Below are 57,671 nucleotides of genomic sequence, written 5' to 3'. Positions count from 1 at the left end.
GCTCAGTAGAAGAAGAGACACGCCGTAAGGTCGAGGAAGACGCGAAGCGCGTTGCTGAGGAAGCCCGTAAAATGGCAGCCGAAAACGAAGGTAAATGGCCAGAACCTGTGACCGAACAAACCGAATCTGCTGACTACCATGTCACAACCTCACAACATGCGCGTGCCGCGGAAGATGAAAACGACGCCAAAGTTGAAGGTGATCGCCGTAGCCGCACTCGTGGTGGAAAAGCAACCAAGCAGAAGAAAGGTAATAAGCTTTCTGAGTCTAAAGCTGATCGCGAAGAAGCGCGTGCTGTTGGCCGTAAAGGCAAACGTAAGCCAAGCACATTGCAACAGAGCTTCAACAAGCCTGTTGTTGCGGTTAACCGTGATGTAGTGATTGGCGAGACTGTCACTGTCGCTGAATTGGCAAATAAAATGGCTGTTAAAGGCTCTCAGGTCATCAAAGCGATGATGAAACTGGGCGCAATGGCAACCATTAACCAAGTTATCGACCAAGAAACAGCACAGTTAGTGGCTGAAGAAATGGGCCACAAAGTTATCCTGCGTCGTGAAAACGAGCTGGAAGAAGCGCTGATGAGTGACCGTGATACTGGCACTGAAGCTACTGCTGAACACCGTGCACCCGTTGTGACCATCATGGGTCACGTTGACCACGGTAAAACCTCCCTGCTGGACTACATCCGCTCCACAAAAGTGGCGTCAGGTGAAGCAGGTGGTATTACACAGCACATCGGTGCTTATCACGTTGAAACTGAAAATGGCATGATCACCTTCCTGGATACCCCAGGACACGCCGCATTTACATCAATGCGTGCTCGTGGTGCTCAGGCGACAGACATCGTGGTACTGGTTGTTGCTGCTGATGATGGCGTGATGCCTCAGACAATCGAAGCTATTCAGCATGCTAAAGCGGCAAATGTGCCGGTTGTCGTTGCAGTAAACAAAATCGATAAGCCAGAAGCTGATCCAGACCGTGTTAAAACCGAACTGTCTCAGTACGGTATTCAACCAGAAGAGTGGGGCGGTGAATCTCAGTTCATCAACGTATCTGCGAAAGCCGGTATCGGTATTGATGAATTGTTGAATGCAATCTTGCTGCAAGCTGAAGTATTGGAACTGAAAGCGGTTCGTACTGGCATGGCAAGTGGCGTTGTTATCGAATCCTTCTTGGATAAAGGCCGTGGCCCTGTAGCAACAGTGCTGGTTCAACAAGGTACGTTGAACAAAGGCGATATCGTACTGTGTGGCTTTGAGTATGGCCGTGTGCGTGCGATGCGTGATGAGTTAGGCCGTGATATCACGTCTGCTGGCCCGTCAATCCCTGTTGAGATTTTGGGGCTGTCCAGTGTTCCGGCTGCCGGTGATGAAGTCACTGTTGTTCGTGACGAGAAAAAAGCCCGTGAAGTTGCACTGTATCGTCAGGGCAAATTCCGTGAAGTTAAGCTGGCTCGTCAGCAGAAATCTAAGCTGGAAAACATGTTTGCTAACATGACCGAAGGCGAAGTTTCTGAACTGAACATTGTTATCAAGTCTGACGTTCAGGGTTCTTGTGAAGCCATCTGTGATTCACTGGAAAAACTGTCTACCGATGAAGTGAAAGTGCGCATTGTTGGTTCAGGCGTTGGTGGTATCACCGAAACTGACGCAACATTGGCGGCAGCTTCTGGCGCAATCATCCTTGGCTTTAACGTCCGTGCTGATGCTTCTGCACGCCGTGTCGTTGAAACTGAAGGTCTGGATCTGCGTTACTACTCAGTCATCTATAGCTTGATCGATGAAGTTAAGCAGGCGATGAGTGGTATGTTGGCACCTGAGTACAAACAGCAAATCATCGGTCTGGCTGAAGTTCGTGACGTGTTTAAATCACCGAAGTTCGGCGCTATCGCTGGTTGTATGGTGACTGAAGGTGTGATTAAGCGTAACAACCCAATCCGCGTTCTACGTGACAACGTGGTTATCTATGAAGGCGAGCTGGAGTCCTTGCGCCGCTTCAAAGATGACGTTAACGAAGTTCGTAACGGCATGGAATGTGGTATCGGCGTTAAGAACTACAATGACGTCCGTGCAGGTGATGTGATCGAAGTCTTTGAAATTATCGAGATCAAACGTACCATTGCTTAAGCACTTCTAGATTTGCTTATATCCATTTGGGGGGCCTTGGCCCCCCAAACTGTCTGGAGAATCCAAATGGCAAAAGAATTCAGCCGTTCTCAGCGTGTTTCGCAGGAAATGCAAAAAGAGATCGCACTCATCTTACAACGCGAAATCAAAGATCCCCGTGTAGGTATGGCAACAGTATCCGGTATCGAACTGTCCCGTGATTTGGCTTACGCGAAAGTTTTCGTCACCTTCTTGAACGTATTAACGGATGATGCCGATCCGGATACGGTAAAAAATGGCATTAAAGCTCTGCAAGATGCTTCTGGGTACATCCGTACGTTGCTGGGTAAAGCGATGCGTTTGCGTATCGTGCCAGAGTTGACCTTCGCTTATGATAATTCTCTGATTGAAGGGATGCGGATGTCTAACCTCGTGACGAACGTCATCAAAAATGATGTGGAGCGCCAGGTCAATCCAGGTAGTGACGAGGAGAAGTAATGGGTCGTCCACGTCGTCGCGGCCGTGACATTAACGGCGTTCTGCTATTGGATAAGCCGCTGGGCCTCTCCTCTAATGACGTTTTACAGAAAGTAAAACGTCTCTTTAGTGCTAACCGAGCTGGGCATACTGGTGCGCTTGATCCACTGGCGACTGGTATGTTACCCATCTGCTTAGGTGAAGCTACCAAGTTCTCCCAATTCCTGCTGGATTCAGATAAACGCTACCGTGTGGTGGCCCGTTTAGGGCAACGTACTGATACTTCTGACGCTGAAGGCGCATTAATCAGTGAGCGAGAAGTCAACGTGACTCAGGCTCAAATGGATGCTGCACTGGAGCGTTTTCGTGGCGATAGCCAGCAAATACCGTCAATGTATTCTGCATTGAAGCATCAGGGCAAACCGCTGTATGAATATGCCCGTCAGGGGATTGAAGTCGAGCGTGAGGCACGTAGCATTACCGTGTATGAGTTGCTTTTTATTCGCTGGGAAGGCAACGATCTTGAGTTAGAAATCCACTGTTCCAAAGGCACCTACATTCGCACCATTATCGATGATTTGGGTGAGTTGTTAGGTTGCGGTGCGCATGTGAGTTATTTGCGTCGGCTGCAAGTGGCGACTTATCCTAGTGAGCGCATGGTGACGTTGGAACAACTGTCAGCCATGGTTGAAGCGGCACAGGCAGAAGAACGTTCGCCAAATCCTGAACTGGATCTGTTGTTGCTTCCAATGGACAGTGCGGTAGTCAATTTCCCTGAAGTCAATCTGTTACCGGCAGTGGCGGCCTATGTTAAACAAGGTCAACCTGTACATGTTGCCGGTGCGCCGAATGAAGGGATGGTCCGAATCACCGAAGGTGAAGAGCGTAATTTCATCGGAATTGGTACCATCGCAGAAGATGGTCGAGTCGCACCGAAACGCTTGGTTGTAGAATACGCTGAGTAGGTCTAGCGGCCTACCTTGCGATCCCGCAGCTCAAAGAGTAGAATAGTGCGGCTTACATATTGGGTTGCTGAATTAGAGATCGGCGCCTGTCTTAATTTATCTATATATTTGGAGTTGTATCATGTCTCTAAGTGTTGAAGCGAAAGCTAAAATTGTTGCTGACTTCGGTCGCGGTGAAAATGACACCGGTTCAAGCGAAGTTCAAGTTGCCCTGTTGACTGCTCAAATTAACCATTTGCAAGGTCACTTCTCAGAGCACAAAAAAGATCACCACAGCCGTCGTGGTCTGCTGCGTATGGTATCCACGCGTCGTAAGCTGCTGGACTACCTGAAGCGTGAAGATGTAGCACGTTATGCTTCCCTGATCGAGCGTCTGGGTCTGCGTCGCTAAGTCTGCGAGTTTCGGGAAAAAGGGGCCAATTGGCCCCTTTTTTCTAAGAAGCAATGATAAAATACGCTAGTATATTGTTGTTGTTCATTACGTAAAGTTATTGAAGTTGCAGGACGGTAGCAAACGAAAGTTCCCGCGTAACTGACAGAGGCCAGTGACTCGGGTGAACACGGGCCGCTAACGTTGTCGCCGTTTCAAGTAAGGCGAGTAAATTTTAAAAACAGGATCTTCCGGTGCAGAGGTTCGCGCGGCTAATGAGAGACTTTAATTCAATAGGAGTTAAGGATTGTCATTAGTCGCGAGGATGCAGTGTGAAGGTAATAGTGACAGGTGGATGAGATCGTCAATACGATCTGGCACCGCATAGTATAAGGATACTATTTTGCTGACTCCGATTATTCGTAAATTCCAGTACGGTCAACATACCGTGACCATCGAAACAGGCATGATGGCTCGCCAAGCAACCGCTGCTGTAATGGTAAGCATGGACGACACTGCTGTATTCGTCACTGTTGTTGGCCAAAAGAAAGCCAAACCAGGTCAGAGCTTCTTCCCACTGACTGTTAACTATCAAGAGCGTACCTACGCTGCTGGCCGTATCCCAGGTAGTTTCTTCCGTCGTGAAGGCCGCCCAAGTGAAGGCGAAACACTGACTTCACGTCTGATTGACCGCCCAATTCGCCCACTGTTCCCAGACAGCTTCCTGAATGAAGTTCAGGTTATTGCGACCGTTGTTTCTGTTAATCCGCAAATTAACCCAGACATCGTGGCAATGATTGGTGCTTCAGCGGCATTGAGCCTGTCAGGTATTCCATTCAACGGCCCAATCGGTGCTGCGCGTGTTGGTTTCATCAACGACCAGTATGTGCTGAACCCGACCACTGACGAGCTGAAAGAAAGCCGTCTGGACTTGGTTGTTGCTGGTACTGCTGGTGCAGTATTGATGGTTGAATCTGAAGCCGACATCTTGTCTGAAGATCAAATGTTGGGCGCGGTTGTCTTTGGCCACGAACAACAGCAAGTTGTGATTGAAAATATTAATGCCTTGGTTACTGAAGCGGGTAAACCGAAGTGGGATTGGCATCCAGAGCCAGTGAACGAAGCACTGCATGCGCGTGTGGCTGAACTCGCTGAAGCTCGTTTGGGCGATGCATACCGTATCACTGAGAAACAAGAGCGTTACACTCAGGTTGATGCCATTAAAGCTGACGTGACTGAAGCGTTGCTGGCGCAAGACGAAACCTTGAATCCTGCTGAGATTCAGGACATCTTGGGTGACGTTGAGAAGAACGTTGTTCGTAGCCGTGTATTACGTGGCGAACCGCGTATTGATGGCCGTGAAAAAGACATGATCCGTGGCTTGGATGTGCGTACTGGCGTATTGCCACGTACTCATGGTTCTGCGTTGTTCACCCGTGGTGAAACTCAGGCACTGGTCACTGCAACTCTGGGTACTGCCCGTGATGCGCAAAATATTGATGAGCTGATGGGTGAGCGTACTGACTCATTCCTGCTACACTATAATTTCCCTCCATATTGTGTTGGTGAAACGGGTATGGTTGGTTCACCGAAGCGTCGTGAGATTGGCCATGGCCGTCTGGCGAAACGCGGTGTGTTGGCAGTGATGCCAAGCCCGAGTGAGTTCCCTTATACTGTACGTGTGGTTTCTGAAATCACCGAGTCTAACGGTTCTTCCTCAATGGCTTCTGTTTGTGGTGCTTCTTTGGCCCTGATGGATGCAGGCGTGCCAATTAAAGCCGCTGTTGCTGGTATCGCGATGGGTCTGGTTAAAGAAGACGAAAACTTTGTAGTTCTGTCTGACATTCTGGGTGACGAAGATCACTTGGGCGACATGGACTTTAAAGTAGCGGGTAGCCGTGACGGTATCAGCGCATTGCAAATGGACATTAAAATTGAAGGTATCACCCGCGAAATCATGCAGGTGGCTCTGAACCAAGCTAAGGGTGCGCGTCTGCACATTCTGGGTGTTATGGAACAGGCTATCAGCACACCTCGTGGTGATATCTCTGAGTTCGCTCCACGTATCTACACCATGAAAATCAATCCTGAGAAAATTAAGGATGTGATCGGTAAAGGTGGTTCTGTGATTCGTGCGCTGACTGATGAAACAGGCACGACAATCGAAATCGAAGATGATGGTACCATCAAGATTGCAGCAACCGACGGCGATAAAGCAAAACACGCTATTCGTCGCATCGAAGAGATTACAGCTGAAATCGAAGTGGGCCGTATCTATGCGGGTAAAGTGACTCGTATCGTTGATTTCGGTGCATTTGTGGCCATCGGTGGCGGTAAAGAAGGTCTGGTTCATATTTCTCAAATCGCTGACAAGCGTGTAGAGAAAGTGACAGACTACCTGCAAATGGGCCAAGAAGTGCCAGTTAAAGTAATGGAAGTTGATCGCCAGGGCCGTATTCGCCTGAGCATCAAAGAAGCCACTACTCCTGACGCAGAAGCTCCGGCACCAGAAGCAGCAGAGTAATACAGTATTCCATAGCCCCTGACTGATAGTAGTAAGGGGCTATGTTATCTCGAGGACAGGATGCCCTCGTGTTAAACAAATGGATGAAAGGATGTTTGTCCAATGTTTGTCTTCGGGAGTAGGAAATGAAGCCTTTCTTGCGCTGGTGTTACGTTGCGGCAGCACTCATGCTGGCTGGATGCAGCAACCATGATTGGCGTAAAGACGAGGTGTTGGCTATCCCGTTGCAACCAACATTGCAGCAGGAAGTGATTCTGGCGCGCATGGAACAAATCCTTGCAAGTCGGGCACTTACGGATGATGAGCGCGCACAGCTTTTATATGAGCGCGGAGTGCTGTATGATAGCCTCGGGCTGCGAGCACTAGCGCGAAATGATTTTTCGCAAGCGTTAGCTATTCGTCCTGATATGCCAGAAGTTTTTAACTATCTGGGTATTTATTTAACGCAGGCAGGCAATTTTGATGCTGCCTATGAAGCGTTTGATTCTGTACTAGAGCTTGATCCAACTTACAATTACGCGCGTTTAAACCGGGGTATCGCTCTGTATTATGGCGGTCGACTCCCGTTGGCGCAGGATGATCTGCAGGCGTTTTATCAAGACGATCCAAATGATCCCTTCCGTTCGTTGTGGCTGTATCTGGTGGAAAGAGAAATCGATCCCAAGGCAGCGGCAGTAGCGTTACAACAACGCTATGAGAAATCGGACAGAGGGCAATGGGGATGGAATATTGTCGAATTCTACCTGGGCACGATCAGCGAAAAAACGCTGATGGAAAGGCTCAAGGCAGATGCAACGGATAACACTTCGCTCGCTGAGCATCTCAGTGAAACTGACTTCTATTTAGGTAAACATTACCTAAGTCTGGGGGACAAGAACACCGCTTCGGCGCTGTTCAAGCTGACGGTAGCTAACAACGTTCATAACTTTGTTGAGCACCGCTATGCATTGTTGGAATTGGCACTTTTGGGCCAAGAACAAGACGACCTATCGGAATCGGACCAGCAATAGCTGACGGACACTTATCAGCCTGATTTAACTTGGTTTTTACCAATGTTATCACCTTAACCGGTGATGGCTTTTTTGTTCGTTTTATAATCTAATTTGAGCCGGTTCACACTTTTCAATGAAAATGACTGAAAATTTTCTCGACGAGTTATGTAGACTGGCTGCCATTATTAATGAGGCACGTGTACATGACTACTGAGTTTGAAACCTCTTTTGCTGATCTGGGGCTGTCCGCTCCTATTCTTTCCGCTCTGGCTGGCCTGGGTTATGAAAAACCATCTCCTATCCAGTTGGAATGTATCCCACACCTGTTAAACGGCCGTGATGTTTTGGGCATGGCACAGACAGGTAGTGGCAAAACAGCCGCGTTTGGTCTGCCGCTGTTACACAATATTAAAGCTGAGCTGAAAGCACCACAGGTTCTGGTATTAGCACCAACCCGTGAGTTGGCTATTCAGGTCGCTGAAGCGCTGTCTAGCTTCTCTAAAGATATGAATGGCGTCAACGTTGTGGCCCTGTACGGCGGCCAACGTTATGACGTTCAATTACGCGCTTTGCGCCAAGGTCCACAAATTGTTGTGGGTACCCCTGGTCGTCTGTTAGACCACCTGAAACGTGGCACCCTGAATCTGTCCAACCTGAGCGGTTTAGTGTTGGATGAAGCAGATGAAATGCTGCGTATGGGCTTTATCGAAGACGTTGAAACTATCATGGCGCAGATCCCGGCTGAACATCAGACCGCGCTGTTCTCTGCAACCATGCCAGAAGCGATTCGTCGTATTACTCGTCGTTTCATGAAAGATCCACAGGAAGTACGCATTCAGTCTAGCGTGACGACCCGCCCTGATATCAGCCAGAGTTTCTGGAGAGTGGGTGGCGGCTATAACAAGAAAGAAGCGTTGGTACGTTTCTTGGAATCTGAAGATTTCGACGCTGCCATCATCTTCGTGCGTACTAAAAACGCGACACTGGAAGTGGCTGAAGCCTTGGAACGTAGTGGCTATAGCAGCGCTGCATTGAACGGCGACATGAATCAGTCTTTACGTGAGCAGACACTTGACCGCCTGAAAGATGGCCGTTTGGATATTCTGATCGCGACCGACGTTGCTGCTCGTGGTTTGGACGTTGAACGTATCAGCTTGGTTGTAAACTATGATATCCCTATGGATTCAGAGTCTTACGTTCACCGTATCGGCCGTACGGGTCGTGCTGGCCGTGCAGGTCGTGCATTACTGTTCGTCGAGAACCGTGAACGTCGCCTGTTGCAGAACATTGAACGCACCATGAAACTGACCATTCCTGAAGTTCAGTTACCAAATGCAGAATTGCTGGGCGAGCGCCGCTTGGCGCAGTTCGCGGCTAAAGTTGGTCAACAGTTGGAAAGCAGTGATTTGGACTTGTACCGTGCATTGTTGGCTAAACTGCAACCAGAAGAAGAGTTTGATCTCGAAACATTGGCTGCCGCATTGCTGAAAATGGCACAAGGCGAACGTCCTCTGATTCTGCCACCAGAAGCACCACGTCGTCCGCAGCGTGAGTTCAGCCGTGATGATCGCGGTAATGATCGTGGCCGTGATCGTGGTGATAGCCGCCGTGATGGTGGTGATCGTCCAGCGCGTCGTGAACGTCGTGATGTTGGTGAGATGGAACTGTATCGCATCGAAGTGGGCCGTGATGATGGTGTCGAAGTTCGTCATATCGTTGGCGCTATCGCTAACGAAGGTGATATCAGCAGCCGTTATATCGGTAACATCAAGTTGTTTGCTTCTCACTCAACGATCGAATTGCCAAAAGGCATGCCGGGCGAAATGTTATCTCACTTCACCCGCACTCGTATCTTGAACAAGCCGCTGAACATGCAGTTGTTGGGTGATGCACAACCACACGAACGTCGTGAGCGTCCAGCTGGCGGTAATGGTGGTGAGCGTCGTGGTGGTGGTCGTTCAGAACGTCGTGATGGTGCAGGTGCTCCTCCTCGTCGTTCATTCGGTAGCGATCGTGCTCCAGCCGGTAATGGTGGCGAGCGCCGTGGTAACCGTGATGGCCAACGTTCATCTGCTCCACGTCGTGATGATGCCGCAGCACCCGCAGCAGCACCAACTCGTCGTCGCTTCGGTGATGCATAAGTCTTAATCATCAGTGATGATTAAACGTAAAAAACCAGCCTACGGGCTGGTTTTTTTATGTCTGCTATTTATCGCTAGATGCGATTAGTCACTCGATGCCCTTTACAGGCGCTCAACGGCTTGGAGATCTTGCTGCAAACTGGCCACGATCTCGAAGGAATTCAAACGGGCTTGATGATCAAAAATCTGCCCACTAATCATCAATTCATCTGCTTGAGTTTCTCGTAGCAGCGATTGAAGCCCATGACGAACTTTGCTTTTGTCGCCAATAATCGATAAACGTAGCGCTTGATCGACACCAAATAGCTCCGCTGGCGAGCAAATCTTCTCCATATCTTCCACTGGCGGTGGAAGCTGGCCTGGTGTGCCACGGCGCAGGCTAACAAACTGTTGCTGCATCGAGGTAAACAGGAATCGTGCATCGCGTTCACTCTCGGCGGCAACCACGTTCACGCAGACGATGGCATAAGGTTTTGGCCATTGTGCCGATGGCTTATAGTTTTTCCGATACAGAGAGAGTGCTTGGAACAGCATATCTGGCGCAAAATGCGAGGCGAAGCCAAATGGCAGGCCCATAGCCGCGGCGAGCTGCGCACTGTAGAGGCTTGAACCCAGTAGCCACAACGGAACATGTAAGCCTTGCCCCGGTACAGCTTGTACTGCTTGCCCTGGCTGTACTTGCCCAAAATAATTTTGCAGTTCACGCACATCAGCGGGGAAATTATCAATTTCGCCGGACAAATGACGGCGTAGTGCCATCATGGTGCGTTGATCACTGCCCGGTGCACGGCCAAGACCAAGGTCGATACGGTCAGGGTAAAGGGAGGCGAGGGTGCCAAATTGTTCGGCAATCACTAATGGCGAATGGTTTGGGAGCATCACTCCCCCCGACCCCACTCGAATGGTATTCGTGCCGCCCGCAATATAGCCAATCAGTACCGAGGTCGCTGCACTGGCAATCCCCGTCATATTGTGGTGTTCAGCGAGCCAGTAACGATGATATCCCCATTTTTCGGCATGTTGCGCTAAATCTAACGAGGCATGGAAGGCATCCCGCGGAGTCTTGCCCTGCACAATAGGTGATAAATCAAGCACCGACAGGGGGATCGTATTTTTATCAGTATTATCAGTCATAGAATCGTCCATCTTAACCTTGTATTAAGTCGCTTGAAGGGCGAGTGCATTTCGGTGGAAACGCGTTGGTTTTAAAAACAAAAAAAGTGAAGAGAGGCATTCATCACACCTGACAAGGTGCTGGAACGCCATTCATACACATTAAGAGCATAAACGAAATGGCGTCTTTAAGGAGGGGAATAAGTGCGGCCTCATCATTGCTAACATCTTAGAGCGTAGAGGGTATGTCGCGGGCGATAATTGAGATACAACTCTCCTTTTTCATTCGTTTTCCTAAATGGGCAATTTCAGTCAATCGATGCTAGTTAATTACTCTGAATATAATGATTATTAATCGATTATAAAATATTTTATGCTGTTACAAGCTGATATCGATACGGAATGTGTGATTGCCTTGGCAAATCCATCAGTAACCTTACTTATAATATGGTTTTTGGATGTTGACGTGTGTCACGCATTTTCTGTGGGAAATAGTTGGGATAGGTGCGCTTAAATAGGAGGATCTTTGATATATTTATTATCTATCAATATGTTAGGGTTTTATTGGTGATTGGTTGAAATAATATACTGCAAAATGATCATGATGGTAGATTAAAATTCAGGATAAGACTCTTTTTGTGGAATAAATTTCCAACCGAAGGCCGCTAAAGCAGCGAAGTGAAAAAAACATTCTCTATTACCAAGCGTAATATAGCCAAAAAATAATAACACCTGCCCTCTGTTATGCATTGGCAATGAAATAAATAACAGATAACTCGCTCTGTACATTTTTATAACAATAAAACCTACTTATCATAGATTAAAGCGAGACCTATTATGGAAACGGCAAGAACAAATGAGAGTGTCATTTTAATCGACTCTCCGGCGGCAAAAAATGCCAATATGACTGAAAGAGAATGGCGCGAAGCGATTAAATTCGACAGTACAGATTTTGGCTGGGTAATAATGAGTATTGGTATGGCGATCGGTGCCGGTATTGTTTTTTTACCTGTACAGGTCGGCCTAATGGGATTATGGGTGTTCTTACTCTCATCTATTATCGGTTATCCCGCCATGTACTTATTCCAACGTTTATTTATTAATACATTGGCAGAATCACCAGAGTGCAAAGATTATCCGAGTGTCATCAGTGGTTATTTAGGGAAAAACTGGGGTATTGTTTTAGGGGCGCTCTATTTTATTATGTTGGTTATCTGGATGTTTGTTTATTCCACCGCCATCACTAATGATAGCGCCTCTTACTTGCAGACTTTTGGGGTAACGGAAGGCTTATTATCGGATAACCCGTTCTACGGTTTAGTCTTGATTTGTGTGTTAGTGGCTATCTCTTCTCGCGGTGAAAAACTGTTATTCAAACTGTCGAGTTTTATGGTGATAACCAAGCTTTTGGTAGTCGCTGCATTGGGGGTGTCGATGGTCGGAATGTGGCACTTGTACAACGTCGGCATGCTGCCACCCATGGGTTTGCTGATAAAGAATGCCATCATTACACTACCATTTACCTTAACATCTATTCTTTTTATTCAAACGCTTAGCCCTATGGTGATTTCATACCGAGCGAAAGAAAAATCACTGGAAGTTGCTCGCCATAAAGCCTTACGGGCGATGAACATTGCTTTTGGTATTCTATTTTGTACGGTATTTTTCTATGCCGTTTCCTTTACGCTGGCAATGGGCCACGATGAAGCAGTTAAAGCTTATGAGCAGAATATTTCTGCGCTAGCCATTGCGGCTAAATTCTTCCCTGGCGGATGGGCGACCGTTGTCAGTGTTATTTTAAATATCTTTGCCGTCATGACCGCATTCTTTGGCGTGTATTTAGGTTTTCGTGAAGCGACACAGGGTATTGTGCTAAATATACTGCGCCGTATCATGCCAGCAGAGAACATAAATGAACGTTGGGTACAAAACGGTATTATGGTTTTTGCTGTATTACTGGCTTGGGGAGCGATTATTTTAAATGCACCGGTATTAAGTTTTACCTCTATTTGTAGCCCAATATTTGGCATGGTAGGTTGCTTAATTCCGGCATATTTGGTCTACAAAGTACCTGCATTGCATAAATATAAAGGTCTCTCACTGACAGTGATTATTATTACCGGTGTTTTATTGTGTATCTCTCCATTCTTGGCATTCTCTTGAAATAACGGCATCTGACATAACCTGCTGTATATGTTTGAAGGTATTATTATGAATAACACAAATAATTCTGCTTTATGGGATGCGCTTATCCGCGTCATTAAACGCGATGTGCAACCAGCCGTCGGTTGTACTGAACCCATCGCACTCGCATTGGCGTCGGCAATGGCAGCGACTTATTTACCCGGCAAAGTTGAGCGTATTGAAGCGCGGGTTTCACCAAACTTAATGAAAAATGGGATGGGGGTAACTGTCCCTGGCACCGGTATGGTGGGGTTGCCTATTGCTGCTGCGGTGGGTGCACTGGGTGGCGATCCTGAGGGGGGATTAGCGGTGTTGAAAAACCTGTCTCAACAGCAGGTTACAGATGCCAAGTCGATGTTGGAACGTGGGGATGTTCGGGTAGATATGCACGTTGGCGATGATGTTTTATTCGCTGAAGCTCGGGTCTATCAGGGGGCGCGATGGGCGAGTGTTACCATTGCTGGGGGTCATACCCAAGTGGTGAAGATTGTTATCAATGGCAATGTCTTGTTCGAGGTTGCGCAGCATAGCCCACAGGCGCAGGCAGTTTATGATCCTCACGATTGCCTGAAGCAAGTTAGCGCTCGGCAGGTTTACCAGTTTGCTACCGAAGTCCCTTTCGAGCAGATTAGCTTCATTTTACAGGCGGCTGAACTGAATGGGGCGCTGTCCCAAGAGGGGCTTACCGGTAACTATGGCTTACATATTGGTGCTTCACTGATGCGCCAACGTGGGCGAGGTTTGCTGGTTAAGGATTTACTGTCGGATATTATGATTCGCTCAGCGGCAGCCTCGGATGCGCGTATGGGGGGAGCACTAATGCCCGCGATGAGTAACTCTGGTTCAGGGAATCAAGGCATTGCCGCCACGATGCCTGTACTTGTGGTTGCCGAATATCTGGGGGCCGATGAAGAAGCGTTAGCGCGAGCGCTGATCTTGTCTCATTTGATGGCGATTTATATTCATAGCCAGTTACCGGCACTTTCTGCTTTATGTGCTGCGACCACAGCCGCAATGGGCGCGGCGGCTGGAATGGCTTGGCTATTTGAACCTCGTTATGAGCCAGTCGCACTGGCGATCGGTAGTATGATCGGCGATATCAGCGGGATTATTTGTGATGGTGCTGCCAACAGTTGCGCCATGAAAGTCTCTACCAGCGTCAGTGCGGCCTACAAAGCGGTACTCATGGCATTAGACAGCAGCGGTGTGACCGGTAATGAGGGGATCGTGGCTCATGATGTTGATCAGTCGATTGCCAATCTGTGCGCGCTGGCTTGCGGTGCGATGCGGCAAACTGACCGTCAGATCATTGAGATCATGGCCCAAAAATGCCGCTGTGATTGACCACCACTCATCGATTAAAAAAATAGTGTAGATAGCAGGGGGAGCAAATATGCTCCCCCTGATTTTTGATGCTATGACACCAGTTCCAGTCCGGCAAGACGCCGCCAATAGCCATTACAATCGGCTTTATCTGCCAGCATCAACGGTGCTAGACCTTGCTCATTAGCGCGGAATTGCTCGATAACCTCCAGTGTCTCGATGCCTTTTGGCGAAAGACGGACAATATCCACCAACCCTTGCATTGAGATCAGATCATTACCGAGGTTATAGCAGTAGCCGCTTTGTGTCTGGATGCCATTGAGGACAAAAACTTGCTGGTCTTCCTGCGATAATACCTTGCGCCCTTGCGGATACTTAATGCAGCACGTTTCACATTCATCTTTGGCGCGATCCTCAGAGCGGGCAGTAAAGCAGCGGGCAGAATAAGCCAGCGGCAGGTGGCCATAACTGAGGACTTCAACCTCAAATTGATCGCGAAAACCCAGTTCGTCGCACTGCTCTAGGACGTTGCTCAGCCAATCACGGGAAAGCTCGACTGGCATGCACCAACGCATCATGCCCTGACGGTGCAAGATCCGCAGGGTATATGCGTTGTAGCAGTTCAATGCGTGACCGGCGACGAAAGGCAAGCCACGTTCAGCCGCCATATTCACTGCACCTAAATCATTGGCTTCCAGTAAAAATTCGCCGTTCTCAACATAGCGCTTCAATTCATTCAATTCGGACGGGGCTTGCAGTAGCGCTAAGGTAGAAATCACCACCTGTTTACCACTCGCTGCGACTTCTTTTGCTAAGCCCAACCAATCGCTAACCTTCATCTCGCGGCGTTTGGTGCAAACATTCTCGCCCAAATAAATAACATCGGCGCTGCTATTGGTTGCCGCGTGATAGAAAGTCTCAATATCCGATTTTGGCCAGTAATAGAGTACTGCGCCTAAGGCATACTTCATATTTCCTCCGGCTACTGCCACTTGCGATGATAAGCGCCCAGTGTGGTCTGGGTCCCTTCGGACATTGCGCCCAGTTGTTCCATCCATTCTGCTTTCGCTGCAAATTGCGACGGATTGGCTTGATAGCGGTCAATTGCTTGCCGCCAAACTTTGGCCACCTGACTCACATAAGCGGGGCTACGTTGGCGGCCCTCAATTTTTACCGAGGCAATATTCGCGGCAAATAATTCAGGTAATAGCTCCAGCGTGTTCAAACTGGTCGGTTCTTCGAGCGCGTGATAGCGCTGACCATCGACTAGGTAGCGGCCTTTGCACAATGTCGGATAACCGGCGTTTTCGTTATCCTCATAACGGTCGATCAACACCTCATTGAGGCGAGATTCCATCCCTTGCGGGGTTTGCTGCCAACGTACAAAACGTGCGGGTGAGCAGGCTCCCACGGTATTCGGTGATTCGCCTGTCAAATAGGAGGATAGGTAACAGCGGCCTTCCGCCATGATGCATAAACTGCCAAAGGCAAAAACTTCCAACGGTACTGGGCTGGTGCGTGATAACTGTTTCACCTGATGCATCGACAACACGCGGGGTAACACCACTCGCGCCACATCAAAATGGCGCTGATAGAAGCGAATGGCTTCATCATTCGTCGCCGACGCTTGTACTGAGACATGGCGCTCCACATCTGGATAACGCTCGGCGGCATATTCCAGCATAGCGAGATCGGCTAAAATAAGGGCATCGGCCCCAAGCTGCGCGGCCATATCTACGGCTCGTTGCCAACGAGCATAACCATCGGGGTGAGCGAAGGTATTAATGGCAATATGTAATTTACGCTTACGGTTATGAACGTAATTAACGGCTTCTTGCAGCTTTTTATCGGTGAAATTAAGGCCGGCAAAATGGCGGGCGTTGGTATCATCTTTCAAACCGATATATACCGCGTCAGCCCCATTATCGATGGCGGCTTTTAATGCGGGTAAATTGCCGGCAGGACAAAGCAACTCCATAGAATTTTCCTGAATGAGTCAGCAGCCCCGTTGTTGGCAGCATGGCTGGCAATGATTATTCCCCATCCGAAGATGATATTCGTATTTTATCGAGAGGCGATTTTAGTTAACCTGCTTTGCACTGACCTTGATTTAAGGCAGTTTCTTTTGCATTGGTGGCATTCTTCTGAGGATTAGCCAAAAATTGATGTCAGTTTTATTGATTTAGGATGCTTTGCTATTTTTCTCCTGTGGCAAAATACCCTTTGTACTTGAAGCCGCAGGGGTGTTAGCTACGCGTACTTACCCGAATCACTTACTTGAGTAAGCTCATCGGGATGCGTCCACTTGCTGCCTACCTGCAACTCCAATTACGTTGGGTATAGGTTTATGGTTGATCAGAGTCAAAAGGAGATAGAGCCAGTGCTTGGAAAACTACGAACACAACTTGTACGTCAAGGGCCAGCGCTGCTGCGGGGGCCGCTAAAATTGACTCCTTTCGCTTTACAGCGCCAAGTATTAGAGCAAATGCTTGGCTGGCAATTTCGTCAGGCACTGCTGGACGGTGATTTGGCATTTCTAGAATCCCGTTGGTTAAAAATTGAAGTCCGTGATCTCGGGCTACAATGGTTTATGACGGTAGAAAACGATAGGCTAATAGTGAGCCAACAAGCTAAAGCCGATGTCAGCTTTAGCGGTAATGCCAACGATCTGATTCTGATCGCTGCCCGTAAAGAAGATCCGGATACGCTGTTTTTCCAACGCCGGTTACGCATTGAAGGAGATACCGAATTGGGCCTTTATGTGAAAAACCTGATGGATGCCATTGAATTGGAAGCCATGCCGACACTCCTGCGAGTCGGTCTACTGCAACTGGCCGAATTTATTGAAGCCGGTCAACAAGAGGGTGCGGTGAGTACTTCCCGTACATTAGCATCGTGTTAATTCGAGTAGAAATTCCGGTCGATGCACCGGGGATCGACGCTTTATTACGTCAGGCATTTAAGCGAGATGATGAAGCTGAACTGGTGCAGCAACTGCGCGAAGATGGTTTATTGACGCTGGGCATTGTGGCAACGGATGACGAGGGTGGTGTTGTCGGTTATGCCGCATTTAGTCCGGTTGAAATTGGTGGTGAGGATCGTCAATGGGTAGCATTGGCACCATTAGCCGTGGAAGAGAGCCTGCGTCGCCAAGGTTTGGCCGAAAAACTGGTCTACGAGGGGCTCGATTCGCTCAATGAGTTCGGTTATGCCGCGGTCGTGGTATTGGGTGAGCCTGCCTATTATCAACGTTTTGGTTTTGTACCGGCAGCTCAACATCAATTAACGTGCCGCTGGCCAGATACCGAAAATGCTTTTCAGGTTTATGCTTTGGCGGAAGAGGCACTGGCTGACGTGGAGGGTGAGGTGGTCTTTTCAGCCCCATTCAACCGATTTTAACGGCGGGTGCTTTAGCGACTATTTTTTGCTCGATAAGTATCGAGGTCAGTGAAGAAGGCTGGTTAATCACCAGCTTTTCTTTTTGCTGCTTAGTGAGTTGCTTCACCCGATATTCCAGTTTCAATGCCATTGAGCGATCCCCTGCGTCACAATGGAAGACCAAAGTTAACGTTCCTTTGCCACGCAGTGCTTTTGCGCCTTTTCCACTTTGATGCTGCACCATTCGCCGTGCAACATCGGTGGTAATACCGGTGTACAACATGCCAGAGGCGGTGCGCAGCAGATAGAGATACCAAGGGCTATCCGTCATAATCTTCTTCCAGTCCGGGGGTAGCGGTTTGGAGCTATTATTACCGGAATTACGGGCCGTATCCTGACTTTTTTATCTGCTGGCACCTGATCTTACTCAATCAACCTGATTGATTACTTTGTTTTTGCTGCAAATTCGAAACGTGGTGAAACCAAACCGTACAGTGTCCACCCGAGGAAGGTCACAATCGCCCCCCAAGTCATCGCTTCCTGACCTGAGCTGTAAAGCGCATAGAAGCTGTACATCGCACCGATAAAGGCAATGATGTTGGCTTTGCGGGCCTTAGCAGGATCGACATTCGCGGTTTTCTGGATAATCACCAACGCCGCCATCGACAGAATATAAGGGATGATATTGGTCACTACCGCCAAATTCACCAGCACGTTAAATTGCTTGTTCAGTGACGGGCTAATGGTCATCAGAGACAACACGCTCTGGATGATAACGATGGTCAACATTCCTTTGATAGGGGCATCGGCTTTACTGACTTTAGAGAAGATTTTCGGGAAGAAGCCTTCATCAGCAGAAGATTTAAACACCTGAGCGATGGTGAACTGCCAGCCCAGTAATGACCCTACGCAGGACATGATCATCAATGCCATGATGATTTTACCGACGGCTGGGGTGAACATATAAGCAAAGGCCAAACCAAATGGCGCGGTAGAGTTAGCCAAATCCATGTTTGGCACAATACCAGCAATCACGTTGGTTGAAATAATATAGATAACCGCTGCACCTAAAGTCCCACCCAACACGGCGATCGGAACGTTACGTTCAGGGTTTTCTACCGTGTCGGTATTGGCACAGGCAGATTCCAAACCCAGGAAAGCCCACAGTGTCATTGAGATAGAAGAACCTATCGCTTCAAAGACGGGCACGTTATGTGGATTCCACGCGGCGACATAGGCTGTGCCACTAAACCAGAACCAACCAATCAACGAGATACCGACGACGGGGATAATCACCCCCCAGATGGTGACGCTACTGATCTGCCCAGTAATGCGTGCGCCGCCAAAGTTAGCGACTGTCGCCAGCCACAGTACACCGATGGTGGCGATACAAATGCCTAATGGCGTGAGTGTGGCACCCAATAATTCGGTGCCATACCCTACGGCTGAAATCGCGATCGCGATATTAGCAATCAGCAATGATGCACCATAGGTATAGTTCGCCATAAAGTTGCCAGATTTACCAAACGCGTACTCGGCATAACCGCCCATCCCGCCAGACTTACGACTAAACATCCCACACTGGGCGAAAGCATAGGCCAACGCCATTGAACCGACTGCTGTGACTAACCATGAAACGATCGAAATCGTTCCAACTTCGGCGAGTTTGGTTGGCAGCATAATTATGCCTGAACCCATCATATTGACGGCGGTCAGAATAGTTAGCTGTACGACTCCCATCTTATTATTTGTTTTACTCATTTTTATTATCTCTTTTTTAATTTCAGAGACTGCGGGAATAAGTTATCCCCGCAGATTGAGCGAATAGTGATGTTGGTGTTGTAAAAATTAAAAAATAGCTATTATTGTTTCATCATATAGCCGTACGCACGGTTCCATCCGTCTTCATCAACTTGCAAATAAACACCTTGTAATTCAGGTGCGAAGCCAGGTAATAGATTGATACTTTCTTCTAATGCCAAGAAATAACGTTGAGCTGCGCCGCCCCAAACTTCACCAGGGACAACACACAATACTCCCGGTGGGTAAGGAAGTGCACCTTCAGCGGCAATTCGACCTTCAGCTTTACATAATGGGACTAATTCAGCATGCCCACGGACGAATTCAATATTGGCATCCTGTGGATTCATCACCACTTTAGGGAAATACTGTTTACGGAACATCTCTTTTTGTAGCTGCTTAACATCATAGCTAACATAAAGATCATGCATTTCTTGGCATAATTTACCGATGGTATAACCTTGGTAGCGCGCTTCATTATTACGATATACCGTTGGTAATACATCAACTAACAAAGCATCTTCTTCAATGAAACGTTCGAATCGAGCAATTTGCGCGACCAAATGTTGCATTTTCGCCAAGTCTTCTGCTGGCGTTAATAAGAACAAAATAGAATTCAAATCGCATTTTTCTGGCACGATACCATTTTCACGCAAGAAATTAGCCAGAATAGTCGCTGGAATACCAGAGGCAGTATATTCGCCAGTATTGGTATCAATCCCTGGGGTGGTTAATAGTAACTTACAAGGGTCGACAAAATATTGAGAGGCTTCATAGCCTTCAAAGGCATGCCATTTTTCGCCTGGAATGAAATTAAAGAAGCGTAAATCTTGTGCCATGGCATTCGTGTCATATTCCTGCCACGGTTTTCCGTCAACTTCTACCGGAACAAAAGGCTTAATCATATTACAGGTATTTAAAATCATTTTACGTGCTTCAATACCTGTCTTAACACAGTCAAGCCACATACGTTGGCCGCTTTTGCCTTCATGCATTTTTGCGTTAACGTCTAATGCGGCAAATAATGGATAGAATGGGCTGGTGGATGCGTGCAACATAAAGGCGTTATTAAAGCGCTTATGGTTGCAATAGCGATCTTGACCTTTAATATGTTTATCTTTTTTATGAATCTGCGACGTTTGTGAGAAGCCCGCTTGTTGTTTATGGACTGATTGCGTCACGATAATACCAGGATCGTTTTCATTCAATTCAAGTAATAATGGTGAACAATCCTTCATCATTGGAATAAATTGTTCGTAGCCTACCCAAGCGGAGTCAAACAAAATATAGTCGCAAAGATGACCAATCTTATCGACGACTTGGCGGGCGTTATAAATCGTACCGTCGTAGGTGCCTAATTGGATAATCGCCAAGCGGAATGGGCGCGCTTCGTTAGCACGGTCTGGTGCAACGCTGCGGATCTGTTCACGCAGGTACTTTTCTTCGAAACAGTGAGCATCAATCCCACCGATAAAGCCAAACGGGTTGCGGGCTGTCTCCAGATAAACAGGGGTTGCACCTGCCTGAATCAACGCACCATGATGGTTAGATTTGTGGTTATTACGGTCAAATAATACTAGATCACCACGGGCCAACAGGGCATTAGTAGCCACTTTATTTGAGGCTGATGTTCCGTTCAGAACGAAGTAAGTTTTATCGGCATTAAATACTTTTGCTGCATGTTTTTGTGCATCACAAGGTGCACCTTCGTGAATCAGTAAATCACCTAATTTGACGTCAGCATTACACATATCTGAACGGAAAATAGTTTCGCCGTAGAAGTCAAAGAATTGACGGCCCGCAGGATGTTTACGGAAGAATTGTCCACCTTGATGCCCAGGGCAAGCAAAAGTTGAATTCCCCATTTCGACATATTTTTTTAAAGTATTAAAGAATGGAGGCAGCAATTCTTTTTCATATTTTTCAGCAGCCGATTCCAATTGTTTACCATAAAAATCAGTATTATCACCACAGAGTTCAAAGACCCCATTGAGTGATGGTAATACGTCGGTATTGAGTTCTTCTTCACAGCAAACGGCAGCAAAGATTGGAATCTCTAAACCTAATTCATGAATACTATTAATGACACCATTATTAATATCTTGAACGGAAAGGACGACGGCAGCAATGTCCGTAAAATCCGTGTGTAAAACATCGACTACTTCACGCTGTGATTCAAAACAGGGTATAGCTGACTGGCTTGCCGCAATATTTAACTTTTTCATTATGGATTCTCTTTTATATTATTTATTGGACTATCAAAAAACACTGACACTAAATTCTGTGTATGGCCGTCCTTATCAATGAATTAAAATTCATTAATAAATAATTTGCTTGTCTGCACATCACCGCATCTGAATTTTAGGCGCAGTGATCCTCATGTCATTTAGCATTAATGACAAAGGTGACATTCGATTTTTACAGGATAGCTATGTTTCTGCTGGAAGATAATTAACACAAGGCTTATATCGGCTGAGCAATAATATGACACGCACCGATAGTGATAATAAAACCAAGTATGAGTATCTTCGGAGAACGCAGACAATAGTTAACATCACGCCAATGCTGAAAAGCAATTTTCGTTTTTGTTAAAAATTGTGCATAGACAATGACTACCCAATAAAAATGGATGTCATTGCAGAGGGGGTATTATCTAAAGTGGAAATAAGAAAAACTAAAATAGCTACGGTGTGCCGGCATCATGAGATGCGTTGTCCGCCTTATATGCGCCATTTTCTTGTTGTTATTTTCCATTTGCGTAAGGTCTCTGTTTTTTTAAACAAATTTTGGTTTTAAACAAGTTGCCGTTTTAAACAAACGCTCATTCTAAGTAAAGATGAATAAAATAAGCTGATGGCGGCTATTCTAGTCATAACACTCATTCATTCTGTGACTCATGTCATGTTTTTAGCCGATTTTAAAATGCACTTTGACTAGATACTGAATATTTAAGCGTTTTTATTCACTTAAAACGGTTTTTATTCAAATCTGTACTGGGTATTATGCAAAACAGTAGGGTTATATTTAACAAGGAAGATACATCAGGCGACTTATTATTATCCAATAGAGGCAATGAGAGCGAGTTCTTAATATGTTTTGTATTTTATTTGTTAACGCACAATCATTTGTTACATCTCCACTTATACGTAATAGATGCATATGTATTCATAAAAATCTTATGTGGTAAATGTTAGCTAAATCACGTTATCAGGGACTTTCTCGCCATAGACCCTATTAATGGGGAGGATATGCTAGCAATGTAGCCCGCATTAGCGATAAGTGCGGAAAAAACGGGGCAAAGGCTGCCCCGAGCTGCATAACGTCAAATGAATAACGGGATACCGCTATCAACCAAGGAGATAGTGACCTGCATAACCTGTTGTTGACGGGTCAGTATGATCGTCAATAACTCGCCATCATTGTCCACTTGCACGTTCGTTAGCGGTTGAGGGTTGTTCATATCAAACACATTGGTAATTACTGATTCGGATTGATGAGAACGTAAGATCAGATAACTGATATCTCGCACCGATGGGTTCGCGGGTGCTAACCCTTGGAATAGCGTGGCATCTGCGGCGAGCCAGAGTGACAGCGGATTTGCCGCTGTTTGATAATGGCATTGGAGCACACCATTAAGTGGTTTAGTGGTGACTTGATGCAAATACTGCATTGGCCCACTTTCGCTAAAAGAGATGCTTTCACCTGCTGCATCCATCGTCATCCCGTCGATATGTAGTGTCCAGTCGCACGCTTGTTGGTGTGGATTGACGATGCTACTGATATCGATGATCGCATCTTCTAGCCACAATATTCGGCGGCGGAATTTTATATCGCGATAAGCATCGCAATCCCATTGGACACGAGTATGGCTGTCTAACTCAGGGGCTTTTTTTCCCCAATCTACCTCCGTATCTAACCAACTGAATTTTGCTGATTGATACCAGTTATGGATAACCGGTACGGCGGGGGGCTGATTGGCTTGGTTAACACTGAGCGTATTATGAGTTGCGCTGTTTTTGTAGTAACCATAATGTAGCTGCGCGCCATAACCGGTCGTGCCTAAATCTGGCAAGATCTCTTGCCCTTGCTCAAACAGAATTAAATTCAGCCGATCATAATGATCATGCTCTCCCCCATAGGGGCTGTGTTTTATCAACAAAGCACGGCCTGATTGCGGTTGGCGTAAAATGGTCAAGCCGCAATCGGGTGCATGCAACGTATCCGTTGGGATGATATCAACCCGCGGGGAGGGCAATTCTTCAACACCATAGAGCAGGGCATCTAGGTTGAAGCGAGGTTGTTGGCGATAAATATGATGCAAGGCGTCAGCATACTCATCATTGCCATAGATTTTAAATGCAAACTCATACAAGTGGGCGTGAGTCAGTTGCTCTTGTCCGGCAGTACAATCGTTAATGCGTGGGAAAGTGCCATCGGGCATCAGTAGTTTTAGCGGGAAACTGAGCATATCGCGATAATAAGGCAGCGCTAACAAGCTATAACGGCTACCCGCAGCGAGCTTTTCAAATGACCAGAAGCCTTGCAGGGCATAAAAGTGATAATGCACTGACCCTTCAAACCATAATCCCTCGCTGAACAGCCCATGCTCTAGCTGATAACGCAGACCATACTCAGCATTAACCGCAAACTCGACATAGTGCTCTTCCTCAAGGATCAGCCCGATCACCGCGATAGCGCTGCTGATTTTAACTTCATGGTTATGCAGTTGGCGGGTACGGTGTTGCATCAGGAAATCAGCACCCTCGCGCAATAACCGGCCAGCGATACAATCACGTTGTTCTTGGCTCAGCGACTCCGCAATGAAGTCATAGCCCAAAGCAAAATCGAGCAGACAATTCGCCTCGCACAGCGTTTGCGCGTTGGCCTTACCTGGCCCGTTGTAGGGAATTCCGCCGTGGACTTCATAGTCAGGATAGTAGCGGGCATAGTTGATCAGAATATCCCGCACTTTATTGAAGTAACGTATTTCCCCCGTGAGCTGCCACAGCAAACCAAGTTGATTACAGGCTTTGGCATTTAAGCCGTTAAGCGCCCGCCACCAAGCACCATCATAGGGTTCTCCGCTAAACAGCTGATCGTCAATGGGGCAACGATGCTGAGTCGGCGAATGGCGATCCCAAACTAACTTCACCCCGTGGTCAGGGCAATAATAGTAATGGTTCCAAGTGGCGATGCCGGTGGTGGGGACCCGTGTTTCTGAGTCCAACACCACCTGATTCTCCGCAATCAGCGTGGCAATAATCCCTGACGGCTGTACTGTATTTCCGTATTGCTGTGTGATGTCGCCTTGCCGTTGAACGGTATTTTCCGCTCGCTGAACAACCCGCTGGCGGATTTCTGCCATCTGCTGATCCGTAAACTGCTTCATATCTGGTGTGTCCTCGACAGTGCTTATTTTTTGACGATCACGGGCTGTGTTATCGGATAGAGCAGGATTTCAACGGCATCCGGATACTTGGCTATCAGGTATTGCGCCTTTTGTTGGAAATTAGGGTCAGACGGGTAGGCTCGGGCGGCAGTGATCATATTGGTCAGTGCTTTTTTATCTTGCAGACCATCCAAGTCTTTATACGGCCATGCTTGGTCGGTATTGATAAAGCCCGCCACGTATTGATAGCCTTTTTTCAGGCTGTGCTCGTCGAGGCTAAAGTTCCAGATATCTTTGTCGGCGACTTCCCCTAGGCGGCCCAGCTTGTTGTAGGCTTCTAAATGGAAATTGCTGTAGTGCCATGGACGAGTGCGCTCCAGTTCCGCATTTTGCCGACCTTGCATATCAAAGTGGGAGGGAATACGGCGCAGCTGTGTGATTTCCAAACGTTTTTGAGCGGCGGCTTTCTGGTCACTGAACAAGGCAAAAGCGGCGGCCTGCATATCAAAATAGGTGCCGTGGTTATTGTGCCAATTATCTTCCTCAAAACCGTTCTGGCTGGTGGTCATCCACTGGTAGAAATCTTTGTACCAAAGTTTGATGGCTTGATAATCGGCTTCGTTAAGGACATTGGCCGGTCTTATCAGTTCGACGGCATCAATCACGTCTACCAGTGCTCTGCTGTCGATTAAACCGATACCTCGCCCTTCATTGATACCTGGAATGGCTTGAGCATATTGTAGATTCGGGTTCATGCGGGTATTCGGGTTAACGAACCAATTGACCAATTGATCCCGTGCTTTTTCCGCGTATTCAGGCTTACCCGTAAAGCGATAGGCGAGCGCCAGATAATAGACATCGTCACTGAAACTGTTCATGCGTTTTTTATCTGTCGCATCACTATTGGCATCAGGATTAGTTTCACCGTCTTTGCGCAAATAAGGCATACCATCTTTCTTGCTAGGGTCTGGCCACCAATAGGGCGGGAAGCTGTAATAATCATGTTTGTCGCCACTGGCAGCCAACAAACTTTTATCCATGACGGAATAGAGTGGTTTTTGCAGGGCTTTATCAGCCTTAGTGATCAGATTTTTATAGGATTTTTCGTATAGCGGGTTGTTTTGCTTAACTTGGTCAATGCTATAGTTTATATCATCAACTTTTAATATTAATGGATGGCTTTCCGCCGCGTAAATAAAGGGAGATGACCCCAGTAGAATAGCCAGTAATAGGTTTTTTTACCCAAATTCTTCATCATTAATTTCCTTAATTTTTATTGTTTACATGAATAAAAATAAAGCATTCTCGGTTTTATTTAACTTTCTTATCTCTGTGAAAATAATGAAATCATTATTTTAAAAATAAGATTACGTAATGAAATATTGTCATTTCAATAAAAAGAACAGCGTTTCATTTAGAATGGATTTGAATTCTAGGGCAAAGTTTATACACTTTTGTGATCTGGATCTTCTTTATAAATTCTCTTTGAATAAATGATTTATTCTGTGACTGGTATCAAATTAAATCTCTGTTTTAGACGTTTTTTAGGCGAATTAAATAATTGCATCTATTTTTTACTTCTTAAAATGAAGATTTTATCTTTTTGATTATTATAGATAATATTGCTTTTTGTCTTTTTTTGGTGATTTTTCAAGTGTGATCTCAAGCAGAAAATTCAAAATGGAATTAAGTTTTATTTTTTGTGGTGTAGTTTTTTGTTTTCCTCTGAGTTCTAATGTTATCGAGTGTTTGGTGATTTTATTCTGTTATTTAACCATCTGGGTAAATTCATAAAAAATTAGATTTCAACGAGGACGCTGAGATGAAGAAAAAAATGATAATGTCAAAAGTAAAAATAAAATCTTTGCTGTTGTTAACTTATTTAGCCATGGGGATCCCTTCCCTCCACGCAGCAGAAACTTTGCAGGTATGGATCCGCGCCAGTAATGATTCAAAAAATATTTATAAGACCGAAGCGGAAACTTTTGAGAAGAAAACAGGCATTAAAATTGAATATTTCAATGCCACAACCGACTTTGAACAACGTCTAGCGCGAGCCGCAGCAGGTAACGCGTTACCCGACCTGATTTTTAACGATGCCGTCGCCATTGGGCAGTTTGTCCAGCTTGGCATTGTTGAGCCGATTGAGCCAAAAAATATCATTGGTGGAGAAGATATCTTCGATACCGCTTGGAAAAGTGCTCAATACATGGATGGCAAATATTATGGCGTGCCCACATCAGCCCAAACCTTTGCTTTGTTTATCCGTAAAGATTGGCGTGAAAAGCTCGGTTTAGCACAACCGAAAAGCTGGGAAGACATCAGCACCTTGGCGAAAGCGATGACCTTTAATGACCCTGATGGCAATGGCAAAAATGACACTTATGGCTTTATTTTGCCCGCTTCGACCACCCGTGGTTATGCCAGCTGGTTTATCAGCTCCTATCTCTGGCAAGCCGGTGGTGACTTTATTCGCCCCGCGGGTGAAGGCAAATTCAAAGCATCATTGGAAGAACCCGCCGCCACTGAAACACTGAGCTTTATGCGTGGCATGGTGTGCGATAAAACAGTTCAACCGGGGGCGATTAATGCCACCACGGCAGATGCCATCCCATCATTCCGTTCCGGTCAAAGCGGTATGTTCTTCTCTGGCCCTTATCACATTGCCTTGTTTGATAAAGATCCCGGCAAAGAGGCATTTGAAGTGATCCCACCACCGGCGGGGCCAAAAGGGCAGGCAACACTGGCTGAAGGCACCACCGTGTTTATGATGAAAAGCAGCCAGAAAAAAGCCGCTGCACAGCAATTCATCGAATTCATGATTTCACCAGAAGGGCAACAGATCGGCATGGGCATGGGCAGTAACAATATGCCCGTCGTGCGTTTATCGATTAACAAACAGGTCGATACCAAAGCGGTCTATAACGACCCTCGCTGGGCAATGTTTGCTGATTTATACGCCGAGTATGGCCGCTATATTCCTCAAGTACCTAACTGGACGCCAATTCGTCAGGTCACTGCTGAAGGTTTTAACCGTATTTTAGCCAACTGTGACAGTGATATTCCTGCTGAATTAAAAGTGGTGAATCAGAAAGTAAATGATGAGTTGGCCAAACAGAATGTCTTAGGGCAGTGAGTAAATCATGATAACGCTAACCCCCCGACTAAAACGTAATCTGGTTCCGTGGCTGTTTCTGGCCCCGGCACTGGTCATCTTCACCTGGTTTAAATTCATCCCGATGCTGCAAGGCTTGGTGATGAGTTTTTACAAGGTTAACTTTAACCAGCCAAATGAGTGGGTCGGGTTTGATAACTTCTCCCGTGCCATGGGTGATGAAGCACTGCATTCTGCGGTTTTCAACACCCTGCTCTATGTGGTGGTCACCATGGTGGTGGCCGCTTTTATCGCCTTCTTTTTAGCCATGCTATTAGAAGGCCCAGCGCGTCATTTGCGTTTTATCCGAACGGCCATCTTCTTGCCCGCCGTCACCAGTGCCGCGATCGTCGCCGAAATGTGGCGGATTCTATTTAACCCAACCAGTAACGGCGTGGTGAACCACATTTTGTCGTGGTTCAGTATTGAAGCGCAGGGTTTTCTGGCGGATACCGACCAAGCGCTGTGGACGGTGATGCTGCTGCATATTTGGAAAGCCGTGCCTTACAACATGGTGATCTTTATTGCGGGGCTGGTTGGGATTAGTCGCGACTTATATGACGCCTCTAACGTGGATGGGGCTAACTGGTGGAATCGCCTGCGTTACGTCACCTTGCCGGGAATGATCCCCGCGCTGTCAGTGGTGCTGATGCTGTCGTTTATCCGTGGTTTCCGCGTCTTCGCGGAGGTCTATGCCACCACGGGCGGCGGCCCATCGAATGCGACAGAAATGATCATGACTCATATCTACAAACTGGGCTTTGAGCAGTTTGACTATGGCTATGCATCAGCAGTGTCCTTCCTGCTATTCACCTTCACGGTGGTGCTGACGATTTGTCATCTCACCTTGAAGAAACGCATCGCCCGATACTAACCCGATCCGGAGACTGGCAATGAAAAGTAAAAGTTGGAACAGTATCGGCCGCTGGATCATTTATGGCCTGTTACTCGTCGTTTTTGTCGGCCCGTACTGGGGCATTATTGCCACCGCATTCAGTGGCGCACCAGTCAAACCTGGGGAATTGTTGGCTTGGCCAAATCAATTCTCATGGGAGAACTTCATCTTTGCGTGGATGGATATCGGTGTTTGGCAATACCTGCTGAACTCCATCATCGTGGTGTTCTTTGGCACCGTTTTACAAGTCTCGGTCAGCGCATTAGCGGCTTATGCACTGGCGCGCAAAAAGTTTGTTGGCGTCTCGCTGACCAGCTTGGTCATTCTCTCGACCATGATGCTGCCGGAAGAAGTAATCGCCATCCCGCTGTATATGATCATCAACTGGCAACTGCCGGTGATCGACGCCTCGCTGTACAACAGCTATCTGGGCATGATCTTGCCGGTGGTGGGCTGGGCCTTCTCGATCTTTGTCCTGACCGAATTTATGGCCGCTATCCCTAAAGAGCTGGAGGAAGCGGCGCGGATTGATGGTGCCAGCGAATGGCAAATCTTCTTCCACGTCATTCTGCCGCTCGTCAAACCGGCACTGGGTACGGTGGTCACCTTCGGCTTCATCATGATTTGGGATCAATACCTATTGCCGCTGATCGTGGTGAATCAGGACAGTTTGAATACCATTCCGGTGATCCTCGGCACATTGCGTACCGATGAGAGCATCACACCAAACATCTTTATTGCCATCACTCTGCTGGCGATGTTGCCGAGCATCATCGTGTATCTGGGTCTGCAAAAACATTTCAATCGCGGGATCATGTCTGGCGCGGTTAAAGGCTAGGGAGAAATAAAATGGGATCGGTTGTACTTAAAAACGTCTGTAAATCTTACGGTGACACCCATGTGATCCGCGATGTCTCGCTGGAAATCCCTGACGGTGAGTTCTGCGTGTTGGTTGGCCCCAGTGGCTGCGGGAAATCTACCTTACTGCGTATGATTGCGGGGCTGGAGGAGATCTCTGGCGGCACCGTCGGCATCAATAATAAAGATGTGACGGATGTTGAACCCAAGATGCGTGACATTGCCATGGTGTTCCAAAGTTATGCCCTTTATCCGCAGATGACAGTACGTGAGAACATGGGCTTTGCGTTGAAAATGGCCAAAATGTCCAAAGCCGACATTAATAAAAAAGTCGAATCCACCGCCGAGTTATTAGGCTTACAGGCACTACTGGAACGCTTACCGAAAGATTTATCTGGTGGTCAGCGCCAGCGCGTGGCGATGGGGCGCGCAATTGTGCGCAGCCCACAGGTGTTCTTGTTCGATGAGCCATTATCAAATCTGGATGCCAAATTGCGCACGCAAGTACGAGGTGAGATCCGCGAATTACATCAGCGGCTAAAAACCACGTCAGTGTATGTCACCCATGATCAGATTGAAGCCATGACCATGGGGCAAATGATCGTCGTGCTACGCGAAGGGCGCATTGAGCAAGTCGGGTCGCCACTCGATCTCTACGATCGCCCAGCGAATCTGTTTGTGGCGGGCTTTATCGGCTCGCCGGAAATCAATCAATTGAAAGGCACAGTAAAGCAACAAGGCGAAGAGTTCCTGCTGCAACTGGAAGACGGTTCTTTGCTGACCCTGCCGGCGGGGTTGCAAGTCACTGATGGGCAAAATGTGGTGTATGCCATTCGTCCTGAACAGGTGAATGTCGTGGATGCCACCCACAGTGCCAGCGCATTGAAAGCGACTATTACGGCGATTGAAAATACCGGCTCGGATATGCAGCTATTTTGCAGTACGGGTGGTGGCCGTTTTACGTCGGTATTTAAACAGCGCTTGGCAGTGAATGAAGGCGAAACGGTCTATCTGCAACCTAAACTTGCCGGTATCCATATTTTTGATGCCGCCACTGGCGTGCGGGTGGCCAGCCAAGCCGCATAAGGAAGCCATGCCCATGACGCCAATAAAAACGTCCGCGACACCCATGAAACTGTACACGCTCGATGTTGATTGCTTGATCAAGGCGAAAGCGGTCTTACAGCAGCCATTCTCACCCCTACAACCGGCATTGCGCCGGTTATTAAGCGAGGCTGATGCCCTGCGCGATCAGCCACCAGAGAGTGTGACTCACAAAACATTGCTGCCTGTCAGTGGTGACATTCACGATTACTACAGTTTTGGTACCTATTGGTGGCCAAATCCGCGTAAGCCTAACGGATTACCCTATGTGCGCCGCGATGGGCATACCAATCCACAAAGCCAAAATGACGATACTGACACCCAGCGAATTGTGCGGATGTGCGATCGTTGCCTGACACTTGGGCTAGCCTACTATTTTACCGGTAATAGCCGCTATGCTCAGGTGGCAGCGGAACAGATTCGCTGCTGGTTTTTAGATGCCAAAACGCGCATGAATCCGCACCTAAATTATGGCCAGGCCATTCCCGGTATTGTGTCGGGGCGTGGGACGGGGTTAATCGATACACGGCTGATGTGGATGGTGATTGATACGATCGGGTTGATCCTACCGGCCAAGCTGCTCGATACCGAAGACACGGCGGTATTACAACAATGGTTCCGCGACTTCAACCACTGGATGTTCCACAGCGAAGTGGGCCATTCCGAATATGTTTGGCATAACAACCACGGCACTTGGTATGACGTTCAGCGTGCGGTTAACGCCATGTTTTACGGCGATCGCGGGTTGGTTTCGACCATTATTCAGCAAGGCATTACCCAGCGGTTAGCGGCGCAGATTGCACAAGACGGCAAGCAGTGGATGGAGCTAGAGCGCACAGTGCCATTCCACTATTCACTCTTCAATCTGGAGGCGCACTTGCTGCTGTGCCGTTACGGCGAACATGTCGAAATTGATCGCTGGGAACGGGTACAAGATGGGCGCAATGTGCAGCAAGGCATTGATTATTTGCTGCCATTCATTGCCGAACCCGAACTGTGGCCTTACCGTGATTTACGCGGTATCGACTATGACAGCGCACTGCGATTGTTATTACAAGCGGCTCGGGGTTACCCAGACGATGCCAAGCGCTATCAGGCAGTGCTCGCGACTTTCCCAACAGACACCTTGACATCACGAGATCGTCTGTTGTGGCAAAGCTAACAGTGGCAAAGTTAATCGTGGCAAAGTGAATGCAAGCAAAATTCATGTACACTCAAGGCAATTTTCAAGCTGAAGGTGTCGTGAACCATGAGTGCCGTGAACTCTCCTGATGACCTGTCGATGATTATTCGCTTCTTACGCCAGCAGCATGTGCTAACACTGTGTGCTGGCAGCGGTATCGATATGTGGTGCGCCAACTGCTTTTACGTGTTTGATGACAAGCAGATGGCGCTTTACCTGATGACCGAAAAGCACACGCGCCATGCTGAGTTGATGCAAATAAACCCGCAAATCGTCGGGACGATTGCCAATCAGCCGCGCATGGTAGCCCTTATCAAAGGCATCCAATATCGAGGTGACATTGTCCTGCTCAGCGGCGATGCCGAACAAGCAGCCCGTCAACGTTACTGCCGCCGCTTTCCAATTGCGAAAGTGAGTGCAGTCCCAATTTGGCAACTCAATCTCCTCGAAATCAAAATGACCAATAACACCCTCGGTTTTGGCAAAAAACACCATTGGTGTAGAGATAGCTGACAAAGTGCCCTTTACCGAGAGGACAAACAAATCGTAAAGACGCCGTAAAATCATCCCTGATGGCTCGAGCCGCGCCATCCTTGGCGCGGACGCTGTACTCTTCTGCCTGTCCTCACTGTTCTAGCTTGAGTCATCGGTGTTTATCAGCAGTCTGAACACCATTGGTGTGCTCTTTAATCTCGACCTTTCACTCGGATGAGTTAATGTATAGTGTTTCTGATATGTATTATTCATAACAATCGATTACATGATTGCTTCCAGCGTGGGGAGGCATTAAGCGCTTTTATTGGGAGGTCAGATGGCGAAGGTATTATTACTGGGTGCAAGTGGCCTGGTGGGCGGTGAATTACTGCGCCTGCTACGTTTGGATGCGAGGGTAACATCCATCATTGCACCGACCCGTCAGCCCTTGCCCAGCATGAATAAACTGATAAATCCGCAGGGTGAGAATATCGGCGAATTACTGAAAACGCTGAATGAACCGGTCGATTTAGTTTTCTGTTGTCTCGGCACGACCCGCAAGCAAGCTGGCAGTCAGGCGGCATTTCGTCAGGTGGATTATCGGCTGGTGCTGGCAACGGGTGAAACCGGTCTGCGTTTAGGCGCACGGCATTTTCTACTGGTCAGCGCGATGGGAGCAAACCCTCGCTCATGGCTGTTCTACAATCGTACTAAAGGCGAAGCCGAGCGAGATTTACAGGCGCAAGGCTGGCCGCAATTGACCTTTGCCCGTCCCTCAATGTTAGCCGGTCAACGCACTACACCAAGGTTGATGGAGAGTCTCAGCGCACCTTTGTTTGCCCTGTTGCCAGATAAGTGGCGGTTGATTAAAGGCAAAGATGTGGCGCAAGCCATGTTGGATCAGGCGTTTGCGCCGTTGGGGGAGGGGGTGGTTGTGTTGTCGTCCGCAGCTATGCAGATTCCCCGTCGTCCTTGACGCTGCAGGGGTGTTAGCTGCACTCACTCACCCGAATCACTGACTTGAGTCAGCTCATCGGGATTCGTTCGTTTGCTGCCTACCTGCGACGCCAATGTCTTAGGGGAATCTTTGGTGTGTTTGACGCCGCAGGGTTGTTAGCTGCACTTACTCACCCGAATCACTGACTTGAGTCAGCTCATCGGGATTCGTTCGTTTGCTGCCTACCTGCAACGCCAATGCCTTAGGGGAATCTAGGTATTCGAGGGGCTGACTACCTGCAACGTCAATCTCTTGGGGTGAGCTATTGGAGTGTAATGGTTTGGTTGTCATGGGCGGCGGTGATGCCAGTGGGGAGGTTGTTGTCCAGTAGCCAGCAATCGAGCTGGTGGCTGATATGCGTTAACAGCATCGCTTCTGGTTTTAATAAATCGCCGATAGCCAGCGCCATGGTCACGTCATTATGATTGCGTGGCGGAGGTGTCTGCGGTGGATGGCTACAATCTATCACCACTAAATCGATATTTTTGCTGGCGAGAAATAGGGCGCTGTCTGCAGGTAAACCGACAGTATCGGTGAGGTAAGCGATGGCCCGATTGTGGCTTTGCAGCAAATAACCGAAGGTGATTTTTGAGTGATTCAATGGCACGGGGGTCACGTGCAGATTGCCGAACTTAATCGGATGAAACGCCCGTAATGGCGGTTGAAAGGCCAGTATTCCTGGGTGCTTAAACAGATCGTCGCAACCGTCCGGATCCGGTGGCCCATAGACTGGGATCGAATTTCCACATCCCCAACGTAAAGGAAATAGCCCCTGAACATGATCCATGTGGTAGTGTGTAAGCAAAAAACGCTGAATTTCCCCCGCAGCAAATAGCTGATCCAACGTCGGCAAGCCCGCATCAATGAATGTCGTTTCCCCTTGATATCGCAATATGGCACTGCATGATTGACGCCTCAATGCGGGTTGCGCTCTGGCATGGCGACAAACAACGCAATCACAACCAAATACCGGTACCTGCTGGGCACTGCCAGTCCCTAACAAAGTTAATTCCATTTTTGCCCCTCAATATCGTGACCTTTCGCGGAATTCATAGCCAATATTCGCTGTAATTGCGCCAGTGTGTGATGCAGTGCGCCATCGTTGCACAGTTGTAAACAGTCAACCGGCAACTGCTGCTGATAGTGCTGTGCCCGATGTAAGCGCTCACTGATTTGTTCACTATTTTCTCGGCCACGCTGTTGTAATCGTTGGGCCAAAATAGCCGGTGAAACCGTCAGGCACACGGGCAGTAATTGGCCGTGATAGCGTAGTTCTGCCTTAGGCAAGTAAGCTCTGGAGCCATTGACTATCACATCCAAACCCTGTTGCAGCCAAAGGTCAACCTCAATGCCCACCCCGTAGTACTGCTGATGGGCTTGCCAGTGCAGAGCGAATAAGCCTTGTGCTGCTCGTTGCAGAAACTCTGGCTCACTCAGTGCGATATGATTTTCTGCACCGGCATGGGCCTCGCGGGTGATGTAGCGATGAGCGACGATAATATGCGCCGGTTTTTCCGCCCGCAGTGCTGACAGCAGGCAATCTTTCCCCGCACCGGATGCGCCCATCAGATAAATTAAGCATGCCATCAGAACACCTGTATTCCCTGACGCCAAACGTTTTGCACGTAGATGTGTTGATTCTTCGGCCCCTCATGGGTGCGAGCCAGAACCAAGTCGGCACGTTTGCCCTCAGCAATGACGCCTCGATCCGCCAGTCCCAAAGCGTTAGCGGGATTGCGGGTCACCAGATTAATGGCTTGCGACAAACTAAAGTCGTTGCTTTCATCCTGTGCGATGCGAAATGCAGCATCGAGTAGGCTGGCTGGATAATAATCAGAGGACAAAATATCCAAGACGCCCAGTGAGGCTAAGTGGTGTGCGGCGACATTACCGGAATGAGAACCGCCACGAACGATATTGGGTGCACCCATTAAAACCTGCAAACCCTGCTGGTGGGAGGCACTGGCAGCGACCTCAGTGGTGGGGAATTCGGCGATGACGCTACCCAGCGCTTGGGACTCAGCGACATGCTCGGCGGTAGCATCATCATGGCTGGCAAGTGGAATACCCAACTGGCGACATTGTGCCGCGATAGCGTTGCGGTTTGGTGTGGACCATTTTGCCGATAGCGTGATTTGCTCTTCCTCGAAAGCGGCCATTTGTTGATCGTTAAGGTGATATTTGCCCTGATAATATTCGCGGTACTTTTCTCGAGAGGCGAATTGGCGTTGGCCCGGTGAGTGATCCATCACTGACACTAACGACAACTCAGGCTGCAACATCAATTTTTCAAACAAAGGTAGCGTGCTGTCGTGAGGCAACTCACAACGTAAATGAAGCCGATGTTCAGCGCGGTTTAACCCTGCCCGTTGGCTATCCACCACGGCATTGATCATTTTTTGTAGGTTATCCAGCCGATGGCCGCCATCACGCACGTCACCCACGGCGACGGCATCCAGTACGGTGGTGATCCCGCAAGCAATCATCAGTGCATCATGGCTGCTCATCGCGGAATGCGCGGGCCAATCGACATTGGGTCGTGGCGTAAAAAATTTGTCCAGATTGTCGGTATGCAGCTCGATCAACCCCGGTAGCAACCAACCATTTTGCCCATCTATTGCCGCCGAAAGTTGAGTCGGGCGATCACTGTAGCTTTGGATCACACCATTTTTGATTTCCAGTGATCCTTTGACCACCTGATCTTCAAGAATAAGATTGATGTTGCTGAGGATCATGCTGAGGTCTCCGTGCTGGCAGTGGTGGGGGCCGGTGTCATCACCAGTATGCGATCGCTAACATGGTTGCGTACATTTTCATCGTGAAAGATCCCGACGATGGCCGCACCACGTTGCTTGGCTTCATCAATCAGGCTCACTACCGCCGCGCTGTTGGTGCTATCGAGTGAGGCTGTTGGCTCATCCAGCAGCAAAATAGGGTAATCGACGATAAAACCACGGGCGATATTGACCCGCTGCTGCTCACCGCCGGAAAAAGTTGAAGGTGCCAGATCCCACAACCGCGGTGGGACGTTGAGGCGCGTCAGCAGATCTTGCGCCCGTTGTTGGCATACCTCGCGTTCCACCCCTAACTCAAGCAGGGGTTGCATGACCACATTCAAGGCACTGATCCGTGGGATCACGCGCAAAAATTGACTGACCCAACCGACGGTGTGGCGACGCACCGCCATGATTTGTCGCGCGGGCGCAGTCACCATATCCAGCCATTCGCCTTGATGTTTGACCCAGATATGGCCACTGTCAGGCAAATAATTGGCATAGAGAGAGCGTAGCAGAGTGGATTTGCCGCTGCCGGAATGACCGTGTAATACCACGCATTCACCGTCACTGACCTGAAGAGAGGTTTGATGTAGCACCGGCAAGCGTATTCCGTGTTGGTGGTGTAACACGAAGGTTTTACTGAGATTTTCAACGTTGAGTTTTAGGGCGTTCATGGTGATTTCTCGTGTTGGGTCAGTTTTGCAGTACCGATGAAACGAGTAACTGGGTATAGGGGTGGTGAGGGTCGTCCAGTACTCGGTCAGTGAGGCCGCTTTCGATGACTTGGCCTTCTTTCATCACCAATAGACGGTGTGCCAATAAGCGAGCGACGCCGAGGTCGTGGGTGACAATCACCACGGCGAGCTGCATTTCCACCACCAGATTACGGAGCAAATCCAGTAACCGCGCTTGAACGGAAACGTCTAGTCCACCAGTGGGTTCGTCCATAAAGACGAGCTTCGGATGGGTCACGAGATTACGGGCGATTTGTAGCCTCTGCTGCATGCCGCCGGAGAAAGTCGTGGGGAGGTCATCCAAACGGGACAGCGGGATTTCGACATCCTCTAGCCAGCGACCGGCTTGTTGACGTATTTCGCCATAATGGCGCTGACCCACCGCCATTAATCGTTCGCCGATGTTGCCACCCGCCGACACTTGCGGTCGCAAACCGTCCATCGGGTGCTGATGCACGACGCCCCATTCGGTCCGCAATAAACGGCGGCGCTGACTCTCTGCCATCTGATATAAATCAACCGCTTGATGCGCATCGGGGCGATAAATGATCTGCCCTTGCTGTGGAGCCAACCGTGCTGAGATGGATTTCAACAACGTGGTTTTCCCCGAGCCGGATTCACCGACAATCCCTAACACTTCACCCGGATACAGCTGGAAAGAAACGTCGCTGAACCCTTTGTTGGGGGCGTATAAATGGGTGAGATTCTCCACGGATAACAGTGGATGGACAGCGGGTGATGAAAGTAAATGTGCAGAAATCATCGGATGTTTTCCTCGTGCTTCAGGCCATCTTGTGCGGCTATCTGCGCCAACTGTTGCTGGCAAAAATCGGTATCCGAGCAAACAAACATCCGGCTGCCCTGATCGTCTATCACGACTTCATCGAGATAACTGTGACGCGATCCGCACAGCTCGCAGGGGTGATCCCACTGCTGCACCGTAAACGGATGATCGTCGAAATCCAGACTTTCTACTTTGGTAAAGGGCGGCAAGGCATATAAGCGCTTCTCGCGGCCAGCGCCAAACAGTTGCAGGGCGGGCATCATATGCATTTTGGGATTATCAAATTTCGGGATGGGCGAGGGGTCCATCACGTAGCGATCATTCACCTTCACCGGATAAGCATAGGTGGTGGCGATATGGCCGTAACGGGCGATATCTTCGTACAATTTCACCTGCATCACGCCGTACTCTTCCAATGCATGCATTTTGCGCGTCTCGGTTTCCCGTGGCTCGATAAAGCGTAAAGGCTCAGGGATCGGCACTTGGTAGATAAGGATCTGATCTTCCGTCAATGGTGTTTCTGGGATGCGATGACGGGTCTGGATCAGCGTCGCGTCGATGGTTTTCTCTGTGGTCGCCACACCGCTCACCCGCTGAAAGAAGCGCCGGATCGAGACGGCATTGGTGGTGTCATCGGCCCCTTGATCAATCACTTTCAGCACGTCGAAGCGGCCAATCAAACAGGCGGTGAGCTGAATACCGCCAGTGCCCCAACCATAAGGCATCGGCATTTCTCGTCCGCCGAAGGGCACCTGATAACCGGGGATCGCCACGGCTTTGAGCAACGCACGGCGTAAAGTGCGCTTGGTTTGCTCATCCAGATAACCCAGATTGTAACCGGTGAGAACCTCAGTCATGGTGCGGCTCCTGTGTTGGTGATGGTGACGATGAGGCAGACAAATATTCCTGGCGCAGGCGCTTTAATAACGCCAATTCAGCTTGAAAATCGACGTAATGGGGCAGTTTGAGATGAGAGACAAAACCGGCGGCTTCAACGTTATCCGCATGTGCGAGCACGAACTCTTCATCTTGTGCAGGGCTGGTGACGTTCTCGTCGTATTCACGACTTTGTAGAGCGCGATCCATCAGCGCCATCGACATCGCTTTGCGCTCGCCACGGCCAAAGACCAACCCGTAGCCACGCGTAAAGTGCGGCGGTTCTTCCGCGGGATCGACAAAACCATTCACCATTTCGCACTCGGTCAGCAGGATTTCGCCGATGTCGATCGCAAATCCCAGCTCTTCTGGCACGATGGAGATAGTCAGGTCGCCGGTGCGAATTTCAGCGGCAAAAGGGTGGGTGCGGCCATAACCACGTTGAGTGGAATAGCCCAGCGCCAGTAGAAAACCTTCGTCACCACGCACCAGTTGTTGCAGCCGCGCCGAACGGTTGCAGGGGTAAACCGGTGGATGGCGGGTAATATCTTCTGGCGCAGTGTCATCATCTTGTTCAGTGCGTGCTAACTGTTCTTGAGCCAGTAAATCAAACACATGAGCGCAATGACTGTGGGTTACATCATCGGATAATGCCGCACGGCTATGAGGTGCTGCGGGGGCATCACCCGAGGCCAAGAGCGTAAAATCCAGTAGCCGATGGGTGTAATCATAGGTAGGGCCGAGGACTTGTCCACCCGGCAAATCTTTGTAAATGGCTGAGATTCGCCGTTCGAGTCGCATGTTCTCAGTCGCCAGTGGCTGGCTCACCGCCAGACGGGGCAAGGTGGTGCGATAGGCCCGTAGCAAGAAAATGGCTTCCACCAAATCACCGCTGGCCTGCTTAATCGCCAGTGCAGCCAATTCGCGATCGTAAATGCCCCCTTCGGTCATCACCCGATCAACGGCTAACCCTAGCTGCTGTTCGATTTGCTCACAATCGATCGCGGGGATCTGCGTGTCGCCGCGGCGCTGGTGTTCCAGCAATTGATGGGCGGCCGCAATGGCTTTTTCGCCCCCTTTGACTGCAACGTACATCAGCACACCTCCACATGGGTGGTTCGTGGGATTGCCATCAGGTTTTCACCACAGGTCAACAGGAAATCAAGGCCTGCCGGAAAGGCCACCGGGCGGTTAAGCAGATAATCGAGCACGGCGGCGGGCAGTTGCGGTGCGATGGTGCGGCTGTGTTCTATCCCAGGCCCGCGTAAACGTAGCGGCACGCCGTGGTGCAGGCTATCGGTTTGAATCATTACCGTCGCGGAGTGCTCTGGCGAAAGTTCATCCCCAGTTGGGCAGGTCGCCAACTGTTCCACTGTGACCGTCTCCCCAAACAGCGCAAAATTGGCGGTGGCGCTGCTGGTGACCAGTGGTGCGCCAGTATGAAAACGCAGATTCTGTTGCACGGTATCACTGTCACTATGGGGCGATATCTCGACATCGCTCGGTGACGCTAGGTAGATTGAGGCGTCCAGATAAAGCGGCGTATCCTGATCCGCCAGCGTCAACAGGATGCTGGTGGTGGCGGGATTCAGTGGCTGCCAGCCGGTGACCACAGGCAGAGAAACCAGCACGCCAGGCTCACTCAATGCCTTCAGAATACGGCGAAACGTGTGCTGAGCATCGTCCACTGGCTGGTCAAAATGGGTCAATAAGCGCATTAGTCTTCTCCCCGCACTAAGGTGAAAAAATCCACTTTGCTGGTCGCGATGGCGCGGGCGCGTTGTTGTCGCCGTTCTTGTTGCGCCGCAGCCAGTGGGTGAATCACCGTGCTTAGCAGCAATTCGTTTAATCCGGCCGGTTTGCCTTGGGCGGTGGCCGGATGCCTGTTGAGGGTCGACAGTTGCAGCAAAGCATCCAGCAGTGCGCAAAGTTCAGCATGCGCCTTGTTGCGCCCCGCAATGTAGCTGTAACCATAAATATCAGCACTGTCATTGAGCTTGATAACCGCGCGGGTGATGGTCATATCCCCGAGGATAAACCGGCGGCCAGTGGCTCCCATTCGGGCTTGCAGTTGGTTCAAGCCAATCTCTGGGGCGCGTATGACTTGATACGCGGGTGACAGATTTAAGGGCTGCCAGTGGGCGAGAAGTTCCGCGGGTTGGCTGTGTGCTAATACTGACATCCAGCCTTGCCGAGTGGTGGTGCTGTCCATTCAGTGCTCCATCGTCAGTTCAATCATGTCCGCGCGGGTCAGGCTGACGGAGTATTCCGCGACCTGCTGACTGCTCACGCAGATATTTAACGTCCGTACACACAGCAGCGGTGCATGGGTAGCAATTTCCAGCAAGCGGCTCTCTTTGGCTTGTGCACGACGCGCGCTGATACGGGTTTGGCTGCGGCTCAACGGCTGTTGTAGATGCTGGGTGATGAATTGATGCAGTGAACCGGTATTGAATTGTTGCAAGGCAGGCCACCAACTCAGGTCTGGCAGGTAGTGATCGATAACACAGACCGGCACGCCATTGACTCGCCGCAAGGTCCGTAAATGAATGACTTGAGTGCCTTCCTCCAGTGAGAGTGCTTTGGCGACATGCTCTATGCAGGGGCGTAAGACAGCTAGTAAGCGCTCACTGGTGGGGTCACTGCCTTGGTCCAGTAAGTTTTGGCTAAAACGGGCGTTGGCATGAAGTGGGTAGTCATAGGGGCGCATCAACACCAGAGTGCCGATCCCTTGGCGGCGTTGTAGCCAGCCACGTTCAACTAACTCGTCAACGGCGCGGCGCAAGGTATGGCGGTTAACCTGATAACGGTCAGCCAGTTGTTGCTCCGGCGGCAGGTAATCGCCACAGCGATATTGACCGCGCAGCTCTTGTTCTAATTGCGCCGCAATTTGTTGATAGCGGGTGGGATAACTGGTCGGTGGTCTAGATAGGTGCATGGCAGATATTCCCTCTCTCAGTATCATTCTCCCTGACTGCCGGACATATCGAAGTGATGGTCAGTGCAAAACGGGCAGTCAGAAGTGTGATGGTCATGGCGATTACCGGTAAGTGATCTCATCGCTATGCTGGCGGGTAATCATGACAGTAGGGTTAAGCGGAGATGGCGGTAAGGTGAACTTTTGTCTATGTCAGAGGGTTTTTAATGCGAAAAAGTACGCTGTTTAGACGAAAAAGTTTTATCACGTTATCAATCTGATACATCTTCATTCAATAAATTATCATTCATAACAAAAAATAAACATTGTGGCAACTTGAGGGAAACATAAGTGTCTCTTATAGTTAATTTACGCCACTGTGGCGGTCACGATGGGGGTTTCTACTATGCGCCCTAATAATTTCAGCCAACTGAGCAAAGTGACTTTGGCTATTTTGCTCGCGTTTTCTCTTACTGCCTGTAGTGGTAGCGGCGGTGGATCCATCAATGCAGCAAAGAGTAATCCAGGTCAAACAACCGGCGGTTCGGGTACGGACGGCGGTTCCGGTGGTTCGGGTACGGACGGCGGTTCCGGTGGTGGCACAGGCGGCGGTACTGGCGGCGGCACAGGTGGCGGTACTGGCGGTGGCACTGGCGGTGGCACAGGTGGTGGAACGACAGCCAATAATTCGGCGGTTGGGAATGTAGTCACCGGCGTAGGCACCGCAGTGAATGGTGTCGGTAATACGGTCAGCGATGTGGTCAGTCAAACTCCTATTGGTAGCTTGCCAGTGGTGGGTACAGGTCTGGTCACTGTGGTCGATAGCACGGGTAATGCGGTCAGTGAAGTGGGGACCGGATTACAGACTGGCGTGGGCCAATTGGGAAATAATCCTAATGCTTTAGGCACTACTGCGGCCAGTGTACCAAAAGCCGTCGCAGATGTTGGTACAGGTGTTTCAGGTTTAGGTGGCACGGTTTCAGGTATTGGGACCAATACGCCGTTGGCAGGGGTCACTGGTACGGCAGGTGGATTAGTCGATAAGACCGGCGGGGCCGTTAGCGCCATTGGCAATGGGTTAGCGCAAGACCTGCAAACCGGTACCACCAGTAAGTTAACGACCGCGGCGACCGGGGTCGTGACACCGGTGGTAGGCCAAGTACAAGACATCACTCAATCCGTGGGTGCAACGACCGGTATTGGAACGCCAGTGAATAATTTAGTGACTGCGGTGGGGGGCACGGTTGCCACCACAGGAACGCAATTGGGGACAAGTGCACCGGCATTAGCGGGTGTGGGCCAAGTGCTGCAAGGCACAGGGCAGGCAGTGGCGAGCACGGGTGGCTTGGTAGCGGCACCGACCAGCACGGGTGGCTCTAATGGCTTATTGGCTGGGGTCACTAATACCGTCGGTGGTGTCACGGGTGGTGTAACCGGTGGTGTGACGGCAGGCGTATCTGCTAACGCCAATGCGAATGCCAGTTCCGGCGGAGGTTTAGTGGGCGGTTTAGGGGGAATATTAAAACCCCAATCCCACTGACTCATCGCCAGAGATATTCCCCCGTTTTTTATCGGGGGAATATCTGACGTAAAGATAATAAGAGATAGCTGACAAAGTGCCGATTGCACAGAAGACAAGCAGATCGTAAAGACGCCGTAAAATCATCCCTGATGGCGCGGACGCTTTACTCTTCTGCCTGTCCTCACCGTTCTTGGTCGAGACATCGGTGTTTGTCAGCAGTCTGATAAAAACAGATTTTTATAAAAATAATTATGTGAGCGCAGAAGGAAACATTCTATGAATAATAGAGCGTGGCTATTATTGTTTTTGGGATGGCAATACAGTGCATGGGCAAATACCGTACCCGCGCTCATTGATCAAAATAACCCATCCAGAATTTCACGAGATATTATTAAACCGCAACCGACGAGAACCGCGCCGCCTGTACTTTCAACGCCAACGCCAGGCCCTAAATTAACCCTCGATACGTTAATTGATGTGCGGCATATTCAATTTATTGGCGGCACTCGTTATGACATTAAGCTGCTGAGCGAGCCATTTAACGGCTATATAGGCAAAAAAGTCCCGTTAAAAAGTTTGCTGGTGGCGACTCAATCTATTACTCAGCGCTATCAGCAAGACGGCTATGTGCTTTCTTATGCTTATTTACCCTCCGATAACTTCGCCGATGGCACATTAAAAATAGGTTTAGTCGAAGGCTATATCGCCAATACCCGTATCCAAAGTGACAATGCGATGATTGGCCGCTGGCTCACCAAACTGGCTCAGCACATCATGGCCGAGAAGCCGCTGACGAAGGATACTTTCGAGCGCTACAATATTTTGATGAGCCGTACACCTGATACGAAAGTGATCGCCACTGCGAAAAATCCGGACAATATATATGGTGCAACATTATTGGATGTAAAAGCTGACCATCCCCGGAATTGGAATGTCACTACCGCGCTAGATAGCCGCAAAGGGGTTTACAGTGGGGTGCTGAATGCGACATTAAGTGGTTTTACGCCCTACGCGGAACAATTGGGTATCGCGACATTATTACCGCTCAATAATAAAAACCGAGACCAATATTTGGGCTTAAACTACCAGCAATATATAGGTAGCAATGGGCTGCTGCTGCAAACCCGTGGCAGTTATTATAAACAGAACCCGAAAGATTATACGGATCTCATCACTTACTATCCGCAAGATATTACGTTAGCGGCTCGCACCGAGCAGACACAATATACTGGCGGTGTCGTATTAAGCTACCCACTGGAATTAACCCGTCAGCGCCAATGGACCCTTAGCGGTGGACTCGATTATCTGGAGAAAAGTTATAGCCTCAAACAGCGTGCGCGATTTAATAGCCAAAATAATCGATTGGTCGATCTGGAAGAGCAAAATCAGCGTATGCGTTATCCGGCAGCAGAATTTGCTCTGGCGGGCTATCGTGAATATACCCAAGCCTATTGGAGTACCCGTGCGAGTGTCCGCAAAGGCATTAACGGGGCGCTTGCCTCCAGTTCGGTGCCTTGGGGCGATCTGGGCTTCACACGGTGGAAAATCACGGGCGACGGGGCCTATTTAATGGCCGAGAAATGGCGGTTAAGTGCGGCGGCGGAAGGTGATTGGTCTGACAATGACTTACCCGAGGCGGAGCATGTGACCTTCGGCGGGTTACGGTTTGGTCGCGGTTATCCAGACAGTGAAGCCACGGGGGATTATGGCTACGGTGGTCAAATCGAAATGCGTTATATGCATAATCGGAAAAATGGTGTTTGGCTAAAATCAATCCAGCCTTATGTGGTATTGGATACGGCACATACTTGGTATAACTCGTCGATTTTCCCTGCCAAGAAGTTGGCTTCGTATGCGGTTGGGGTCACCTTTGGTGACAACAAACATTATTCACTTTCACTGGAAGGGGCAAGGCCGATTGGTGACCTGCCCAGTGATAGTAGTCGTCGGGATTGGCGGTTTAATGCGACGTTAACCTATAACTTCGCAAACTGATCAAGATGGCCTAACGCAGGTGATGAATCACTTGATTGCCGCTGCCGCGCCAGATAAGGGAGGGATCTTTCAGGTCTTGCACAAATTTGCCATCCACTAGCACATTAATTAAATCCACCACTTGTTGTTGCTCATCCGTCAGTTCAGCGAGGGTATAGCCGGTCCAGACCCAGATATCTTTGTTATCGCACTCGTGTCGCACCCGTTTGACCAGTTGCAAAATAGCGGACAAATTTTGTGGATGCAGCGGATCGCCACCCGAAAGAGACAGCCCCTGCCGTGAGATACGGATATCGTTCAGGTCCGCGATGATCTGATCTTCCATTTCTCGGGTAAAGGGTTTGCCCGAGTTGAGCCGCCAAGTACTTTTGTTATAGCAGCCCACGCATTCGTGCACGCAACCTGAGACAAACAGTGTGCAGCGAGTGCCAGGACCGTTGATGACGTCGACCGGATAGTATTGATGAAAGTTGATAGTGAGTGCCCCCCTCGTACTTGGCGTTGCCGGTGAGCTAACTGCCTGCAACGCCAATGACTTTGGGTCATAGAGTGAACTGTTTACTGTGCTGGGGCTTAGCCCAGTTGCCCGTTTGCCAAATGTTTCACCCGGCGCTTCACTTCTTCCTGCTTACCGGCATTGAATGGGCGTGCATCAGGGCTCCCCAGATAACCACACACTCGGCGGGTGACTGACACTTTCGACGGTTCATGATTACCGCATTTCGGGCAGGTAAAGCCTTTGCTGGTACAAGAGAATTCACCGGTATAACCACATTCGTAGCACTCATCAATCGGCGTGTTGGTGCCGTAATAAGGGACGCGGTTATAGCTGTAGTCCCAAACATCCTCCAATGCCCGCAGGTTATGCTGCAAGTTAGGATATTCGCCGTAACAGATAAAGCCCCCGTTCGCCAAAGGGGGATAAGGCGCTTCGAAGTCCAACTTGTCGTAAGGGTTAACTTTCTTTTCGACATCCAGATGGAAACTGTTGGTGTAATATCCTTTGTCTGTCACGCCTTCTACCACACCAAATTCGGCGGTATCAAGGCGGCAGAAACGGTCACACAGGTTTTCACTTGGTGTGCTGTACAGGCTGAAGGCATAGCCAGTTTCTTCTTTCCACGCATCGGTGGCTTGCCGCATGCGCTCAACAATGGCGACGGCTTTTTGGCGTAAGGTTTCATCATCAAAAACATGAGTTTTATCGCCAAACAACGCGTTCACGGTTTCATGTATACCGATAAAGCCCAGTGAGATGGAGGCACGGCCATTTTTAAAGATTTCAGAGACGTTATCGTCCGCCTGTAAGCGGACACCGCAAGCACCTTCCATATACAAAATAGGCGCGACCCGTGCTTTGACGCCATCTAAACGGGCGATTCGGGTCATCAGGGCTTTCTTGGCTAACAGCAAACGCTCATCCAGCAATTGCCAGAATTTAGCTTCATTACCCTTGGCTTCTAGCGCGATACGCGGCAGGTTAAGGCTGATAACCCCAAGATTATTACGGCCGTCATGGATCTGTTCGCCTGCTTCTTCATATACACCCAAGAAACTGCGGCAACCCATCGGCGTTTTAAAGGAGCCGGTCACCTTGACCACTTGGTCATAATTAAGGATATCGGGGTACATGCGCTTGGTGGCGCACTCGAGAGCGAGTTGTTTGATATCGTAATTAGGGTCGCTGAACTTGTGATTCAAGCCATCGCGAATTGCAAATACCAGTTTTGGGAAGACTGCGGTTTTACGGTTTTTACCTAAGCCCGCGATGCGGTTACGCAAAATGGCTTGCTGGATCATGCGCGATTGCCACGTGGTGCCTAACCCGAAACCGAAGGTGACAAACGGAGTCTGTCCATTCGCGGTATGCAACGTATTCACTTCATATTCCAGCGATTGGAATGCGTCGTAACACTCTTTCTCGGTGCGCGACATGGCATAACCGGCGGCATCAGGAATCTGCCATTCTTGAGCGATCGCTTTATGCTTATTAAAACTTTCAGTGACGAAAGGCGCGAGAATTTCATCAATGCGATTGATGGTTGTCCCACCATAAATATGGCTCGCGACCTGCGCAATGATTTGCGCTGTAACAGCGGTTGCCGTTGAGATGGATTTTGGCGGTTCTATCTCCGCATTACCCATTTTGAAGCCTTGGGTCAGCATGCCATTAAGGTGAATCAACATGCAGTTGAACATTGGGAAGAAGGGCGCGTAATCGAGGTCGTGATAATGGATTTCACCCCGTTCGTGGGCCAGTACCACATCGCGTGGCAAGATATGCTGTTTGGCATAGTGTTTGGCGACGATACCGGCTAGCAGGTCGCGCTGGGTGGGGATGACTTTACTGTCTTTGTTGGCATTTTCGTTCAGCAGCGCTTTGTTGCTTTGCTCTACCAAACCCCGAATTTCTTGGTTCAGGCGACCGCGCAGTTCCCGCGAAATATCCCTGTCATGGCGATACTCGATATAAGCTCGGGCTAACTGTTTGTATTGACCGGCCATTAGTTGGTTTTCGACCGCATTTTGGATATCGCGGATATCAACCTTCGGCTGGTTCTCCATCGTCTGAGCGACCACACGGGCAACCGTTGCACAATAATCTGCATCGACAACGCTAACAGCTAAAGCTGCGCGTTCGACGGCTTCCTTGATCCGCACCTCATCAAAAGGTACCTGACAACCGTCCCGTTTAATCACTACTGTTTTCACAATGTCGCTCCTGTATCCTGCCGCGTAGGGTTATCCACAAGACGATCCGCAGCACATCAGGGCTGCGGGGGGGTGTGGATGATTTTGTGGATAACTACTACATATAGGTGTCTTTGTTCCTACAAGCACTATATATAGGTGTGAGCAAACAAAGTTGACGTAGAGCAAAGAATTCGGTGTTAAGGGTGTTTGCTGCGCAGTCGAAGGGAATTTACGTTTTTATGGGGGCGGTGTTTAGCCTAACTTCAGGGAGCTAAGGCCGGTAATGTGGTCTTTGTTGATAGTCGATTCGTTGGCTTAGTCGAGTTTTTCTGGCAGGAAGGCAGGAGCCCTCCCGCTGACTTTACATTTTAAAAAGAGTCGATTGATTATTTACCCCATAAAGTTCTTCTTTAAGCTGGAGTAGCAACTCTGTCAGTGTGCCGAGTAAAAACGGTGAAAATTCCTTTTTTGCCAATGTGGTGTCATAAATATGGGAAGGAATAAAACGTTTCATTTCTTCATGGAATTTCCCACCAGAAATAATTTCTGCCAATGAATCAATTCGAGCCTGAAGTTTTTCTTCAAAATTATCGGTTTTATAATCGGTTAACTTTTTATTGACCAGTACGGAATTCACATTTGCTGATTGCTGCTTAAGCCATACTAAGTCCCATATATCGCGGTATCGAACATATTTTGTCGATGCGGGCAGGGAGACTAATTTATCAGCCATTACTTCTTCCAGTGTTTCAACACTGATCAGGGTATCGCTATAACCATCGGGTAGCACCGCATAATTTCGGGCTAATTGTCTGACTGAGCGTGTATAAGCAGGAATGTTAGCGACTTCAATTTTAATACGTTGCCTTGGTATATCTCGCTGCTCAGGCGCAGTAGTGACTGATATTTGCCATTTATCGACTTTAATTTCAGAGTATTCAGGTTCCATACATAGTTCTTTGGGCTCTTTGACCGTCACTTCCAGCCCATATCTGCCCCCTAGATAGGCTTCAATACAGCTTTTCATTTCTGACAGATTAGCAGAGCAAAATCCCAGTCCACCTGCAAAATCTAGATCCTCACTAAAGCGATTCGAGCCGTAACATAGCCTGAGTGAGGTCCCCCCCTGAAATGTTAATTCCTTTAATAAACCCGCCTCTGACAAACAAAATAGAATGTCATAATGCAGCAACTCCTTTTCAACAACAGGGCGCAAAGCGGACAGCCCTTCTTGTTGAATCACCGCCGCGACTAAATTATCAAAATCAATACGCTTAGGCATTCACCAACTCCGTATTATCAATCAGGTGTGTGTTTCGCCCTACTCGGCGCAAATCTCTTACTGCTGTCTCTTTTTTTGCGAACCTAATGGGGGATTTTGTCACAATCGTGCCCGCTAAAATATCGCTAACGGAACGTTCAGTGTGCGTCAGTTCAATGACTCCCCACGGCGTCTTATATTCCCCGGAGCGGCCTGTGGTCATGACTGTTAATCGGTCGATTGGAATTTGCGATATCACCCCATATTGTGATAATGCCGACTCGAGGCTGACATAACTATATTCTCCCCTGCGCATAGTCTTAACGATATGCTCAAGTATGTAGCTGTCTTTCGTTCCACGCACATAAACGTAAACCCCCTGTGCTGCACGCGTCAGGATATGACTTTCAACCAAACGCTTGAGGGAAGCTTTCATTGCACGAGGTGACTCATCAGGAAAGATTTTATCGAAATCGCGCAGATGGAAAACGTAGCGCCCATGGCGGCTAAATTCATCAAACTTGGTAATAGCGGTTAGCTTATTCATTACAATCACCTTAACAGAAAGATCTCTTTTTTGTGTCTTTACTGTAGATATGATCTAATGTATCACATTTATCTAAACGGAAAAGACACTTTTAAGTGTCCTTTCTGCTTAGATGGGTTACCCCATAAAGTGTGCCGCTTGCTCCAAATCTTGCCGTGTAAACTCCCTCACTATCTTGCCACTTTCCATCATTGCGGCGCGTTCAGACATATGGGCCACAACATCACTGTCATGGCTGACCAGCAAATAGGTCATGCCGTGTTCGCGTTTTAAATGATTGAGCAAATTAAGGATCTCTGCCTGAACAGACATATCCAATGCCGAAGTGGGTTCATCGAGTAACAGCAGTTTGGGCCGTAAAAGTAAGGCGCGGGCGATGGCAATGCGTTGACGTTGACCACCGGAGAATTGATGGGGATAGCGCTGCGCCGCAGAAGCAGGGAGACCCACTTGCGCGAGAGCCTGATCAATTCGCTGCTGGATATTGCGCTCACCGTGAATCTTTAACGGCTCACCCAGTGTGCGCTGAATATTATGCTGTGGATGTAACGAGGCATAGGGGTCTTGAAACACCATCTGCACATCTTTGCGCAGTTGACCGGTGAAACGTTGCCCTGCTTGCAACGGCTTGCCCAGCAAGCTAATTTCACCTTGCCACTCCCGCTGCAAACCAGCCAGTGTCCGTAATACGGTGGATTTACCACAGCCGGATGCGCCGATCAGGCTGAACGTTTCGCCTTCTTCAACTGCAAAGCTGACCGACTCAACCGCCGTTTTGACTTGATTCTTCAGGGCGAAACTGACCCGCAGATTATTGACTTCAATCAGTGCCACGGGTACCTCCAGAAAAATCTACGCTGCGATCCAATACCGGTAAGTCAGTGCCGTAAGTGGTGGCATTGGGGCGGCAAGCCCACAAGGTATGGGTATAAGGATGGGTTGAGTGCGGCAATTCAGCGGCCAGCCCTTGATCCACCAATTTGCCTTGATACATCACCAATACGCGGTGGCAATGCTCCGACACTAATGGCAGATCATGGCTAATCAGCAGTAAACTCATCTTGCGCTGCTCGGTTTGTTCGACGATCAACTCAAGGATTTGATTACGTAATTTGGCATCTAAAGCTGAGGTAGGTTCATCAGCAATTAAGACGCGCGGGTTATTGACTAATGCGATGGCTAACATCGCTCGTTGCCCCATCCCACCCGACAACTGGCCGGGATATTGGTGGTAAGCACTCTCATTTAATCCCACCGAAGCCAATGCATTTAAGACTCGCTCATGTGTGTCAGCACGGGAAAGCGCATTGTGCAACAGCAAAGACTCTTCAATTTGTTTCCCTACGGTTCGCACTGGATTCAATGCATAGCGAGGGTCTTGCAGCACCATGGCTATTTCTTTACCGCGCAGCGCACCCCATTGCTTGGGTTTGAGCGCCGTCAAATCATGTTCGATAGCAAGGGCGGGTTCCCCCTGCTGATGGGGATTATCGGCGTAATAACTCAGTTTTTTGGCACTGACTTTGCCCGGCGAGCGGACTAACCCCATCAACGCTCTGGCTGTAATCGATTTGCCAGAACCTGATTCACCCACCAAAGCGACGCGTTCTTGGCCGAGGTGGAACGAAATATTATCGACCACCCGTTGTTGCTGAAAATCGACACACAGATTCTCTACAGCGAAAATTTTATCAGTCATGGTGAGGGTCCAAAATATCGCGCAGGCCATCGCCTAACAGATTAAATGCCATGCTGCTGAGCAAAATCGCGCAGCCCGGGATGGCGGCGATCCACCATTGGTCGAAAATAACCTGCATACCATCCGCGACCATAGAACCCCATTCGGACATCGGGGGACGTGCGCCTAATCCGAGGAAACCTAACCCCGCTGCCGCTAGGATGATACCCGCCAGATCCAGCGCTAAACGCACCACCGCCGAGGGGAGACACATCGGTAAAATATGGCCCCACAGCAGGCGTAATCCTTTGATGCCCATCATTTCGGCTGCTGCCAGATAGTCGCTCTTACGTAATAATTGAATTTCGGCGCGTGCCTGACGGGCATAAGCGGGCCATGTGGTCAGTGCTAACGCCAATGCGCCATTAATCAAACCGGGACCGAGCATTGCCACAAAGGCAAAAGCCAATATCAACCGTGGCATCGACATCACCACATCCGTCACGCGCATCAGCACACGTTCAAGCCAGCCGCCGTAATAACCGGACAGCACGCCGACCAATAGCCCCAGTGGCAGAGTGATCACAGTGACTAAAAGCACCAAACCCAATGTTGGGCGAGTGCCATAAATTAAGCGCGACAGCATATCGCGGCCATAGCTATCAGTGCCCAGCCAATGCCCAGCAGAGCCCGGTGGTAGCAGCCGATCCGCGGCGTTTTGCCAGTTAGGATCTTGCGGTGCGATCCACGGCGCGAAAATCGCAATGAAAACCAGCAAGGAGATAATCAATAGCCCAATGCTGGTGGCAGGGGAACGCTTTAGCGTGTGGCAGACTTTTGCTATTTGCATTTCAGTATCATCAACATATCAGCGCGTTCTCGGATCCAGCAACCGGACCAGCAGATCCGTCACGTTATTAATCAAAATAAAGCACATACCGAGTAGCAGCGTTCCCCCCATAATGGCGGTGGTATCCCCCGCAAACAGGGCACTGGTCAGATAGCGGCCAATCCCCGGCCAGGCAAAAACGGTTTCGGTTAACACCGCGCCTTCCAACATGCTGGTATAGGCCAGTGCGATCACGGTGAGCAATGTGCCACGAATATTTGGCAACACATGCATCAGCAGGATACGCATTTCACCGGCCCCTTTGGCTCTGGCTAGCGTGATGTACTCTTTATTCAATTCACTCAGGCAAGCTGAGCGAGTCAGGCGGGTGATACTGGCCAGTGCGTAATAAGAGAGCAGGGCGACAGGCAAGATTAAGTGGGCGATGGCATTGCCAAAGGCACCAGCATCACCAGAGCGCCAAGTATCAATCAGGGCAAAACCGGTTTTTGCTTCCACGGTATATTGATAAATATCATCGAGACGGCCGGGACCGGGGCTCCATTGCAGGCGTGCATAAAACAGCAATAGCATCAGCAAACCCAACCAGAAGATGGGCACTGAGTTACCGAGCAAAGTGATAAAGCGAATTGTCGCATCCAGCTTACTACCGGCCCAACGGGCGCAGAGTAAACCGAGGATAACCCCGAGCGTGGCACCAATGATCAGTGACAAGGTAGCCAGTTCTAATGTGGCAGGGAAAACGGTGAGCAAATCTTGTAATACCGGCTGACCACTGGCGCTGGCAAGACCCAAATCACCGTGGGCCAAGCGCACCAAATAGTGCCAGAACTGTACGGCTAATGGCTGATCCAGCCCGAGTTGGTGCTTAACCTGCTGGTAAGTCGCCTCACTGGCGTGGTCGCCCACAATTTGTAACACCCGATCTACTGGCGACATTGCCGAGAGGAAAAAAGTGATCACCAGTAGACCGAATAACGTCAGGGCCAGGGTGAGTAATCCCTGTAAAAACCCCCAAAGACGACGCCGGGATAAGGTTCCCGGCGTTTGATTTAGTGCCACAGACATCGGCTATTAACCTACTTATATTTCATAAAACGGGGTCAATCAGCAGGGCTATTTCTGGCGTCATTGGTATTGCAGGTAGGCAGGAAGCCCCCTGCAATACCAAATTAGACAAAAATAAGTTACTTGCTGACACGGTCATAATAGACCATATCGGCATTCAGGCCCTGTTGGTAGCCCTTCACATTATCTCGCAGCACAACTTGCGCTTTGGCTTGGTCGATAAAGATGTAAGGCGAGTTCTGCTGCAACTCTTGTTGCAACTGGGTATACAGCGCGGTGCGCTTAGCCGGATCAGCTTCTGCCACGGCGGCCAGTGTTTGCTTATTCAGCTCAGGGATCACCCAACCGTTTAAACCGGCAACAGTGCTACTTTTACCGTCGTTATAGGCGAAGGCGCTAGCGTTGGAGTGAGCATCGAAGTAATCCGGTATCCACAAACGAATCGCAGACTGATGTTGCTTCGCCCGAACTCGACCATAGACTTGGCTGCCTGCTGCTGGCAGTAACACCAATTTCACGCCACCTTGGGCAAAGCTGGCCTGTAACGATTGGGCGATGGTGATAAACGGTGGTTTGTTCTCAACATCCAGCGTCAACGTTGGGTCTTTAATGCCCGCTTTTGCCAGTATTTCTTTGGCTTTAGCCGGATCAAAGGTGAACGGATTGCTTTCCAGCGCGCCCGGTAAACCAACCGGCAGGAAGCTTTGGTGCACGAAATATTGGTCTTTCAGTAAGTCTTTGGTAATGCCCTGATAATCAACCAGATAACGTGCAGCCTGCCACAACTCAGGTTTACTCAACAGCGGGTTGGCTGGGTTGGCCGTGTTAAAGACCAAATAGTTTTGTTCCGCTGATGGGATCTCGACCACTTTGACGCCTGCTTCTGTTTTCAAGGCGGCAGTCTGGTCTGGCCCTAATTCGCGGGCGATATCGGCATCCCCTTGCTGAATCAGTAAGCGACGAGCACTTGGGTCGGGCACGTTTTTAATAATAATATTTTTAATCAGTGGCTTATCACCCGGCGATGTCGCGTTGGCATCTAATACAATGGCTTGATGCGGTTGATAAACACGCATTTTGAACGGGCCACTGCCGGCTGAATGCATTTTTAACCAAGCATTGCCGTAGTCATTATCTTTCACATTGGCAGTGACAGCTTTTTTATCAACAATTGAGGCGATCGGCGTTGATAAAATATTCAAGGCAACCGCTGGGCTGACATCTGCACTCCAACTCAGTCGCACGGTGTTGTTATCGATCTTTTTCAGGTGTTGTTCGATGTTGGTCGCATCCCAACCCAGCACGTTAAGAATAAAAGCGGGAGAGCGGTTCATCTTGATTGCGCGAGTGAAGGAGTAAATCACATCATCGGCTTGCACCGGATTGCCTGATGCAAATACCGCATCTGGGCGCAATTTGACGGTCAGGGTTTTGGCTGCGGCGTCACCTTCCCAGCTTTCAGCCAGTACGGGCTTAATTTCTGCCGGATTATCACGATCGGCTTGGATCAAACGCTGATAGAGGCTAGGTACGGTCTGAATACTCGACAGTTCATTACTTTCTGCCGGATCCAGGCTGACGATATCATCCAGGGATTGTACGACCACCAATGTATCTGGTGGTGTTGCAGCCAATACACTGCTTGATAGTGCTGTCAAAATCAATAATGACAGAATTTTAGTTTTCATTGCGACTCCCTGAATAGGATTCAACCACCGAAACTTGTTACATTGAGCGCAACAAGCATCATTAGCATTACGAGGAAATTATTGTTTTTTCGACTATTTCATCGCAGTTTCCCACGATAGTGGCTTTGCAGTCTGTGGTCAAAGTCTCAACTGTTATTTGTTATAACAATAAGTGATAAACGAATATTGCATAGAAGTAATGATTCTGCGATGAGTGAGTTATCGAACGAAACTGAATAAAAATTGGATAAATAAATGTTAGAGACTTCCCAATAAATGAGATATGAACTGGTTATAATGGAACATTATTTCATTTTAATTTTACAAAAGGGAAAGTCATGATCACCGGAAACATTCATCATTTGGAATTAGTACCTTATCTGCCTGCGCAATTGAAAGACGCGATTGAATATGTGAAAAGCCATATCACAGCAGAAACCCCTCTGGGCAAGCATGATATTGATGGTAATAACCTGTTTGTGCTGATTTCTAACGACAGCACCGATTATCTGGAAAATCGCCGCGCGGAATATCATGCCAAGTATCTGGATATCCAGATTGTACTGGCGGGTGTCGAGGGGATGACCTTCAGTAATCTGCCCGCAGGCAAGCCAGATACCGACTGGTTAGCCGATAAAGACATTGCTTTCTTACCGGCAGGCGTCGATGAAAAGCAATTCGTTATGCAAGCCGGTGATTTCGTGGTGTTCTACCCGGGCGAAGTGCACAAGCCACTGTGTGCAGTGGGTGAGCCGGCTAAGGTACGTAAAGCCGTCGTCAAACTCGCGGTAAAATAGACTTTCTTGCTTAACTGCCTGCGTTTCGGGCAGCGCTTGCCACCGCCGATGACTCAGCCTAAAAGTGATCAATGAGTTTATAAAATGGGTGATGGGTTTATAAAATTAGTCATGGGTTTATAAAAAAGGGCCGCTCAGTTAACTGAATCGGCCCTTTTTATGTAAGCAGTTGAATATCTTTATGCTTGGCTGAGGGTGGCAACCATCACGGCTTTAATGGTGTGTAGGCGGTTTTCGGCCTGATCAAACACGATGCTGTGCGTGGATTCAAAGACTTCATCGGTCACTTCCATCCCTTCCGGTAAGTCATAAAGCTCAGCCATTTGCTTGCCAACCGTTGTTTGATCGTCATGGAAAGCGGGCAGGCAGTGCAGGAACTTAACCTGCGGGTTACCGGTGAGTTTCACCACGTTCATATTGATCTGATAGGGTTTCAGTAGTGCAACCCGTTCATGCCACACTTCTTTTGGTTCACCCATCGAAACCCACACATCGGTATATAAGAAGTCAGCGCCTTTCACACCTTCGGCAATATCTTCTGTCAGCGTGATTTTTCCGCCGGTTTTTTGCGCCTGTGCCTGACATGCCGCCACCAGTTGTGCCTCCGGCCAGCATGCTTTTGGCGCGACCAGACGTAAATCCATCCCGACCAGTGCAGCAGCTTCCAGCATGGTGTTCCCCATGTTGTTACGGGCATCGCCAAGATAGGCAAATTTCATCTCACTCAACGGCTTACCTGGCAGATGCTCTTGCATGGTCAATAAATCAGCCAGAAGCTGTGTCGGGTGGAATTCATTCGTCAGGCCATTCCACACCGGGACACCCGCATATTCGGCCAATGTTTCAACCACTTGTTGGCCATGACCACGATACTGAATACCGTCATACATACGGCCTAACACACGGGCGGTATCCTTAATTGATTCTTTATGCCCAATCTGACTCCCGCCTGGGCCGAGGTAAGTCACACGCGCACCTTGATCATATGCGGCAACTTCGAAAGAGCATCGAGTACGGGTCGAGTCTTTTTCGAAGATGAGCGCGATATTCTTACCCACCAGTTTTTGCTGTTCATTGCCGGATTTCTTGGCTTGCTTTAGCTCAGCGGCCAAATCTAACAGCGCGGTAATTTCGGTGGGGGTAAAATCCAGTAACCTTAAAAAGTGACGTTTGTAGAACTGACTCATAGTGCTCATGGTTTGCATCCTGAATAGTCTAGTTGAATTTAAATTCAATTTATACGTATAAATATTCAATTACAACCCCAATGAATAAATCTTTATCGTTTATAGTGGAGGCAACTGCGTGGGTGTGGGAAAATAGCGCAATACTAAGCCCATTGACTGAGGATAAAGGCATGGCAAACCGCGAAATGCTGGACGAACAACGTGATGAGACTCGCCTGATCATCGAAGAACTGCTAGACGATGGCAGCGATCCTGATGCGCTGTACACGATTGAGCACCATCTTTCTGCTGAAAAATTCGAAGTGCTGGAAAAGGCCGCCGTTGAAGCCTTTAAGCTGGGTTATGAAGTGACAGATGCCGAAGAACTGGAAGTGGAAGATGGTTCAGTGGTGATGTGCTGTGATGTGATTAGCGAAGTCGCGCTGAATGCAGAAATTATCGATACACAAGTTGAGCAGCTCATCGCACTGGCCGAGAAATGCGGCGTAAATTACGACGGTTGGGGGACATACTACGAAGACCCTAACGGCGAAGAGGGTGAAGACGGCGAGTTTGACGATGAAGAGTTGGTTGATGAGGATGATGACGGGAAGCGTCACTAAACCCGATTCCCCGTTGTCCTTGGCGTTGCAGGGTTGTTAGCGGCACTTACTCGCCCGAATCACTGACTTGAGTCAGCTCATCGGGACTCGTTCGTTTGCTGCCTACCTGCAACGGCAATGACTTAGGGGAATTCTTGGTGGGTTTGGCGTTGCAGGTTGGTTAGTCGGCGACTTACTCGCCCGAATCACGTGACTTGAGTCAGCTCATCGGGACTCGTTCGTTTGCTGCCTACCTGCAACGGCAATGACTTAGGGGAATCTTTGGAGG

52 protein-coding genes (1 of these 52 only partly in view) are annotated in these 57,671 nt (G+C 49.0%); 23 read left to right on the top strand and 29 right to left on the bottom strand.

Going from position 1 to position 57,671, the window contains the following annotated elements; all coding sequences use genetic code 11:
- The 8 genes from infB to BN68_RS11355 form a co-directional block, all read left to right on the top strand.
- A protein-coding gene (infB, locus tag BN68_RS11385) for a translation initiation factor IF-2 (RefSeq protein WP_019211299.1) crosses the window boundary here: on the top strand, positions 1-2,126 show its 3' portion. The gene continues 553 nt to the left of window position 1, outside the view; only the last 2,126 of its 2,679 coding nucleotides appear in the window; its start codon lies beyond the left edge, outside the window; its stop codon occupies positions 2,124-2,126.
- A gap of 66 nt (positions 2,127-2,192) precedes the next feature.
- The gene (gene rbfA, locus BN68_RS11380) at positions 2,193-2,603 is read left to right on the top strand and encodes a 30S ribosome-binding factor RbfA (protein ID WP_019211298.1); all 411 of its coding nucleotides are present in this window, start codon (positions 2,193-2,195) and stop codon (positions 2,601-2,603) included.
- Complete coding sequence (truB, locus tag BN68_RS11375; RefSeq protein WP_019211297.1) at positions 2,603-3,547, top strand: tRNA pseudouridine(55) synthase TruB; 945 nt, start codon at positions 2,603-2,605, stop codon at positions 3,545-3,547. Before rbfA ends, truB begins: the two co-directional genes overlap by 1 nt.
- A gap of 121 nt (positions 3,548-3,668) precedes the next feature.
- Entirely contained in the window at positions 3,669-3,938 is a 270-nt protein-coding gene (gene rpsO, locus BN68_RS11370) for a 30S ribosomal protein S15 (protein WP_004875409.1), read from the top strand.
- A 382-nt stretch (positions 3,939-4,320) separates the two neighbouring features.
- On the top strand, positions 4,321-6,441 hold the full coding sequence (pnp, locus tag BN68_RS11365; RefSeq protein WP_019211296.1) for a polyribonucleotide nucleotidyltransferase: 2,121 nt from the start codon (positions 4,321-4,323) through the stop codon (positions 6,439-6,441).
- Positions 6,442-6,566: 125 nt separating this feature from the next.
- On the top strand, positions 6,567-7,451 hold the full coding sequence (gene nlpI, locus BN68_RS11360) for a lipoprotein NlpI (protein WP_019211295.1): 885 nt from the start codon (positions 6,567-6,569) through the stop codon (positions 7,449-7,451).
- Positions 7,452-7,566: 115 nt separating this feature from the next.
- On the top strand, positions 7,567-7,647 hold the full coding sequence (gene yrbN, locus BN68_RS24595) for a protein YrbN (protein WP_096335046.1): 81 nt from the start codon (positions 7,567-7,569) through the stop codon (positions 7,645-7,647).
- Positions 7,637-9,574: a DEAD/DEAH family ATP-dependent RNA helicase gene (locus BN68_RS11355; RefSeq protein ID WP_019211294.1), complete on the top strand. Its 1,938-nt coding sequence runs from the start codon at positions 7,637-7,639 to the stop codon at positions 9,572-9,574. The genes yrbN and BN68_RS11355 overlap by 11 nt, the downstream gene beginning before the upstream one ends.
- A gap of 102 nt (positions 9,575-9,676) precedes the next feature.
- Here the strand turns inward: BN68_RS11355 and BN68_RS11350 are convergent, their stop codons facing one another.
- Entirely contained in the window at positions 9,677-10,720 is a 1,044-nt protein-coding gene (locus BN68_RS11350; RefSeq protein WP_042806648.1) for a luciferase-like monooxygenase, read from the bottom strand.
- 804 nt (positions 10,721-11,524) lie between these two features.
- Between BN68_RS11350 and BN68_RS11345 the strand changes: the two genes are divergently transcribed.
- On the top strand, positions 11,525-12,850 hold the full coding sequence (locus BN68_RS11345) for an SLC5/6 family protein (protein ID WP_019211291.1): 1,326 nt from the start codon (positions 11,525-11,527) through the stop codon (positions 12,848-12,850).
- Positions 12,851-12,898: 48 nt separating this feature from the next.
- Positions 12,899-14,215, top strand: coding sequence for an L-cysteine desulfidase family protein (locus tag BN68_RS11340; RefSeq protein WP_042806715.1), 1,317 nt, complete (start codon positions 12,899-12,901; stop codon positions 14,213-14,215).
- Positions 14,216-14,286: 71 nt separating this feature from the next.
- On the opposite strand, the gene BN68_RS11335 is transcribed toward BN68_RS11340, so the two are convergent.
- Both BN68_RS11335 and ubiU read right to left on the bottom strand, forming a co-directional pair.
- Positions 14,287-15,165 carry a U32 family peptidase gene (locus tag BN68_RS11335; protein ID WP_019211289.1) on the bottom strand — a complete coding sequence of 293 codons (879 nt, stop codon included), beginning with the start codon at positions 15,163-15,165 and terminating at the stop codon, positions 14,287-14,289.
- Positions 15,166-15,176: 11 nt separating this feature from the next.
- Entirely contained in the window at positions 15,177-16,172 is a 996-nt protein-coding gene (gene ubiU, locus BN68_RS11330) for a ubiquinone anaerobic biosynthesis protein UbiU (RefSeq protein ID WP_019211288.1), read from the bottom strand.
- A gap of 402 nt (positions 16,173-16,574) precedes the next feature.
- Between ubiU and ubiT the strand changes: the two genes are divergently transcribed.
- Positions 16,575-17,096, top strand: a complete 522-nt coding sequence (ubiT, locus tag BN68_RS11325) for a ubiquinone anaerobic biosynthesis accessory factor UbiT (RefSeq protein WP_042806647.1) — start codon at positions 16,575-16,577, stop codon at positions 17,094-17,096.
- Positions 17,090-17,593, top strand: coding sequence for a GNAT family N-acetyltransferase (locus BN68_RS11320; protein WP_019211286.1), 504 nt, complete (start codon positions 17,090-17,092; stop codon positions 17,591-17,593). Before ubiT ends, BN68_RS11320 begins: the two co-directional genes overlap by 7 nt.
- On the opposite strand, the gene BN68_RS11315 is transcribed toward BN68_RS11320, so the two are convergent.
- The 6 genes from BN68_RS11315 to BN68_RS11295 all read right to left on the bottom strand — a co-directional run bounded on the left by BN68_RS11315 (position 17,580) and on the right by BN68_RS11295 (position 25,987).
- Positions 17,580-17,903: a GIY-YIG nuclease family protein gene (locus tag BN68_RS11315; RefSeq protein WP_019211285.1), complete on the bottom strand. Its 324-nt coding sequence runs from the start codon at positions 17,901-17,903 to the stop codon at positions 17,580-17,582. The genes BN68_RS11320 and BN68_RS11315 overlap by 14 nt on opposite strands.
- Before the next feature lie 113 nt (positions 17,904-18,016).
- A complete protein-coding gene (gene potE, locus BN68_RS11310; RefSeq protein ID WP_019211284.1) occupies positions 18,017-19,333 on the bottom strand; it encodes a putrescine-ornithine antiporter in 1,317 nt (438 codons plus the stop codon).
- A gap of 101 nt (positions 19,334-19,434) precedes the next feature.
- Positions 19,435-21,597: an ornithine decarboxylase SpeF gene (gene speF, locus BN68_RS11305; RefSeq protein WP_019211283.1), complete on the bottom strand. Its 2,163-nt coding sequence runs from the start codon at positions 21,595-21,597 to the stop codon at positions 19,435-19,437.
- Positions 21,598-22,021: 424 nt separating this feature from the next.
- Positions 22,022-22,105: a leader peptide SpeFL gene (speFL, locus tag BN68_RS23925; RefSeq protein ID WP_374700737.1), complete on the bottom strand. Its 84-nt coding sequence runs from the start codon at positions 22,103-22,105 to the stop codon at positions 22,022-22,024.
- A 589-nt stretch (positions 22,106-22,694) separates the two neighbouring features.
- Positions 22,695-24,761 carry a heparinase II/III domain-containing protein gene (locus BN68_RS11300; protein WP_019211282.1) on the bottom strand — a complete coding sequence of 689 codons (2,067 nt, stop codon included), beginning with the start codon at positions 24,759-24,761 and terminating at the stop codon, positions 22,695-22,697.
- 23 nt (positions 24,762-24,784) lie between these two features.
- A complete protein-coding gene (locus BN68_RS11295; RefSeq protein ID WP_042806646.1) occupies positions 24,785-25,987 on the bottom strand; it encodes an alginate lyase family protein in 1,203 nt (400 codons plus the stop codon).
- A 596-nt stretch (positions 25,988-26,583) separates the two neighbouring features.
- On the opposite strand from BN68_RS11295, the gene BN68_RS11290 reads away from it, so the two are divergent.
- The 7 genes from BN68_RS11290 to BN68_RS11260 all read left to right on the top strand — a co-directional run bounded on the left by BN68_RS11290 (position 26,584) and on the right by BN68_RS11260 (position 33,405).
- A complete protein-coding gene (locus BN68_RS11290; RefSeq protein WP_019211280.1) occupies positions 26,584-27,897 on the top strand; it encodes an ABC transporter substrate-binding protein in 1,314 nt (437 codons plus the stop codon).
- Between the two features lie 7 nt (positions 27,898-27,904).
- The gene (locus BN68_RS11285) at positions 27,905-28,789 is read left to right on the top strand and encodes a carbohydrate ABC transporter permease (protein WP_019211279.1); all 885 of its coding nucleotides are present in this window, start codon (positions 27,905-27,907) and stop codon (positions 28,787-28,789) included.
- Positions 28,790-28,808: 19 nt separating this feature from the next.
- The gene (locus BN68_RS11280) at positions 28,809-29,648 is read left to right on the top strand and encodes a carbohydrate ABC transporter permease (protein WP_019211278.1); all 840 of its coding nucleotides are present in this window, start codon (positions 28,809-28,811) and stop codon (positions 29,646-29,648) included.
- A gap of 11 nt (positions 29,649-29,659) precedes the next feature.
- Positions 29,660-30,754, top strand: coding sequence for an ABC transporter ATP-binding protein (locus tag BN68_RS11275; RefSeq protein ID WP_019211277.1), 1,095 nt, complete (start codon positions 29,660-29,662; stop codon positions 30,752-30,754).
- A gap of 13 nt (positions 30,755-30,767) precedes the next feature.
- Positions 30,768-31,934 (top strand): alginate lyase family protein, encoded by a 1,167-nt coding sequence (locus tag BN68_RS11270; protein WP_019211276.1) that lies wholly within the window; start codon positions 30,768-30,770, stop codon positions 31,932-31,934.
- Positions 31,935-32,030: 96 nt separating this feature from the next.
- Complete coding sequence (locus BN68_RS11265; RefSeq protein WP_042806714.1) at positions 32,031-32,468, top strand: YhbP family protein; 438 nt, start codon at positions 32,031-32,033, stop codon at positions 32,466-32,468.
- Positions 32,469-32,766: 298 nt separating this feature from the next.
- Positions 32,767-33,405 (top strand): Rossmann-fold NAD(P)-binding domain-containing protein, encoded by a 639-nt coding sequence (locus tag BN68_RS11260; RefSeq protein ID WP_019211274.1) that lies wholly within the window; start codon positions 32,767-32,769, stop codon positions 33,403-33,405.
- Between the two features lie 283 nt (positions 33,406-33,688).
- Here the strand turns inward: BN68_RS11260 and phnP are convergent, their stop codons facing one another.
- The 10 genes from phnP to phnF are packed head-to-tail and all read right to left on the bottom strand — an operon-like array spanning position 33,689 to position 41,535.
- Positions 33,689-34,441: a phosphonate metabolism protein PhnP gene (phnP, locus tag BN68_RS11255; RefSeq protein ID WP_019211273.1), complete on the bottom strand. Its 753-nt coding sequence runs from the start codon at positions 34,439-34,441 to the stop codon at positions 33,689-33,691.
- Complete coding sequence (phnN, locus tag BN68_RS11250) at positions 34,432-35,013, bottom strand: ribose 1,5-bisphosphokinase (protein WP_019211272.1); 582 nt, start codon at positions 35,011-35,013, stop codon at positions 34,432-34,434. Before phnN ends, phnP begins: the two co-directional genes overlap by 10 nt.
- A complete protein-coding gene (gene phnM, locus BN68_RS11245; protein ID WP_019211271.1) occupies positions 35,013-36,161 on the bottom strand; it encodes an alpha-D-ribose 1-methylphosphonate 5-triphosphate diphosphatase in 1,149 nt (382 codons plus the stop codon). The genes phnN and phnM overlap by 1 nt, the downstream gene beginning before the upstream one ends.
- Entirely contained in the window at positions 36,158-36,877 is a 720-nt protein-coding gene (phnL, locus tag BN68_RS11240; RefSeq protein WP_019211270.1) for a phosphonate C-P lyase system protein PhnL, read from the bottom strand. The genes phnM and phnL overlap by 4 nt, the downstream gene beginning before the upstream one ends.
- A 19-nt stretch (positions 36,878-36,896) precedes the next feature.
- Positions 36,897-37,700, bottom strand: a complete 804-nt coding sequence (phnK, locus tag BN68_RS11235; protein ID WP_019211269.1) for a phosphonate C-P lyase system protein PhnK — start codon at positions 37,698-37,700, stop codon at positions 36,897-36,899.
- On the bottom strand, positions 37,697-38,578 hold the full coding sequence (locus BN68_RS11230; RefSeq protein WP_019211268.1) for an alpha-D-ribose 1-methylphosphonate 5-phosphate C-P-lyase PhnJ: 882 nt from the start codon (positions 38,576-38,578) through the stop codon (positions 37,697-37,699). The genes phnK and BN68_RS11230 overlap by 4 nt, the downstream gene beginning before the upstream one ends.
- Entirely contained in the window at positions 38,571-39,692 is a 1,122-nt protein-coding gene (locus BN68_RS11225; RefSeq protein WP_019211267.1) for a carbon-phosphorus lyase complex subunit PhnI, read from the bottom strand. The genes BN68_RS11230 and BN68_RS11225 overlap by 8 nt, the downstream gene beginning before the upstream one ends.
- Positions 39,692-40,315 carry a phosphonate C-P lyase system protein PhnH gene (gene phnH, locus BN68_RS11220; RefSeq protein WP_019211266.1) on the bottom strand — a complete coding sequence of 208 codons (624 nt, stop codon included), beginning with the start codon at positions 40,313-40,315 and terminating at the stop codon, positions 39,692-39,694. The genes BN68_RS11225 and phnH overlap by 1 nt, the downstream gene beginning before the upstream one ends.
- Positions 40,315-40,809 (bottom strand): phosphonate C-P lyase system protein PhnG, encoded by a 495-nt coding sequence (gene phnG, locus BN68_RS11215; protein ID WP_019211265.1) that lies wholly within the window; start codon positions 40,807-40,809, stop codon positions 40,315-40,317. The genes phnH and phnG overlap by 1 nt, the downstream gene beginning before the upstream one ends.
- Positions 40,810-41,535, bottom strand: coding sequence for a phosphonate metabolism transcriptional regulator PhnF (gene phnF, locus BN68_RS11210; protein WP_019211264.1), 726 nt, complete (start codon positions 41,533-41,535; stop codon positions 40,810-40,812).
- Between the two features lie 385 nt (positions 41,536-41,920).
- Between phnF and BN68_RS11205 the strand changes: the two genes are divergently transcribed.
- Both BN68_RS11205 and BN68_RS11200 read left to right on the top strand, forming a co-directional pair.
- Entirely contained in the window at positions 41,921-43,054 is a 1,134-nt protein-coding gene (locus BN68_RS11205) for a collagen-like triple helix repeat-containing protein (RefSeq protein ID WP_019211263.1), read from the top strand.
- 258 nt (positions 43,055-43,312) lie between these two features.
- Positions 43,313-45,031 carry a ShlB/FhaC/HecB family hemolysin secretion/activation protein gene (locus BN68_RS11200; RefSeq protein WP_019211262.1) on the top strand — a complete coding sequence of 573 codons (1,719 nt, stop codon included), beginning with the start codon at positions 43,313-43,315 and terminating at the stop codon, positions 45,029-45,031.
- A 10-nt stretch (positions 45,032-45,041) separates the two neighbouring features.
- Here BN68_RS11200 and nrdG read toward each other — a convergent pair whose 3' ends face one another.
- The 9 genes from nrdG to BN68_RS11155 all read right to left on the bottom strand — a co-directional run bounded on the left by nrdG (position 45,042) and on the right by BN68_RS11155 (position 54,817).
- Positions 45,042-45,506: an anaerobic ribonucleoside-triphosphate reductase-activating protein gene (gene nrdG / locus BN68_RS11195; RefSeq protein WP_042806713.1), complete on the bottom strand. Its 465-nt coding sequence runs from the start codon at positions 45,504-45,506 to the stop codon at positions 45,042-45,044.
- Positions 45,507-45,604: 98 nt separating this feature from the next.
- The gene (gene nrdD, locus BN68_RS11190; RefSeq protein WP_019211260.1) at positions 45,605-47,743 is read right to left on the bottom strand and encodes an anaerobic ribonucleoside-triphosphate reductase; all 2,139 of its coding nucleotides are present in this window, start codon (positions 47,741-47,743) and stop codon (positions 45,605-45,607) included.
- A gap of 343 nt (positions 47,744-48,086) precedes the next feature.
- Positions 48,087-49,007: a nucleotidyl transferase AbiEii/AbiGii toxin family protein gene (locus tag BN68_RS11185; protein WP_019211259.1), complete on the bottom strand. Its 921-nt coding sequence runs from the start codon at positions 49,005-49,007 to the stop codon at positions 48,087-48,089.
- A complete protein-coding gene (gene abiEi / locus BN68_RS11180) occupies positions 49,000-49,533 on the bottom strand; it encodes a type IV toxin-antitoxin system AbiEi family antitoxin (RefSeq protein ID WP_019211258.1) in 534 nt (177 codons plus the stop codon). The genes BN68_RS11185 and abiEi overlap by 8 nt, the downstream gene beginning before the upstream one ends.
- Positions 49,534-49,650: 117 nt before the next feature.
- Positions 49,651-50,367 carry an ABC transporter ATP-binding protein gene (locus BN68_RS11175; protein WP_019211257.1) on the bottom strand — a complete coding sequence of 239 codons (717 nt, stop codon included), beginning with the start codon at positions 50,365-50,367 and terminating at the stop codon, positions 49,651-49,653.
- Positions 50,354-51,232, bottom strand: a complete 879-nt coding sequence (locus tag BN68_RS11170; RefSeq protein ID WP_019211256.1) for an ABC transporter ATP-binding protein — start codon at positions 51,230-51,232, stop codon at positions 50,354-50,356. Before BN68_RS11170 ends, BN68_RS11175 begins: the two co-directional genes overlap by 14 nt.
- Entirely contained in the window at positions 51,225-52,061 is an 837-nt protein-coding gene (locus BN68_RS11165) for an ABC transporter permease (RefSeq protein WP_019211255.1), read from the bottom strand. Before BN68_RS11165 ends, BN68_RS11170 begins: the two co-directional genes overlap by 8 nt.
- 18 nt (positions 52,062-52,079) lie before the next feature.
- Positions 52,080-53,129: an ABC transporter permease gene (locus BN68_RS11160; RefSeq protein ID WP_019211254.1), complete on the bottom strand. Its 1,050-nt coding sequence runs from the start codon at positions 53,127-53,129 to the stop codon at positions 52,080-52,082.
- Between the two features lie 119 nt (positions 53,130-53,248).
- Entirely contained in the window at positions 53,249-54,817 is a 1,569-nt protein-coding gene (locus BN68_RS11155) for an ABC transporter substrate-binding protein (RefSeq protein ID WP_019211253.1), read from the bottom strand.
- A 338-nt stretch (positions 54,818-55,155) separates the two neighbouring features.
- Here BN68_RS11155 and BN68_RS11150 point away from each other — a divergent pair, with 338 nt between their 5' ends.
- Complete coding sequence (locus BN68_RS11150; RefSeq protein ID WP_019211252.1) at positions 55,156-55,614, top strand: YhcH/YjgK/YiaL family protein; 459 nt, start codon at positions 55,156-55,158, stop codon at positions 55,612-55,614.
- A 179-nt stretch (positions 55,615-55,793) separates the two neighbouring features.
- Here BN68_RS11150 and argF read toward each other — a convergent pair whose 3' ends face one another.
- On the bottom strand, positions 55,794-56,801 hold the full coding sequence (gene argF / locus BN68_RS11145; protein WP_042806712.1) for an ornithine carbamoyltransferase: 1,008 nt from the start codon (positions 56,799-56,801) through the stop codon (positions 55,794-55,796).
- A gap of 170 nt (positions 56,802-56,971) precedes the next feature.
- On the opposite strand from argF, the gene rraB reads away from it, so the two are divergent.
- Positions 56,972-57,403: a ribonuclease E inhibitor RraB gene (gene rraB, locus BN68_RS11140; RefSeq protein ID WP_042806645.1), complete on the top strand. Its 432-nt coding sequence runs from the start codon at positions 56,972-56,974 to the stop codon at positions 57,401-57,403.
- Positions 57,404-57,671 lie beyond the last annotated feature (268 nt).

The sequence above is a fragment of the Yersinia massiliensis CCUG 53443 genome, from assembly GCF_000312485.1.
In the GTDB taxonomy this organism is placed as follows: Bacteria; Pseudomonadota; Gammaproteobacteria; order Enterobacterales; family Enterobacteriaceae; genus Yersinia; species Yersinia massiliensis.
The sequence above is the reverse complement of the archived record's forward strand: the minus strand, read 5'-3'. Positions and strand labels throughout refer to the sequence as shown.

What these genes read in the sequence shown, in the direction of transcription:
- rbfA (WP_019211298.1), top strand. Translation starts at nt 2,193, where the DNA reads ATGGCAAAAGAATTCAGCCGTTCTCAGCGTGTTTCGCAGGAAATGCAA.
- truB (WP_019211297.1), top strand. Translation starts at nt 2,603, where the DNA reads ATGGGTCGTCCACGTCGTCGCGGCCGTGACATTAACGGCGTTCTGCTA.
- rpsO (WP_004875409.1), top strand. Translation starts at nt 3,669, where the DNA reads ATGTCTCTAAGTGTTGAAGCGAAAGCTAAAATTGTTGCTGACTTCGGT.
- nlpI (WP_019211295.1), top strand. Translation starts at nt 6,567, where the DNA reads ATGAAGCCTTTCTTGCGCTGGTGTTACGTTGCGGCAGCACTCATGCTG.
- yrbN (WP_096335046.1), top strand. Translation starts at nt 7,567, where the DNA reads ATGAAAATGACTGAAAATTTTCTCGACGAGTTATGTAGACTGGCTGCC.
- BN68_RS11355 (WP_019211294.1), top strand. Translation starts at nt 7,637, where the DNA reads ATGACTACTGAGTTTGAAACCTCTTTTGCTGATCTGGGGCTGTCCGCT.
- BN68_RS11350 (WP_042806648.1), bottom strand. Translation starts at nt 10,720, where the DNA reads ATGGACGATTCTATGACTGATAATACTGATAAAAATACGATCCCCCTG.
- BN68_RS11345 (WP_019211291.1), top strand. Translation starts at nt 11,525, where the DNA reads ATGGAAACGGCAAGAACAAATGAGAGTGTCATTTTAATCGACTCTCCG.
- BN68_RS11340 (WP_042806715.1), top strand. Translation starts at nt 12,899, where the DNA reads ATGAATAACACAAATAATTCTGCTTTATGGGATGCGCTTATCCGCGTC.
- BN68_RS11335 (WP_019211289.1), bottom strand. Translation starts at nt 15,165, where the DNA reads ATGAAGTATGCCTTAGGCGCAGTACTCTATTACTGGCCAAAATCGGAT.
- ubiU (WP_019211288.1), bottom strand. Translation starts at nt 16,172, where the DNA reads ATGGAGTTGCTTTGTCCTGCCGGCAATTTACCCGCATTAAAAGCCGCC.
- BN68_RS11315 (WP_019211285.1), bottom strand. Translation starts at nt 17,903, where the DNA reads ATGACGGATAGCCCTTGGTATCTCTATCTGCTGCGCACCGCCTCTGGC.
- potE (WP_019211284.1), bottom strand. Translation starts at nt 19,333, where the DNA reads ATGAGTAAAACAAATAATAAGATGGGAGTCGTACAGCTAACTATTCTG.
- speF (WP_019211283.1), bottom strand. Translation starts at nt 21,597, where the DNA reads ATGAAAAAGTTAAATATTGCGGCAAGCCAGTCAGCTATACCCTGTTTT.
- speFL (WP_374700737.1), bottom strand. Translation starts at nt 22,105, where the DNA reads ATGGCGCATATAAGGCGGACAACGCATCTCATGATGCCGGCACACCGT.
- BN68_RS11300 (WP_019211282.1), bottom strand. Translation starts at nt 24,761, where the DNA reads ATGAAGCAGTTTACGGATCAGCAGATGGCAGAAATCCGCCAGCGGGTT.
- BN68_RS11290 (WP_019211280.1), top strand. Translation starts at nt 26,584, where the DNA reads ATGAAGAAAAAAATGATAATGTCAAAAGTAAAAATAAAATCTTTGCTG.
- BN68_RS11285 (WP_019211279.1), top strand. Translation starts at nt 27,905, where the DNA reads ATGATAACGCTAACCCCCCGACTAAAACGTAATCTGGTTCCGTGGCTG.
- BN68_RS11280 (WP_019211278.1), top strand. Translation starts at nt 28,809, where the DNA reads ATGAAAAGTAAAAGTTGGAACAGTATCGGCCGCTGGATCATTTATGGC.
- BN68_RS11275 (WP_019211277.1), top strand. Translation starts at nt 29,660, where the DNA reads ATGGGATCGGTTGTACTTAAAAACGTCTGTAAATCTTACGGTGACACC.
- BN68_RS11270 (WP_019211276.1), top strand. Translation starts at nt 30,768, where the DNA reads ATGACGCCAATAAAAACGTCCGCGACACCCATGAAACTGTACACGCTC.
- BN68_RS11260 (WP_019211274.1), top strand. Translation starts at nt 32,767, where the DNA reads ATGGCGAAGGTATTATTACTGGGTGCAAGTGGCCTGGTGGGCGGTGAA.
- phnP (WP_019211273.1), bottom strand. Translation starts at nt 34,441, where the DNA reads ATGGAATTAACTTTGTTAGGGACTGGCAGTGCCCAGCAGGTACCGGTA.
- phnN (WP_019211272.1), bottom strand. Translation starts at nt 35,013, where the DNA reads ATGGCATGCTTAATTTATCTGATGGGCGCATCCGGTGCGGGGAAAGAT.
- phnM (WP_019211271.1), bottom strand. Translation starts at nt 36,161, where the DNA reads ATGATCCTCAGCAACATCAATCTTATTCTTGAAGATCAGGTGGTCAAA.
- phnL (WP_019211270.1), bottom strand. Translation starts at nt 36,877, where the DNA reads ATGAACGCCCTAAAACTCAACGTTGAAAATCTCAGTAAAACCTTCGTG.
- phnK (WP_019211269.1), bottom strand. Translation starts at nt 37,700, where the DNA reads ATGATTTCTGCACATTTACTTTCATCACCCGCTGTCCATCCACTGTTA.
- BN68_RS11230 (WP_019211268.1), bottom strand. Translation starts at nt 38,578, where the DNA reads ATGACTGAGGTTCTCACCGGTTACAATCTGGGTTATCTGGATGAGCAA.
- BN68_RS11225 (WP_019211267.1), bottom strand. Translation starts at nt 39,692, where the DNA reads ATGTACGTTGCAGTCAAAGGGGGCGAAAAAGCCATTGCGGCCGCCCAT.
- phnH (WP_019211266.1), bottom strand. Translation starts at nt 40,315, where the DNA reads ATGCGCTTATTGACCCATTTTGACCAGCCAGTGGACGATGCTCAGCAC.
- phnG (WP_019211265.1), bottom strand. Translation starts at nt 40,809, where the DNA reads ATGGACAGCACCACCACTCGGCAAGGCTGGATGTCAGTATTAGCACAC.
- phnF (WP_019211264.1), bottom strand. Translation starts at nt 41,535, where the DNA reads ATGCACCTATCTAGACCACCGACCAGTTATCCCACCCGCTATCAACAA.
- BN68_RS11205 (WP_019211263.1), top strand. Translation starts at nt 41,921, where the DNA reads ATGCGCCCTAATAATTTCAGCCAACTGAGCAAAGTGACTTTGGCTATT.
- BN68_RS11200 (WP_019211262.1), top strand. Translation starts at nt 43,313, where the DNA reads ATGAATAATAGAGCGTGGCTATTATTGTTTTTGGGATGGCAATACAGT.
- BN68_RS11185 (WP_019211259.1), bottom strand. Translation starts at nt 49,007, where the DNA reads ATGCCTAAGCGTATTGATTTTGATAATTTAGTCGCGGCGGTGATTCAA.
- abiEi (WP_019211258.1), bottom strand. Translation starts at nt 49,533, where the DNA reads ATGAATAAGCTAACCGCTATTACCAAGTTTGATGAATTTAGCCGCCAT.
- BN68_RS11170 (WP_019211256.1), bottom strand. Translation starts at nt 51,232, where the DNA reads ATGACTGATAAAATTTTCGCTGTAGAGAATCTGTGTGTCGATTTTCAG.
- BN68_RS11165 (WP_019211255.1), bottom strand. Translation starts at nt 52,061, where the DNA reads ATGCAAATAGCAAAAGTCTGCCACACGCTAAAGCGTTCCCCTGCCACC.
- BN68_RS11160 (WP_019211254.1), bottom strand. Translation starts at nt 53,129, where the DNA reads ATGTCTGTGGCACTAAATCAAACGCCGGGAACCTTATCCCGGCGTCGT.
- BN68_RS11155 (WP_019211253.1), bottom strand. Translation starts at nt 54,817, where the DNA reads ATGAAAACTAAAATTCTGTCATTATTGATTTTGACAGCACTATCAAGC.
- BN68_RS11150 (WP_019211252.1), top strand. Translation starts at nt 55,156, where the DNA reads ATGATCACCGGAAACATTCATCATTTGGAATTAGTACCTTATCTGCCT.
- argF (WP_042806712.1), bottom strand. Translation starts at nt 56,801, where the DNA reads ATGAGTCAGTTCTACAAACGTCACTTTTTAAGGTTACTGGATTTTACC.
- rraB (WP_042806645.1), top strand. Translation starts at nt 56,972, where the DNA reads ATGGCAAACCGCGAAATGCTGGACGAACAACGTGATGAGACTCGCCTG.